52 protein-coding genes, 3 tRNA genes and 3 pseudogenes (1 of these 58 running past the window's edge) are annotated in these 55490 nt (G+C 66.1%); 22 read left to right on the top strand and 36 right to left on the bottom strand.

The genetic code is table 11. From position 1 onward, the window contains the following. From QZZ33_RS08065 to QZZ33_RS08085, 5 genes and pseudogenes are all read right to left on the bottom strand, one after another. Window positions 1-172, bottom strand: a pseudogene (locus QZZ33_RS08065) (DNA polymerase IV); the annotation flags it as partial. Between the two features lie 103 nt (window positions 173-275). Further along, on the bottom strand, window positions 276-1184 hold the full coding sequence (locus tag QZZ33_RS08070) for an EamA family transporter (protein ID WP_291379264.1): 909 nt from the start codon (window positions 1182-1184) through the stop codon (window positions 276-278). Between the two features lie 38 nt (window positions 1185-1222). Then, on the bottom strand, window positions 1223-2176 hold the full coding sequence (locus tag QZZ33_RS08075; RefSeq protein ID WP_291379265.1) for an alpha/beta hydrolase: 954 nt from the start codon (window positions 2174-2176) through the stop codon (window positions 1223-1225). A gap of 208 nt (window positions 2177-2384) precedes the next feature. After that, on the bottom strand, window positions 2385-2978 hold the full coding sequence (locus tag QZZ33_RS08080; protein WP_291379266.1) for a cadmium resistance transporter: 594 nt from the start codon (window positions 2976-2978) through the stop codon (window positions 2385-2387). Beyond that, window positions 2975-3334, bottom strand: coding sequence for a metalloregulator ArsR/SmtB family transcription factor (locus tag QZZ33_RS08085; RefSeq protein WP_061961091.1), 360 nt, complete (start codon window positions 3332-3334; stop codon window positions 2975-2977). The genes QZZ33_RS08080 and QZZ33_RS08085 overlap by 4 nt, the downstream gene beginning before the upstream one ends. 193 nt (window positions 3335-3527) lie before the next feature. On the opposite strand from QZZ33_RS08085, the gene QZZ33_RS08090 reads away from it, so the two are divergent. The 5 genes and pseudogenes from QZZ33_RS08090 to QZZ33_RS08105 all read left to right on the top strand — a co-directional run bounded on the left by QZZ33_RS08090 (window position 3528) and on the right by QZZ33_RS08105 (window position 7423). Further along, on the top strand, window positions 3528-4124 hold the full coding sequence (locus QZZ33_RS08090) for a recombinase family protein (protein ID WP_226097646.1): 597 nt from the start codon (window positions 3528-3530) through the stop codon (window positions 4122-4124). 7 nt (window positions 4125-4131) lie between these two features. Continuing rightward, on the top strand, window positions 4132-5259 hold the full coding sequence (locus QZZ33_RS08095; RefSeq protein WP_366475858.1) for a DDE-type integrase/transposase/recombinase: 1128 nt from the start codon (window positions 4132-4134) through the stop codon (window positions 5257-5259). Continuing rightward, a complete protein-coding gene (locus QZZ33_RS12530) occupies window positions 5229-5528 on the top strand; it encodes a Mu transposase C-terminal domain-containing protein (protein ID WP_366475885.1) in 300 nt (99 codons plus the stop codon). The genes QZZ33_RS08095 and QZZ33_RS12530 overlap by 31 nt, the downstream gene beginning before the upstream one ends. Beyond that, window positions 5525-6342: pseudogene (locus tag QZZ33_RS08100) on the top strand (AAA family ATPase). The gene QZZ33_RS12530 and the pseudogene QZZ33_RS08100 overlap by 4 nt, the downstream one beginning before the upstream one ends. 112 nt (window positions 6343-6454) lie before the next feature. Continuing rightward, window positions 6455-7423, top strand: coding sequence for a YafY family protein (locus QZZ33_RS08105; RefSeq protein WP_291379268.1), 969 nt, complete (start codon window positions 6455-6457; stop codon window positions 7421-7423). 82 nt (window positions 7424-7505) lie between these two features. Here QZZ33_RS08105 and dcm read toward each other — a convergent pair whose 3' ends face one another. From dcm to QZZ33_RS08125, 4 genes are all read right to left on the bottom strand, one after another. Continuing rightward, window positions 7506-8891: a DNA (cytosine-5-)-methyltransferase gene (gene dcm / locus QZZ33_RS08110; protein WP_291379270.1), complete on the bottom strand. Its 1386-nt coding sequence runs from the start codon at window positions 8889-8891 to the stop codon at window positions 7506-7508. A 53-nt stretch (window positions 8892-8944) separates the two neighbouring features. Beyond that, window positions 8945-10150, bottom strand: a complete 1206-nt coding sequence (locus tag QZZ33_RS08115) for a hypothetical protein (RefSeq protein ID WP_291379272.1) — start codon at window positions 10148-10150, stop codon at window positions 8945-8947. 41 nt (window positions 10151-10191) lie between these two features. Next, complete coding sequence (gene trpB, locus QZZ33_RS08120) at window positions 10192-11415, bottom strand: tryptophan synthase subunit beta (RefSeq protein ID WP_291379274.1); 1224 nt, start codon at window positions 11413-11415, stop codon at window positions 10192-10194. 127 nt (window positions 11416-11542) lie between these two features. Continuing rightward, window positions 11543-12310 (bottom strand): siderophore-interacting protein, encoded by a 768-nt coding sequence (locus QZZ33_RS08125; protein WP_291379276.1) that lies wholly within the window; start codon window positions 12308-12310, stop codon window positions 11543-11545. A gap of 93 nt (window positions 12311-12403) precedes the next feature. On the opposite strand from QZZ33_RS08125, the gene QZZ33_RS08130 reads away from it, so the two are divergent. Genes QZZ33_RS08130 through QZZ33_RS08140 form a run of 3 tightly spaced genes read left to right on the top strand, consistent with a single transcriptional unit; the run spans window position 12404 to window position 14954 of the window. After that, window positions 12404-13420, top strand: a complete 1017-nt coding sequence (locus tag QZZ33_RS08130) for a PfkB family carbohydrate kinase (protein ID WP_291379277.1) — start codon at window positions 12404-12406, stop codon at window positions 13418-13420. Between the two features lies 1 nt (window position 13421). Next, entirely contained in the window at window positions 13422-14204 is a 783-nt protein-coding gene (locus QZZ33_RS08135; protein ID WP_291379279.1) for a 5'/3'-nucleotidase SurE, read from the top strand. Between the two features lie 48 nt (window positions 14205-14252). Further along, window positions 14253-14954, top strand: a complete 702-nt coding sequence (locus QZZ33_RS08140) for a hypothetical protein (protein ID WP_291379281.1) — start codon at window positions 14253-14255, stop codon at window positions 14952-14954. Here the strand turns inward: QZZ33_RS08140 and QZZ33_RS08145 are convergent. Both QZZ33_RS08145 and QZZ33_RS08150 read right to left on the bottom strand, forming a co-directional pair. Then, window positions 14951-16075 carry an ice-binding family protein gene (locus tag QZZ33_RS08145; protein ID WP_291379283.1) on the bottom strand — a complete coding sequence of 375 codons (1125 nt, stop codon included), beginning with the start codon at window positions 16073-16075 and terminating at the stop codon, window positions 14951-14953. The two genes, QZZ33_RS08140 and QZZ33_RS08145, sit on opposite strands and share 4 nt — an antisense overlap. Window positions 16076-16241: 166 nt before the next feature. Next, the gene (locus tag QZZ33_RS08150) at window positions 16242-17291 is read right to left on the bottom strand and encodes a cellulase family glycosylhydrolase (RefSeq protein ID WP_291379285.1); all 1050 of its coding nucleotides are present in this window, start codon (window positions 17289-17291) and stop codon (window positions 16242-16244) included. Window positions 17292-17442: 151 nt separating this feature from the next. Here QZZ33_RS08150 and QZZ33_RS08155 point away from each other — a divergent pair, with 151 nt between their 5' ends. Then, a complete protein-coding gene (locus QZZ33_RS08155) occupies window positions 17443-18357 on the top strand; it encodes a phosphotransferase (RefSeq protein WP_291379287.1) in 915 nt (304 codons plus the stop codon). A 69-nt stretch (window positions 18358-18426) separates the two neighbouring features. On the opposite strand, the gene QZZ33_RS08160 is transcribed toward QZZ33_RS08155, so the two are convergent. After that, window positions 18427-19038: a DUF3558 family protein gene (locus QZZ33_RS08160; RefSeq protein WP_291379289.1), complete on the bottom strand. Its 612-nt coding sequence runs from the start codon at window positions 19036-19038 to the stop codon at window positions 18427-18429. A 150-nt stretch (window positions 19039-19188) separates the two neighbouring features. Continuing rightward, window positions 19189-19830 carry an NAD(P)H-binding protein gene (locus tag QZZ33_RS08165; protein ID WP_291379291.1) on the bottom strand — a complete coding sequence of 214 codons (642 nt, stop codon included), beginning with the start codon at window positions 19828-19830 and terminating at the stop codon, window positions 19189-19191. 127 nt (window positions 19831-19957) lie between these two features. Between QZZ33_RS08165 and QZZ33_RS08170 the strand changes: the two genes are divergently transcribed. Both QZZ33_RS08170 and QZZ33_RS08175 read left to right on the top strand, forming a co-directional pair. Continuing rightward, a complete protein-coding gene (locus QZZ33_RS08170) occupies window positions 19958-20806 on the top strand; it encodes an aldo/keto reductase (RefSeq protein ID WP_291379293.1) in 849 nt (282 codons plus the stop codon). Between the two features lie 131 nt (window positions 20807-20937). Beyond that, window positions 20938-22236: an MFS transporter gene (locus QZZ33_RS08175; protein WP_291379294.1), complete on the top strand. Its 1299-nt coding sequence runs from the start codon at window positions 20938-20940 to the stop codon at window positions 22234-22236. 37 nt (window positions 22237-22273) lie between these two features. Here QZZ33_RS08175 and QZZ33_RS08180 read toward each other — a convergent pair whose 3' ends face one another. Beyond that, entirely contained in the window at window positions 22274-22876 is a 603-nt protein-coding gene (locus QZZ33_RS08180; RefSeq protein ID WP_291379296.1) for a TetR/AcrR family transcriptional regulator, read from the bottom strand. Between the two features lie 113 nt (window positions 22877-22989). Here QZZ33_RS08180 and QZZ33_RS08185 point away from each other — a divergent pair, with 113 nt between their 5' ends. Then, window positions 22990-25371: a glycoside hydrolase family 3 C-terminal domain-containing protein gene (locus QZZ33_RS08185; protein WP_291379298.1), complete on the top strand. Its 2382-nt coding sequence runs from the start codon at window positions 22990-22992 to the stop codon at window positions 25369-25371. Between the two features lie 15 nt (window positions 25372-25386). Here QZZ33_RS08185 and QZZ33_RS08190 read toward each other — a convergent pair whose 3' ends face one another. Then, window positions 25387-25995: a TetR/AcrR family transcriptional regulator gene (locus QZZ33_RS08190; protein WP_291379299.1), complete on the bottom strand. Its 609-nt coding sequence runs from the start codon at window positions 25993-25995 to the stop codon at window positions 25387-25389. Between the two features lie 141 nt (window positions 25996-26136). Between QZZ33_RS08190 and QZZ33_RS08195 the strand changes: the two genes are divergently transcribed. From QZZ33_RS08195 to QZZ33_RS08205, 3 genes are all read left to right on the top strand, one after another. Next, entirely contained in the window at window positions 26137-28371 is a 2235-nt protein-coding gene (locus tag QZZ33_RS08195; RefSeq protein WP_291379301.1) for an MMPL family transporter, read from the top strand. 135 nt (window positions 28372-28506) lie between these two features. Continuing rightward, on the top strand, window positions 28507-29694 hold the full coding sequence (locus QZZ33_RS08200) for a low temperature requirement protein A (RefSeq protein ID WP_291379303.1): 1188 nt from the start codon (window positions 28507-28509) through the stop codon (window positions 29692-29694). A gap of 65 nt (window positions 29695-29759) precedes the next feature. Further along, window positions 29760-30518 carry a Pr6Pr family membrane protein gene (locus QZZ33_RS08205; protein ID WP_366475867.1) on the top strand — a complete coding sequence of 253 codons (759 nt, stop codon included), beginning with the start codon at window positions 29760-29762 and terminating at the stop codon, window positions 30516-30518. A gap of 23 nt (window positions 30519-30541) precedes the next feature. Here the strand turns inward: QZZ33_RS08205 and QZZ33_RS12535 are convergent. From QZZ33_RS12535 to QZZ33_RS08220, 3 genes and pseudogenes are all read right to left on the bottom strand, one after another. After that, a pseudogene (locus QZZ33_RS12535) lies at window positions 30542-30664 on the bottom strand (DUF1232 domain-containing protein); the annotation flags it as partial. Window positions 30665-30719: 55 nt separating this feature from the next. After that, a complete protein-coding gene (locus QZZ33_RS08215; RefSeq protein ID WP_291379307.1) occupies window positions 30720-32114 on the bottom strand; it encodes a hypothetical protein in 1395 nt (464 codons plus the stop codon). A 72-nt stretch (window positions 32115-32186) separates the two neighbouring features. After that, window positions 32187-32675 (bottom strand): carbonic anhydrase, encoded by a 489-nt coding sequence (locus QZZ33_RS08220; protein ID WP_291379308.1) that lies wholly within the window; start codon window positions 32673-32675, stop codon window positions 32187-32189. Window positions 32676-32749: 74 nt separating this feature from the next. On the opposite strand from QZZ33_RS08220, the gene QZZ33_RS08225 reads away from it, so the two are divergent. Then, entirely contained in the window at window positions 32750-33532 is a 783-nt protein-coding gene (locus QZZ33_RS08225) for an SDR family NAD(P)-dependent oxidoreductase (RefSeq protein ID WP_291379309.1), read from the top strand. Between the two features lie 105 nt (window positions 33533-33637). On the opposite strand, the gene mmsB is transcribed toward QZZ33_RS08225, so the two are convergent. From mmsB to QZZ33_RS08260, 7 genes are all read right to left on the bottom strand, one after another. Beyond that, complete coding sequence (mmsB, locus tag QZZ33_RS08230) at window positions 33638-34816, bottom strand: multiple monosaccharide ABC transporter permease (protein ID WP_291379311.1); 1179 nt, start codon at window positions 34814-34816, stop codon at window positions 33638-33640. Further along, window positions 34813-36366, bottom strand: coding sequence for a multiple monosaccharide ABC transporter ATP-binding protein (mmsA, locus tag QZZ33_RS08235; RefSeq protein WP_291379377.1), 1554 nt, complete (start codon window positions 36364-36366; stop codon window positions 34813-34815). The genes mmsB and mmsA overlap by 4 nt, the downstream gene beginning before the upstream one ends. Before the next feature lie 125 nt (window positions 36367-36491). Then, a complete protein-coding gene (gene chvE / locus QZZ33_RS08240) occupies window positions 36492-37652 on the bottom strand; it encodes a multiple monosaccharide ABC transporter substrate-binding protein (RefSeq protein WP_291379313.1) in 1161 nt (386 codons plus the stop codon). A gap of 154 nt (window positions 37653-37806) precedes the next feature. Then, on the bottom strand, window positions 37807-39324 hold the full coding sequence (gene araA / locus QZZ33_RS08245) for an L-arabinose isomerase (RefSeq protein ID WP_291379314.1): 1518 nt from the start codon (window positions 39322-39324) through the stop codon (window positions 37807-37809). After that, window positions 39321-40034 carry an L-ribulose-5-phosphate 4-epimerase gene (locus QZZ33_RS08250; RefSeq protein ID WP_291379316.1) on the bottom strand — a complete coding sequence of 238 codons (714 nt, stop codon included), beginning with the start codon at window positions 40032-40034 and terminating at the stop codon, window positions 39321-39323. Before QZZ33_RS08250 ends, araA begins: the two co-directional genes overlap by 4 nt. Further along, window positions 40031-41689 carry a ribulokinase gene (araB, locus tag QZZ33_RS08255; RefSeq protein WP_291379318.1) on the bottom strand — a complete coding sequence of 553 codons (1659 nt, stop codon included), beginning with the start codon at window positions 41687-41689 and terminating at the stop codon, window positions 40031-40033. Before araB ends, QZZ33_RS08250 begins: the two co-directional genes overlap by 4 nt. A 145-nt stretch (window positions 41690-41834) precedes the next feature. Beyond that, window positions 41835-42809, bottom strand: coding sequence for a LacI family DNA-binding transcriptional regulator (locus QZZ33_RS08260; protein WP_291379319.1), 975 nt, complete (start codon window positions 42807-42809; stop codon window positions 41835-41837). Between the two features lie 291 nt (window positions 42810-43100). Here QZZ33_RS08260 and QZZ33_RS08265 point away from each other — a divergent pair, with 291 nt between their 5' ends. Further along, window positions 43101-44525, top strand: a complete 1425-nt coding sequence (locus tag QZZ33_RS08265; protein ID WP_291379321.1) for a solute carrier family 23 protein — start codon at window positions 43101-43103, stop codon at window positions 44523-44525. A 55-nt stretch (window positions 44526-44580) separates the two neighbouring features. Here QZZ33_RS08265 and QZZ33_RS08270 read toward each other — a convergent pair whose 3' ends face one another. Beyond that, a complete protein-coding gene (locus QZZ33_RS08270; RefSeq protein ID WP_291379323.1) occupies window positions 44581-44934 on the bottom strand; it encodes a metallopeptidase family protein in 354 nt (117 codons plus the stop codon). 68 nt (window positions 44935-45002) lie between these two features. On the opposite strand from QZZ33_RS08270, the gene QZZ33_RS08275 reads away from it, so the two are divergent. The 3 genes from QZZ33_RS08275 to QZZ33_RS08285 all read left to right on the top strand — a co-directional run bounded on the left by QZZ33_RS08275 (window position 45003) and on the right by QZZ33_RS08285 (window position 45367). Further along, window positions 45003-45075 (top strand) — tRNA-Glu (locus QZZ33_RS08275). Window positions 45076-45138: 63 nt separating this feature from the next. Then, window positions 45139-45212, top strand: a tRNA-Asp gene (locus QZZ33_RS08280). Window positions 45213-45291: 79 nt separating this feature from the next. Beyond that, a tRNA-Phe gene (locus QZZ33_RS08285) sits at window positions 45292-45367 on the top strand. Window positions 45368-45456: 89 nt separating this feature from the next. On the opposite strand, the gene QZZ33_RS08290 is transcribed toward QZZ33_RS08285, so the two are convergent. Beyond that, window positions 45457-46584 carry a glycerate kinase gene (locus QZZ33_RS08290; RefSeq protein ID WP_291379325.1) on the bottom strand — a complete coding sequence of 376 codons (1128 nt, stop codon included), beginning with the start codon at window positions 46582-46584 and terminating at the stop codon, window positions 45457-45459. A 110-nt stretch (window positions 46585-46694) separates the two neighbouring features. Between QZZ33_RS08290 and QZZ33_RS08295 the strand changes: the two genes are divergently transcribed. Then, the gene (locus QZZ33_RS08295; protein ID WP_291379327.1) at window positions 46695-47075 is read left to right on the top strand and encodes a phage holin family protein; all 381 of its coding nucleotides are present in this window, start codon (window positions 46695-46697) and stop codon (window positions 47073-47075) included. Here QZZ33_RS08295 and QZZ33_RS08300 read toward each other — a convergent pair. The 3 genes from QZZ33_RS08300 to QZZ33_RS08310 all read right to left on the bottom strand — a co-directional run bounded on the left by QZZ33_RS08300 (window position 47072) and on the right by QZZ33_RS08310 (window position 49001). Then, entirely contained in the window at window positions 47072-48037 is a 966-nt protein-coding gene (locus tag QZZ33_RS08300; RefSeq protein WP_291379329.1) for a DMT family transporter, read from the bottom strand. The two genes, QZZ33_RS08295 and QZZ33_RS08300, sit on opposite strands and share 4 nt — an antisense overlap. Beyond that, complete coding sequence (locus QZZ33_RS08305) at window positions 48034-48642, bottom strand: methylated-DNA--[protein]-cysteine S-methyltransferase (RefSeq protein ID WP_291379330.1); 609 nt, start codon at window positions 48640-48642, stop codon at window positions 48034-48036. The genes QZZ33_RS08300 and QZZ33_RS08305 overlap by 4 nt, the downstream gene beginning before the upstream one ends. A gap of 152 nt (window positions 48643-48794) precedes the next feature. Further along, window positions 48795-49001: a BldC family transcriptional regulator gene (locus tag QZZ33_RS08310; protein ID WP_291379378.1), complete on the bottom strand. Its 207-nt coding sequence runs from the start codon at window positions 48999-49001 to the stop codon at window positions 48795-48797. 221 nt (window positions 49002-49222) lie between these two features. Between QZZ33_RS08310 and QZZ33_RS08315 the strand changes: the two genes are divergently transcribed. After that, complete coding sequence (locus QZZ33_RS08315; protein WP_291379332.1) at window positions 49223-49396, top strand: DUF3073 family protein; 174 nt, start codon at window positions 49223-49225, stop codon at window positions 49394-49396. A 117-nt stretch (window positions 49397-49513) separates the two neighbouring features. Here the strand turns inward: QZZ33_RS08315 and purM are convergent, their stop codons facing one another. The 6 genes from purM to QZZ33_RS08345 form a co-directional block, all read right to left on the bottom strand. Then, complete coding sequence (gene purM, locus QZZ33_RS08320) at window positions 49514-50620, bottom strand: phosphoribosylformylglycinamidine cyclo-ligase (RefSeq protein WP_291379335.1); 1107 nt, start codon at window positions 50618-50620, stop codon at window positions 49514-49516. Beyond that, a complete protein-coding gene (gene purF, locus QZZ33_RS08325; protein WP_291379336.1) occupies window positions 50617-52092 on the bottom strand; it encodes an amidophosphoribosyltransferase in 1476 nt (491 codons plus the stop codon). The genes purM and purF overlap by 4 nt, the downstream gene beginning before the upstream one ends. Continuing rightward, window positions 52079-52438 (bottom strand): hypothetical protein, encoded by a 360-nt coding sequence (locus QZZ33_RS08330; RefSeq protein ID WP_291379338.1) that lies wholly within the window; start codon window positions 52436-52438, stop codon window positions 52079-52081. Before QZZ33_RS08330 ends, purF begins: the two co-directional genes overlap by 14 nt. A 59-nt stretch (window positions 52439-52497) precedes the next feature. Beyond that, window positions 52498-53439, bottom strand: coding sequence for a carbohydrate ABC transporter permease (locus QZZ33_RS08335; RefSeq protein ID WP_291379339.1), 942 nt, complete (start codon window positions 53437-53439; stop codon window positions 52498-52500). Beyond that, a complete protein-coding gene (locus tag QZZ33_RS08340) occupies window positions 53439-54512 on the bottom strand; it encodes a sugar ABC transporter permease (protein WP_291379341.1) in 1074 nt (357 codons plus the stop codon). Before QZZ33_RS08340 ends, QZZ33_RS08335 begins: the two co-directional genes overlap by 1 nt. Before the next feature lie 89 nt (window positions 54513-54601). Beyond that, window positions 54602-55490, bottom strand: partial view of an ABC transporter substrate-binding protein gene (locus tag QZZ33_RS08345; protein ID WP_291379343.1) — the 3' portion only. It continues 470 nt past the right edge of the window; 889 of the gene's 1359 nt are visible here — the last part of the coding sequence; its start codon lies off the right edge, out of view; it ends in the stop codon at window positions 54602-54604.

The raw sequence follows: 55490 nt of genomic DNA on the forward strand, positions 1-55490 counted from the left end.
CGGTAGCCATCGCTGTGCGCACTCCACGTGCCTTCGCCTCGTAACTCGCGGCCGCCACAACGCCACCGCCGACGATCAGGGGCCGTCCCCGCAGCGACGGCGTGTCTCGCTGTTCTACAGAGGCGTAGAAAGCGTCGAGGTCAGCGTGCAGCACCGTCGCTTCGCCTCGCACGCCACACCTCCTGCCGTCACGCGCCCGTAGGAGCATCGTCCCACTGAGGCAGGACATGAAGAGGACATCTTGCAGGAACGTCGGCGAACTCTCGAGACGGCGCCTACTCGGGCGGAACCACCGTCTCCAAGTGGGCGGGCTCGCGCTGCGACGTCAGTGCGATCGCCGCCGAGACCGCGATCAGGCCGAGGACCTCGATGAGCGTGGGCACTTCCCCGAGCATCACCACCCCCACCAACAGCGCGGTGGCGGGGAACACGGAGAGCAACACAGAGAAGCGCGCCGTAGGCGCGTGACGCAGCACCAACTGATCGATGCCGTAGGGCAACACCGACGAGAACACCGCCACCACGAGGAGCAACGCCAGCAGGCCGGGGTCGGCCATGGGTGGCGCATCGCCTGTGACCATGCCTGGAAGCCCGAAGGGTGCGTACAACAAGGCCCCCACGGCCATCGACACCGACAGCGACTCCAGTCCGGATGGCTCCCCTGGGCGGGGTGTCGCGACCCTACGGCCCAGCATGATGTACCCAGCCCAGCCCCCGGCGGCCAACAGTATCCAGGCCAAGCCGAGGGCAGCGTCGGCGCCGCCGATGTCGAGCGTCACCCCCACGATCATCACGACGCCGACGGCGGCAAGCGCGATGGCCAACCGCTCCCTCCAGCCGCGGCCCGTCAGGGCCCCGACAGCAACAGGGCCGATGAACTCCACCGCGACGGCGGTGCCCAGCGGAAGATGCTCGAGCGCCAGGTAGAACGCGATGTTCATGCCCGCGAGCACGGCGCCAAAGGCCGCCGCGCGCCACCAGGTTCGACGGGTCCAGTGACGTCGCCATGGGCGCAGCAACAGGACCAACACCACTGCCGCGATCGCGATCCTTGACCATGCGATCGAGACCGCGGGCATGCGGTCGAACAGCCCCACGGCCACACCCGCGCCGATGTACTGGAACGTCCCAGACAGGACGAACACGAGCGGCGCGAGCGTCACGAATGCCGAGCGGCGAGTCACGGCGTCACGCTAGCACCGCGGTGCGCCGCGACTTTCTGCTAGCCCGCGGAGGCAGCCTCCTGTCGCTCCAGCCAGGCCACCATCAGGTCATTGAGCTCCTCGGGCCGTTCCTCCTGGATCCAGTGGCCGCAATCGAGGCTCACCACATCCACGTTCGGCACGAACTGGGCGAGGTTGGCCGACTTGGCCACCATGTCCTGTTCGCCGTAGACCATGAGCGCGGGCTGCTGGATGACCGGCTCGACCTCCGCCAACAGGTGCCAATTGCGGTCAAGATTCCGATACCAATTGATGCTGCCCGTGAACCCCGAGCGCTCGAATGCGGAAATGTAGACCCCGAGGTCCGCGTCGCTCATGACCGGGTCACCTGCCGGGGTCTTCGCTTGGGCCAGGTTGATCATCATCATCCCCGGCTCGGGCGGCACGGCAGGCAGGTTCTTGCGGTACAGATTGCGCAAGAACTGCGACGTATTGGCGTCGAGCACCGCATCGGCCACGCCCGGCTGCCGGTTGAAGTGCACAAAGTAGAAGTCACCACCGAGGAACTGCTCCATCCCCTCGATCCACGGTATCTCACCTCGCTCCTGGTACGGCAGGCTGAGGTTGATCACCTGGGTGACGCGCTCGGGGTGGAGCAGTGTGAGCCCCCACACCACCATGGCGCCCCAGTCGTGACCCACGAACGTCGCGTCCTTGTATCCGTAGTGATCGAGCAGCGCGACGAGGTCGCCTGTCAGATGAATGAGGTCGTAGTCCGACACCTCGGTGGGGCGCGATGAGTTTCCGTAGCCCCGCTGATTGGGGACGATGACGTGGTAGCCCGCCGCGACGAGGGCTGGCACCTGGCGACGCCACGAGTAGGCGTGCTCGGGCCAGCCGTGGCAGAGCACGATGGGCTTGCCTGCGTGTTCTTGGCCGGCTTCGAAGACTTCGAGTTCCACACCGTTCACTGAGACAAGGGTGGGCTCCGGAAAAGCGCTGGGGTTGGTCATGTCGTGTCCTTTCAATGGGGCGCCGACGCTGGGTTCGGCTTGTTGGGTCCCACCACCGTGTGGCTTCGTTCGCTTGATGGCGGGGTTTTTGCAGCGCTCCGTGGCGGTCTTGTTGCCGCGATCACGCAGGACTGGCTGCAGGTAGGTGTCGCGGTCTGAACCGAGAGGGGTGCGCCCGGTCGGGGCTGTTTGGATCGCTGCCGCTACGTCAGAGTCCGAAGGCTCCGCCGCTGACGAGGATCACGATGCCGAGGCCGATGAGAACGATGGGGAAGAGGATGTGCTCCCAGCGTTCGAGCACTTCGGCGATCGGGGGGCGGGTGGCGACGAACTTTGCCAGGGCCACCAGGACCGCGACGAGCGCGAGGAAGACGATGCAGTAGGCGACTACTGCGAGAGGTTCCACGCTGAGGAAGACAGGGGTGTAGACGCCGATGTTGTCGCCGCCGTTGGCAAGGGTGACGCCTGCGACTGTCCACACGCCGACCTTCTTGCCGGCAACCTTGGCCTCGTCGTCATCGTCTCCGCGCCAGGCCTGCCATGCGGCCCAGAGGCCGAGGCCCAGAGGGATGAGACCGAAGTACGGGATGGCTGCCGAGGGCAGGAATGCTCCGGCACCGATGGTCACCAGGACCGTGGCACCGAGGATGCCGGCGAATCCGAGGTACTGGCCGGCCAGAATGCGGGCGGTAGTGCCGCGCTGGCCTGCCCCTCGCGCGAAGAAGAGGGAGAGCACGATGATGTCGTCGATGTTGGTCGCTGCGAACAGGCCCATCGCCTGCAAGACCGAGGTGAGGATCATGCGCCCTCCCCAGTTGCGTCGCATCCGGGAAGCGAGCAGGCGGGATCGATGCACGGGGCGTCTTCGTCCACTGCCAGGGTGGCATCGACCAGTGCCGTCAGCGCCTGCGCCAGGTGCGAATCGGCGATCTCATATCGTGTCCGACGACCCTCGGGCTCGGAGACGACGATCCCGCAATCGCGCAGGCATGCCAGGTGGTTGGACACGTTCGGGCGTGTCAGGTCCAGATCTCGGGCCAGTTCCGCCGGGTAAGCGGGATGGTCGAGCAGGGTCAAGATGATCCGGGATCGAGTGGGGTCGGCCAGTGCACGACCCAGGCGGTTCATCACGTCGAGACGCGAAGCAATAGTCAGCATGGACTGAACTATACAGCGCGCACTGAACACTCGGTCACAGGCGTCAGCCCAGATCGCATGCCCGTAAGGGGAACCCTCACCGGACACCACCGCTACTTATCGAGAGGAACGACGGCACGCCTGGCGGGCTGTCCTGTAAGACCCGTCCGGTGAACTGTCCGGTGAAGGGAGGCTATATGACACACTGGGGAGCATGTCCCCCTTGAAGGTCGGCTATGCCCGAGTCTCCACCGACGAGCAGGACCTGACCGCGCAGCGTGACGGACTCGCGGCGTTCGGCGTCGATCCCAAGCGCATCTACGTCGATCACGGGCTCACGGGCCGCAACGTCGACCGTGAGGGCCTGCGGCAGGCGCTGGCAGCGTGTCGGGACGGCGATACGTTCGTGGTCACCAAACTCGATCGGCTGGCGCGTTCGGTCCGTGATGCCCACCAGATCGCCGACGACCTCGCGGCGCGGGAAGTGAAGCTGAGCATCGCCGGATCGGTGTATGACCCGACCGACCCGATGGGGAAGCTGTTGTTCAACGTGCTGGCGATGGTCGCCGAGTTCGAAGCCGACCTCATCCGTGCCCGCACCCGCGAGGGGATGAAGGTCGCCAAGGCCAAGGGCCGGCTGCGCGGGAAGTCACCGAAACTCACCCCCCGGCAAGAAGCTCACCTCGTCCAGCTACATGCTGCCGACGAGCACACCGTGGGCGAGCTGGCCGAGCTGTTCAGCGTGGGCCGCTCCACGGTCTACCGCGCCCTTCAGCGCGCCGAGCGCGGGCGCGAGAACGCCTTGCAGTAGGTGCGTCGTGGACGCTCGAGCGCGGTGGCGAATCCTCAGGCTCCACGTCGAGGACCAGGTGCCCCTCGCGCGCTTAGCTCGCGAGACCGATGTAGGGCTGCGGACCCTGGAGCGCTGGCACGCCCGCTACCGCGCCGACGGCTACGCCGGACTGGAGACAGCCTCACGGGCGGACGCCGGCTCCCGCCGCCTTCCGCCCGACCTCGTCGACCTGATCGAGGGCCTGGCACTGAGCAAGCCGCGGCCGGCCATCGCCACGATCCATCGCAAAGTCACGGGCATCTGCGCCGCCCGGAGGTGGCCGGTCCCCTCCTACTCGGTGGTGTGGGACATCGTGCGGACCCTGGATCCCGGCATGGTCACCCTCGCCCTGGAGGGCGCAGCGTCCTACCGCGACAAGCACGAGCTGGTGCTACGCCGGCAAGCAGAGCTGCCCAACGCGATGTGGCAATCCGATCACACCATGCTCGACATCCTGGTGGTGGGCACCGACGGCAAGCCCGCACGGCCGTGGCTGACAACGATCCTCGACGACTGCTCCCGGGCGGTCTGCGGCTACACAGTCTTCCTGGGCGCACCGTCGGCGATGAACACCGCCCTGGCGCTGCGCCAAGCGATCTGGCACAAGACCGACCCGGCCTGGCCGATGTGCGGCCTGCCCGACGTGCTCTACGTCGACCACGGCAGCGACTTCACCAGTGACCAGCTCGCCCACACCGCCGTCGACCTCCACATCCGACTGATCCACTCCACCGTCGCCCGACCCCAGGGACGGGGCAAGATCGAGCGGTTCTTCGGCACCATCAACACCGAGCTACTCGCCACCCTGCCCGGACACATCACCGAAGGGCACCCCTGGCCGACACCGAAACTGTCCCTGGCCGCCCTCGATAGCGCCCTGGAGGCGTTCGTGGCCACCTACAACGACCGCACGCACAGCGAGCTCGGAACCTCCCCGCGCAGCGCGTGGATCGCCGATGGCTGGCTGCCCCGAATGCCCGAGAGCCTGGAAGACCTCGACAGACTGCTGGTGACCGTCGCCAAGACCCGCGTCTGCGCCGCGATGGCATCCGCTTCCAGGGCCTGCGCTACGTCTCGCCAACTCTGGCCGGCTACGTCGGACGCTCGGTCGTGATCCGCTACGACCCCCGCGACATCACCGAGATCCGCGTCTTCGATCACGACGAATTCGTCTGCAAGGCCGTCAACCAAGAGCACCACGACCAGAAGGTCAGCCTCAAGGAGATCCAGGCCGCGCGCAACGCCCGCCGCCGGGCGCTGCGAGCCGGCATCAACGAACGCATCGCCCTCGTGGCCGCACCTACCGAGACGCCACGGATCACCGAAGCACCGGCTCCGGCGCCGAGGTCGGCGTTGAAGATCTACAAGGAGGACCTCAGGTGAGCCAGCGCTTCATCGTCACCAAGGAGCACCGCCGCTTCACCGAGTTCGCCGACGCCGTGCGCCGCGGGCACACCATCGGTTTGTGCTTCGGATCAGCCGGCGTAGGAAAGACACTCTCCGCGCGCCGCTACGCACACTACGAGAAGGCTCATGACCTGCTGACCTACTGGGGGCCGCGCTCCGACAACGACGCCAAGATCTACGCCGCCTTGAACCGGAGCCGCACCGTGCTCTACACCCCCAGCGTGCTGACCACCCCGCGGACCCTGAAGGACGAGCTGACCCAAGCCATCACCCGCACCAACATGTGCATCGAGCAGCACCTCGTACCTCCCGGCACGGCCACTCCCGAGGCCTGGGGATGGCGACACGGCAGGAACTACGTGGAGCTGATCATCGTCGACGAGGCCGAACGACTGCGTCCCGCCGCTCTGGAACTGCTGCGCGATCGCTACGACCGCGACGACATCGCCCTGATCCTGATCGGCATGCCCGGCCTGGAGAAGCAGTTCAGCCACTACCCCCAGTTCTACAGCCGAGTCGGCTTCGCCCACCAGTACCGGCCCCTGGGACAAGACGAACTGCTGTTCGTCCTCGAGCGACACTGGCGATCCCTCGGCAAGACCCTCGACCCCGACGACTTCACCGACGCCCAAGCCATCGCAGCCATCGCACGGATCACCCGCGGCAACTTCCGCTGCTCGAACGCCTCTTCCCCCAGATCCAGCGGGTCCTGAAGATCAACGAACTCGACACCATCACCAACGACGTCATCGAAGCCGCACAGAGCACCCTGGTCATCGGTGTCACCTGACCCCGCCACGAAGCGACCGAAGAACCCCGCCATTCAGCAGACGAAGTCACACCCACCACCGTAGGAGGCATTGCGGACCGATTCGGTCCTCTAAACGTGCAAGACTTTGGACATGCGGAAAGACCCCACCGGCCGAGCGCTGCAGTTGCTCTCGCTACTGCAGACGCATCGGTTCTGGCGCGGTGCCGAACTGGCCGACCGCCTTGAGACCACGGAGCGCACCGTGCGCCGGGACGTTGACCGGCTCCGCGAACTGGGCTACCCGGTGGATGCCACGTCGGGCAAGTTCGGTGGCTATCGGCTTGCATCGGGGGCGCACCTTCCACCGCTCGTCCTCGACGATGATGAGGCCGTCGCGGTGGCCGTGGGGCTGCGCTACGCCGCTGGGGCCGCGATCGACGGCATCGAGGAAACCTCGTTGCGCGCACTCACCAAGATCGAGGCACTCTTGCCCCACCGTTTGCGGCGACGGGTCTCGGCGCTGCACTCAAGCGTCACGTCGGCACCCGTCCTGACCGACGACCACGTGGTCGATCCCGAGGCGCTCAGCGTGCTCGCCGCCGCCTGTCGCGACCGTGAGGATGTCCGCTTCGGGTACCAGTCGAGCGAGGGCGAAGCGAGCCGCCGTCGCGTCGCGCCACACCAGTTGGTGACCGCCGGCCGACGTTGGTACCTGGTGGCGTGGGACCACGATCGCGCCAACTGGCGGATGTTCCGCCTCGACCGGCTCCAGGACCCGCGCGCGGTGGGAAGCCACTTCACACCCCGCGATATCCCTGGAGGCAACGCGGCGGCCTTCGTCGCGAGCGCACTCGGCTCGACGCCACCGCACGTTGAGGCGACACTGGCCATCGACGCCACGGCCGCCGAACTCAAGGGCGTGCTGCGGTGGATCGATCACACTCCCGTCCAGACGGAGGGTGACCGCTGCGTCGTCCAGATTCGCAGTGAAGACCTCGGCCGACTCACGATGACCGTTGCGCGCCTTGCGCTCACCGCGCCGGTCGAGGTGATCGAGCCCGCCGAACTTGCAGGCGCCGTCAGAAGTCTCGCCGTCAATCTCGGCCACCCACCTCGATGACTTGGTCCACACCGAGTGGACGATGCCGACTCTGCAGGCTCTGGCCCTTCCTGGGGGGATCAGCTCAGCGAGCTCGAGATCCCTATACGTGCTCGACCGTTGGGGCATCGACGCCTTGCACGGCAGCGAGGATCCGCCGACCAGCCTCGGTAGCCATCAACAGCGGCTTGTCGCGCTCGACGTGAGCTCGAAGCACTTGGAACACCACACCGGTATTGACGCCGTTGCCCAACTGCTTGAAGGTCGCCGCATCGCGTTGGTCACCGAAGTCGAAAGTCTCAGGAAGACCCTGGAGACGTGCAGCCTCACGCGTCGACAGCCTTCGACCAAGCGGCCCGATGATCGGCGTCTGTGTGATCGCGACGAGCGCCGGAAGGTGTGTCGGACGCTTCACTCGCAGTCCGGAGGGCCGCAAGGAGATGACGCAGTCCCAGAGTGAAGTCGTTCCTTGGGCCTGCCACTCAAGTTTGCGACGCGACTCGGGGAACGTCCGTACAGTGCGCAGCCAATCCCGCATTTGGACGTCGCCCAGGAACTCTCGCAGAGACTCGTAGAGGTCCAAGTTCTTGCGCAGAAAGTCAGCCTTCCAAGCCGGCGCACCGTTCATCTGCTCGGCGTGGGTGCGCTTAGAGACCCAGGCGTCCGTCCAGATGGGGAAGCCCGGGAGGTTCCTCAGCGGCTCACCCGTAGTGGCCGCTTGCTGCGCACGCCACGCGCGCATGACCTGCACCATGACTTCCCAGTGGTCTATCCACGTGCGCTCGGCCGCGGTGATCTCGGTCCCTGGGATATCGTGCGCGCGGTCCATTGGCAGGTCTTCGATGAGATCCCACTCGCGGTGCATCAACACCTCGGGGGGGAGCGCGACGGGCATGGGCTCGGGATCCATGACCATGCCCTCGGGCACCAGAGTCGCGGTGATGAACACACGCTCGCGCACCTGCGGTGTCCCACCGTGCTCGGGCGCGATCTTGTGGGGCGAGAAGATCGCTGGCGTGGACGAGACCTGATAGCCAGCGTCACGGAGGTGGTCGATGATGACTGCCCACTCGTGGCGGTGACGCGGACCAACGAGGTTGCGAACGTTCTCAAGCACGACAATCGTTGGCTTGCGAACGCGCAGGATCTTCTCGATGTGGAAGAACAGTGTGCCGCGAACCTCGTCCATACCGCGCTGCGCGCCCGACTTCGAGAAGGGCTGGCACGGGAATCCGCCGGCCAGGATGTCGTGGTCGGGGACTATCACGCGAGAGTCGTTGGCATCCTTGGTGATGTCACCCAGCGGGTCGTTGCCCCAGTTGCGCCTGTAGACCGCAGCGGCGGCGGCGTCGATCTCGACCGCATACGCGTGTTCGCCACCGAGCGACTCAAACACCGACGCAAACCCGCCGAGACCCGCGAACAGGTCGGCGTAGCGGAAGGCGGTACCCGAAAATTCGGGTCCTGGGGCAGCGAGGGCTTCGAACACGTGTTCAGCTTAGCTTGAGGGTCAGACAAGAACAAGCTTTGTCGACCTCGTGTTCATGGTTTGGCCTCGTGAGAATAGATCAGGAAGTTGTCGATATTCGTCTTTGAGATCATGACCTTGACGGCACGATCTGCGCCGCTGGGCTGATGCCCCTGATTGAAGGCACCGAGGACGATGTGGAAGTTAGCCTCGTTGATCTCGAGGATCTTCATCCGCGCGAAGCGAACTGCAGACTTGAACCTGCCGGCGTACGAGAGCGGGTCGTATGACTTCCGGGGCACGTACCCCATCGAGCGTCGCCACTCATTCCACTCGATCACGGGACCATCGTCTTCATCCCGGCTATGCCACGTCTCGTGTTCGTAGATCACGTACCAGAAACGCCCATACTGTTCCACGCAACGCTTGAGGTCTGCCGCGTCGTTCCCCGGCGCCACGGATGACGCAACGTTGGATGCCTTGAGGTCACCAAAGAATGACACTCCGCGTCGCTCCTTGAAGACAAGGTCGTAGTCAAAGTCGCCACGACGCTTGGCCTTCTGGAACCCGACAAGCTCATCAACGCCGGTGCGCCTCAGAAACTCGTCCACGCGGTACTCGAGGAAGAACCCTGCCCACTCACCCTGGAACGCATCGGGCCACTCGAAAGCGTGCATCTCGACAACTGCATCCATCGCGGCAAGACGCGCACCCGTGAGGAACTCGGCATTGAAGCCCTCGAATACGTCGAGGTAAATGTTCTCCTCGCGAACGACGCCCAGCAGGTAGTCCGCAAAGAGGTCGGAACGGACACTCGTCAGGCAATTGCCGTTGCGGTCAGTCCGCGCAAAGACACCTTGAGTCTGGGCCTGGAACAAGTCGTTTGTCGCCACATGCGCTGCGGAGTTGTTCGCCTTGCGCTGGACGTAGGTACTGGGATCAAAGTCGATGAAGACTGTCACATCGCGGTAGTGATAGATGCCAATGAATCGTGGCGTCAGACCATCGGCCAGCGCACTCTGGTACACGTCCACCCATGGACGCGGAATCTGGATCCTCTTCTTGAACCCTGGCCACGGGTGCCCCAGGTGAGTGACCTGCGCAGCCAAGATCAAGTGCTCACGGAAGCGAACGACGCGCCTGCCAGCGTAGGTATCGACAGTTCCTCCGGGAAGCGCCTCAACGAGGAGATCGAACTTCTCGTTGGGGCTAAGAGTCGTGTCGACGTCGTCAAGAAGTTCGCCGCGAGGCCCGATCTGATCTACAACGACGTTCCCCATGATGCTTTCCTACCAGAAGCAGGCACCTCGGCACCCGATCCCTACTGCCCAATGCCCCAGTTCTCGATGACGTAATCCATGTCCTTGTCGCCACGACCGCTGAGGTTCACCAGCACCGTGCCGGTGCCCATCTCGCGGGCCGTGACCAGCGCGTGCGCCACTGCGTGCGCGCTCTCGAGCGCCGGGATGATGCCCTCCTTGCGGCTCAGCGCGAAGAACGCATCGCGGCAGTCGTCGTCGCTCGCCGTGACGTAGCGGACGCGGCCGGTGTCCTTGAGGTAGCTGTGTTCCGGGCCGACGCCTGGGTAGTCCAGTCCGCTCGCGCACGAGTACACGGGCGAAGGGTTGCCGTCCTCGTCTTGGAGCAGGTAGCAGTTGAAGCCGTGGATGACGCCGGGGGTGCCGTACGTCATGGTCGCTGCGTTGTCGCCCACGTCAGTCCCGCGCCCCAGCGGCTCGACGCCGATGAGCTCGACCGGGTCGTCCAGGAACGCCGAGAACATGCCGATCGCGTTGGACCCACCGCCCACGCATGCCTCGACCACGTCGGGCAGGTTGCCGGTCATCTCGTGGAACTGCTCGCGGGCCTCGATGCCCACCACCTTCTGAAAGTCGCGCACCATCATGGGGAACGGGTGCGGGCCCACCACGGAGCCGATGCAGTAGATCGAGTTTTCGTAGTCCGCCAGGTAGGCCTCGAAAGCCGAGTCGACGGCCTCCTTGAGCGTGCGGAGTCCGTGCGTGACCGGCACGACCGTTGCGCCCAGCAGCTGCATGCGGCTGACGTTCGGGGCCTGCTTCTCGATGTCGACCTGGCCCATGTGGATCTCGCACTCGAGGCCAAAGTGAGCGGCGGCCGTCGCGAGCGCGACGCCATGCTGACCGGCACCCGTCTCGGCGATGAGCTTCTTCTTGCCCATGTACTTGGCCAGCAGACCTTCGCCCATGCAGTGGTTGAGCTTGTGCGCGCCGGTGTGGTTGAGGTCCTCGCGCTTGAGGTAGATCTGCGCGCCGCCGTTCTCCAGGGAGAGCGTGCGCGCGTGGTACACCGGCGTCGGCCGCCCCTGGAAGTGCGTACGGATGTAGCGCAGCTCGTTGATGAACGCGGCGTCGTTCTCGATCTCGTGGTAGGCCCTGGTGATCTCCGCGAAGGGGCCCTCGAGTTGCGGCGGGAGGAATTGCCCGCCGAAGGCTCCGAAGAAGCCGCTCTCATTGGGGACGGTCTCGCGGCGGAAGTTCTCGCGCGTGGCACTGATCTCGCTCATCACACACCTCATCGTGGTCGGTCAACTCGCGCGGCGAGCCTACACCCGGGACTCGCGAACGGGACGGGACCGACACCCCTGGCGAATCAGTCACAGCGCTTCGGGTGATTGCCCCCAGCGACCGCCGCTACGTGGCGTCCTCGGCCTCCATCGCCGCGTTGAACTCGCGCTTGCTCGACTGCCAGCGGTCCTCGTTGAGGCCGGTGCGCCAGTAGCCCGAAATCGACACTCGCGAGCGATCAAGCCCCGCCTCTCGGAACAGGAAGCGTCGTAGCGGCTTCACCATGTCCGCATTGCCGTGCACGAACGCCTCCACCACACCATCGGGCACGCCCGCCGCGATCACGGCTCGCACCAGCGCCTCCCCATACGGCAGCCCGTGTTCGTCCCGATGCACCCACGTCACCGTGGTGCGCGATGGCACCCGCAGCGGCTGATGATGAGCGGCCGACGCCACCTCCAAGAACACCCATGCGCGGGCATCGGCCGGGAGGGCCTCCAGCGCGGCGGCGATGGCGGGGATGGCCGCCTCGTCGCCCACCAGCAAGTGAGCATCGGCGTCGGCGGCGGGAGCCCACGCCCCACCAGGCCCCATGAACGAGATCTCGTCGCCAGGCACCGCAGACGCCGCCCACGGCCCCGCAAGGCCCTCGTCGCCGTGGATCACAAAGTCGATTGCCATCTCATTCGCGACGCGGTCAAGCCACCGGATGGTGTACGTCCGCGTCACATCACCAAACTTGAGCTTGACGTAGTGGTCAGTGAACGTGAGGTCGGGCAAGGCGCGCACGCCGTCGCCCGTCAGGATCACGCGCACCATGTCGGGGGCGACGGCCTCGGTGCGGGACACCGTCGCGGTGTGGACGGGGCGCGGCGGGCGGTTGGGGGTAGCCATCACTCACTAGCGTACGAGCGCCGGGCCCGACGAGCCACACGCTTGTGGGATCACACCGCGCGGGCCCATCGGGCTCGACCTACCATGGCAAAGATGAACGCCTCCCCTCCCGATCACGCCGTCAGCGAGAGCAACTCCGCCGTCGAGCCTGGCCCACGCGTCTCGGTGCTGGCACCGGCGCCGGTGGTGGTGGTCGAGATCACGAATGACCCGAGCGGGGATGGTGACGAGGTCCGGTCGACGGTCCACATGCATCCGGGCGGCCAGGGCGCGTGGGTGGCAGGCATGGCAGCCGCCCTTGGCGCCGAGGTCTCCATCTGTTCGCCGCTCGGAGGCGAACTAGGCGAGCCCCTACGCCATTTGCTCGCTGCAGACGGCATCACCGTCATGGACGTGGGAGTCGGCGCTGGCACTGGCGCCGCCGTGGTGGACCTGCGCAGGGGCGAGCGGGTCGAGGTGGTCACCATGCCTCCACCACCACTCGACAGGCATGACCTTGACGACCTGTATGGCATGGCGCTGGTCGATGCCCTCGAGTCCAAGGTGGCGGTGGTCACAGGGGTCGATCCGCCCGCCTTGGTCCCTCCCGATTTCTTTGCCCGCTTTGTCGCCGACGTGCGAGCGGCGGGCATTCCGGTGGTGGCGGACTTGGCGGACGACGCCGCGCTCGCCGCGATCGACGAGTCACCCACCGTGCTCAAGATGAGCCACGAGGAGGTGCTTGCGGCCGGCCTGGTGGACGAGGACAACCTGAATGCATTGCGTGCGGCTGCCGAGAAGTTGGTCGCAGGAGGCATCCGGGCCGTGGTGATCTCGCGGGCGGACAAGCCTGCGCTGCTCGTGACGGCGGGCGGCGCGCGCCTGGTCTCCAGCCCGGCCATCCGGCCCGTGGTGCACCGCGGCGCTGGCGACTCAATGACCGCAGGGATTGCCGTGGGCCTCGGCCGAGGCTTGGACATCGAGGATTCGTTGCGGCTCGGCGCGGCCGCGGGAACGCTCAACGTCGCCCGTCGCGGTCTCGGCTCGGGCCGACGCGAGCAGATCGAACGACTCGCGGAGAAGATCGAGATTGCCGAAGTGAGAGAGACCGACGCAGACAGGAGGACCTGACATGCGCGTACTCGTCACCAACGACGACGGAATTGGCTCGGCAGGATTGACGGTGTTGGCCGAGGCGGCGCTCGCCGCGGGCCACGAGGTCACCGTCGTGGCACCGCACCACGAATACTCGGGCTCCAGCGCGGCCCTCATGTCGCATGAAGAAGACGGGCATCTGGTCTTCGTGGACGCCCGGCCGCCCGGCCTGGACACGCGCGTCACGGCGTTCGGGGTCAAGGCCGCGCCGGGCCTCATCGGCTTTGTGGCGAGTTCCGGCGCGTTCGGATTCACGCCCGACCTGCTGCTGTCGGGAGTCAACCTGGGAGCAAACACCGGTCGCGCTGTCCTCCACTCCGGCACGGTCGGCGCCGCGCTTTCCGCCGCGGCGCATGGGGTCCGGTGTATGGCCGTGTCGATTGCCGCAGGAGAGCCGCAGCACTGGGAGACAGCGCGCGCCGTGGTGGACCGGAGCCTCGAGTGGCTCACCGAGCATGACATCGGCGACCGCGTGCTCAACGTCAACATCCCGGATATCCCGGTCGACGAGTTGCGAGGCGTGCGGCCCGCGACGCTGGCCAGTTTCGGTGCCGTGCAGGCGCGCGTGAAGGAAGAAGGCGTGGGGTTCGTCAACCTCACCTACACCAAGGTCGAGCCCGGCGAGGAGCCAGAGACTGATCACCACCTGTTGAGTCGCGGCTGGGCCACGTGGACTCTGGTGCGGGCGCCGGTAGCCGACCAGTCGGGAGTAGACCTCCCACGGATTGACCTGGCTGACGTGGCCGACCCCCGCGCGTGAGCCCGCTCCGTTTGCAGCACCCCCGCGGGGCGTGTTTAGCCTGGAAGCATGACTACACGAAGCCGATTTCCCATTGCGGTCGTCACGATCGCGACGCTCACTGCGTGTAGCAACGGTGGCGCTACGCCGTCTCCCACGCAGACCACCACCACCTCGCCCGAGCCGACCGAGACAGTGACGGCATCGCCCTCACCCGAGCCGGAACCGCGCCCCTCCCTCGCGGAGCTCACGGTGTCGCCGAACGGCTTGCTCCCGATGCGCATCGGCGAGGCTCCTGACGAGGGAACCTCGGCGCAGATGCTGGAGTTTGACGAGGAGTACTGCGCGGATTTGGCGATGGGCGATGAGCCGGAGAGTTCCGGCCGCTGGGTATCCACGTACGACCGCGTCGAGGGGCATTTTGGCGGCGAGACCGAAGCGTTCACGGTGTCGGTGAGCAACGAGATCGTGACGCGCATCGACGTGTTCGGGCTCGGCCTCGAGACCACGGACGGCGTGGGGATCGGGACGCCAATCGACGAGTTGCGGGCGACCTATCCGAACCTCGCCGAGGGCTCCTCTGGCGGCGATTTCTCGACCGTGTGGTGGCTCATCGGCGAGGAGGGCAACCTCGTCTTTGAGACGCAGGAGGAAGGCGGCAACGGCACAGGAGGCCAAGAAGTGGTCATCCTGATGCGGATCATCGAGGCCAGCTACGACCCGGACTTCTCTGCCGCCGGTACCGACGACATCGCGGGTGGCTGCCTCTAGGCCCGAACGCGGCGCCCGGCTCCCCACAGCAGGACGAACCCGAGCGACACCAGACCGAGGGCCATCGCCGAGACGTAGGCAGCGTCGGCGCCGGTGTCGGCGAGCTCGTCGCCTGCTGCAAACACCGCGCCTGCAGTTACCTCTATCGAGTAGGTCTCCGTGGCGGCTGGACTGGCGCCGTTGCTTGCCGTGATGTCGAACTCGGACGTGCCCTCCGCCGTCGGCGCTCCAGAGACGACTCCCGTCGTGGCGTCGAGCGTGAGCCCGGCTGGGAGCGATCCGCTGGACACGGCGTAGGTGGGCGTGGGCATGCCCGACGCGGTGATCGTGTACGAGTAGTCGACCCCCACCACCGCGTCGCTGGGCGTGCCTGACGTGATCTCGGGGCTGCTGGTGACCGTGCCAGCAGCGGCACAGCCAGTCGGCGCAGTGATGGTGTTGGTGTCGAGCGTCACTGCGCCGGTGCGCGCCAGCAGTCGACCAGTGATGACCGCGGAGGTGTTCGCGGTGATGGACGCGTCGGCCATCACGGTGCCCACAAAGTTGGCTCCGCTGCCGATGGTCGCTGAACTGCCGACCTGCCAGAACACGTTGCACGCGCTGGCGCCGCCCGTCATGGTGATGAGCGCGCCCGACCCCACGGTGAGCGTCGAGGACGCCTGGAACACCCACACGGACTCTGCGGTTCCCGCGAGCGTGAGTTCGCCGTTGAGCGACAGGGCACCGCCTGAGTACACGCCGGGTGTCAGCGACATCCCCGCGAGGTCCCCCAGACCCGTTTGCGTGGGCGTGAGACCAGCGGCCACGCCGTAAGCGGTGGTGAGATCCACCTTGGCCTGGGCCGCGACGGCGTCCGTCTGATGGAGCGTGCCACTAAAGATGCCAGGCGGGAAGCCGGTGACGGAGGTCCCCGGGCTCAGGCCCACGTCGCCGTTGACGATGGAGGAGCCGGTGTTCGTGACCGTGGTGTGTGCCAACACGCCGAAGGGTTCGGCGGTGCCCATCCCGATGGGGCCGTCGATGGAGGTCGCGGCGCTTGCCGCGGCGACTGGCACCAGCGCGAAGAGTGCGGCGCAGGCCGCCATCACGGACAGGCGGATGGACAGCGATGTGTGGGCCACGGGTGCGCCCCTCTCAGAAAGGAGGAGCACCAACCGTCAACGGTGGTCAAGAGCGAATGCGCCTGTTCTTGAGGTTAACTCCGGAATCCGAAAAACCACACAAAACGTGACTAATCGTACACACCAGGGCAACGGAGGGCGCGCCTCCCTCAGTGCCGCCTGCGCGTCAGGCGTCGCCGATGACGATCGCCAGGTACTCGGGGTCCACGACCTCGCCGTACGCGTCCACGAGCCCAAAGTCCATCGCCTTGTATGTCCAGATGGCGCTCCCGAAGCCGTGCTCACGGAGCAGCGAGTAGAAGTCGGCAAGCCAGCGTCGGCGGCTGCCGGGCTCCACCCAGCTGGCCACCCCGAACTCGCCGCAATACAACTCCCGCCCCGTCCGCGCCGCGAACTCGACGGCGGGCGCCACCACGTCGGCCAGGTAGTCGCGATCCATGCGCCTGTCAACGGGTTGATCGCCAAACTGGTTGTGCTGGGGGTGTTCCGCGAGCCAGTCGGCGAGCCCCTCGAGGTAACCGGGGTACGCGGGGGACTGACCCCACTCACGAGGCCCTGCAGCCCAGGGCGCGTTCTGGTGCGTGAAGTACAGCGGCTCGTACGTATGGAACGTGTAGACGATGCCGGGATCGTCGATCTCGACCAGCCCGGCCAGGCCGCTCACCGCGTTGTTGTCCGTACCGCCGATCATGATGACGGCGTCAGGCGACACCTCGCGGATCGCCTGGACAGTTCGCGCCGCCAGCGGGTTCCACAAGCGATTGTCCGGCAACGTCACCTCATTGAGCAGTTCGAGGATGAGCGGTGCAGGGGCGTCCCGGTAGCGGAGGGCGATCATCTGCCACAGCGCCACAAAGCGGTCCTGAACGGCGGCGTCCTCGAACAGCGTGTTGCCCGAAGCGTCGCCCTCCTCCAGGTCGTTACGGAACGTGAAGCCCGGCGCCTCGTGAACGTCGAGCACCACGCCCAGGCCCGCTTCTGCACACCACTCGAGGCACGCGTCGACGTACGCGAAGCCCTCCTCGTTCGGAACACCTGGGGTCGCGTCCGACTCAAACACGGGGTAGTCGACGGGCAGCCGCACGTGGTCGAGCCCCCACGATGCGATGCGTCCGATGTCCGCGCGCGTGATGAAGGTGCTGAAGTGCTCGTGGTCATAGGCGACGTACTGCGACAGCCAGCCCCCCAGATTGACGCCCTTGTCGAAGTTCTCCATTGCCAACCTTTCGGCGGTGGGGTTCACCGCGATCCTACGCGCGAGCTCGCGTACCAGGGGGGACTCGCGGCGCGCGTGCCAACCACTGCCCGCTGCCTCGCACGAATGCTAGCGTCGCCCCCGTGGAAGCGACCACGAGCGGCGACGCCCTATGAGCAACGACATCACGCCTCCCCCTGCGCACCCCTCCATCAACCTCGACACGGTGGCGGCCTTGGTGGCAGAGCAACTGCCCCAGCAGGCGCACTTGCCGATAGGCGAGCGCTTTGAAGGGTGGGACTGCGCGATGTTCCGCCTGGGCGACGGACTCGCCGTGCGCTTGCCGCGCACGGAGGGCGCCGTGCGGTTTCTCCAGGCAGAGATGCACTGGGTGCCGCAGCTCTCCGGCGGCTGGGACTTCCCCGCCCCCGAGTTTGTCGCGCACGGCCTGCCCGCACACGGGTACCCCTGGCCATGGGCGGTGGTGACGTGGGTTCCCGGTGACACGGCCGACGCTCTGCCCCTGAACGCCGACGCCGGGGCCAGCGTGGGTCGCGCCCTCGCCCAAGTGCACACCCCAGCGCCTGACGATGCTCCCTTCAACATCGAGCAGTCCATTCCCATGAGCGACCGCGACCTCAAGGTCCGCGAGCGCGTGGCCCGCCTCGCGGCAGCGCCCGGCCCTGCCGGCGAGAGCATCGACGCCGACGCGGCCGAGGCAATCTGGGCCGACGCCCTGGCCGCGGGCGAGCACGCCGAGTGGGTCTGGTCCCACGCGGACCTGCATGGAGCGAACGTGCTGAGCCATGGCGGCGACTTTGGGGGCATCGTCGATTGGGGCTCAATGGCCATGTGCGACCCGGCCGTTGACCTTGGCTTCACCTACACCCTGATGCCGCGCGAGGGAGTCGACGCCGCCTTCGGCGAGTACGGTCGACTCACCGGCAGGGTTGACGCCGACTTCCTGGCACGGGCGCGCGGCATCGCGCTCAGCAAGTGCGTCGGCGTCGCCTTGTCGCCGCGACCCATCACCGCCGCGATGGGGTGGCGAGGTCTCGTGGCGCTCGGCTTGGCCACCGCCGCGTAGCTCAAGCCTCCCGGACGACTCGAGCTGCTCGACGACTTGGGGCCAGCGGCCACCAATGGGTCTGCGGGACTACCAGTTGCTGACAACCTCTTCGGCCAACTTGACCGGTACCCCCGGGTCATTGCCGTCAGCGTCAAACGACATGTACAGGACCTGCACGTAGTCGCTGCCAAGGTCCATCGCGATCACCGTGCCGCCCATGTAGGTGAAGGCATGATCGACCCCGGCGACAGAGACATCGGCGACGTCATCGAACATGCTCTCGGTGACCTCGCGGTTGATCTGAAAACTCGAGTCGATGTTGTCGAAGACCATGACTGACACCATCGCCAGGCCGCCCGTTGAGGTCAGATCCCATGTACAAGTCCCCATGCCGTCGTCTGTGACGACGGCCTCAGAAAAGTCGAGTCCCGAAATGGACGTGATCGTGTCGGTGTCGAGCAATTGGCACGCGTCGGTTGTCGATGCGTCGGCCGAGTCATCCCCCTCGCTGGAGCCATCACCCTCGGCAGCGTCACTGGCGGGAGCTTCGGCTGCTGGCGTCGCGGTCGCGTCAGCGGCTGACAACGTCTCCGGATCACTGGAGTTGCCCGCTGAGTCGTCGCCACCACAGGCCGCAAGCGCGAGCGCAAACGCCAACGCGGTGAGAATCGTGACTGGAGACTTGACGGATGTGCGCATGATCTTCCCCCTCTTTCCGGATTTCCGGTCGACCGAGGCTATCGCCGAGTCGCGTTGGATTACCAGGGACCTTAAGCCCGACTTGAGCCCAAGGACCCAGGAAGCCCGCGGAGGGAACTGGTGCGGGGCGCGTCGCTCGGAGCGGCGCGGTTAGCCGACCACGGAGACGTGCTCCCGGTGGTGCTCACCGTTATCGATCAGGTCGAGAATCGCCGTCGCAAAGTCGGGCGCGGAGATGAACGATTTGCCGTCCTCATCGAACATCGCGACCTCGCCACCCAGCCGATATCGGCCGGTCGCCTCGCCCGGCGCGAAGGCGCCGAACGTGGCCGCGGGGCTCACGAAGGTCCAATCGAGGGCGGCATCGGCAGCAAGCAACGACTCGTACACCGCGTGGCCAGCCTGGGCCTCTGCGCGATACTCCTCGGGGATGTCGCCCTCAATGAAGCGGGGCGCGCCAGGTGCGGGGCGAAGGGAAGAGAACCCTCCCACCACAATCAACCGTGCCCCTGCCTCTATCGCCGACTCGGCCAGCACTGAAGCCAACTCGACGTGCTTGTCCGCCATGTCCCCCCGCGGCGACGTGGCACTGATCACGGCGTCGGCGCCCTCGAAGGCCCGTGCGCGCACGTCACCCGACAGGGCGGATCCCTGCAGGTACATGACGCCATCGACGGGCACCATTGGCACCGACCGTGCCACGGCGGTGACCCGGTGCACGCGCGCGGCGGCCTCGGCAACAATCGCGGCGCCCGCATATCCGGTGCCGCCGATCACGGTGATGCTTGCCATGTGAACCTCCAGGTTGGCGGGCCGCAGGTGTGCAACCCCACGTGGACGCCAACGTCACGCCGAGCCGCACGATTCCGGGGCCGCCACCCGGCACGTGTCATCGCCCGGATCGTCGTAGCCTGAAGGCATGAGCATCCCCACGCACCTCCTCAACGACGGCACCACCATCCCCTCCATCGGCTTCGGCACCTACCCCCTGCTGGGCAAGGAGGGCTACGAGGCCGTCAGGTCCGCGCTCGACAACGGCTACCGACTCATCGACACCGCCGTCAACTACGAGAACGAGGGCCTCGTAGGACGCGCCATCCGCGACTTCTTGCGCGAGTCGGGAACTCCGCGCGAGGACATCACGGTGCAGACCAAACTCCCCGGCCGACACCACGACACAGAGCGCGCAGTCTCTTCCGGCTACGAGTCACTCCAACGCCTTGGCCTCGACCAGATCGACGTGCTGCTCATCCACTGGCCTAACCCCATCACCGGCAAGTATGTGGACGCGTGGCGAGGTCTCGTCACGCTCCGCGAGCAGGGCATCGCGCGCAGCATCGGCGTGAGCAACTTCACCGACGAGCACCTCGAGAACATCATCGCGGACACGGACGTCACGCCCGTGGTCAACCAAATCGAGCTGCACCCCCTCTTCACACAGGAGTCGATGCGTGCCGCGCACACGGAGCGTGGCATCGCGACCGAGTCGTGGAGCCCGCTGGGCAAGAGGTCCGCCCCGTTTGAGGAGGGCGCAGTCGCCGACGCTGCCGAGGCTCACGACGTCACGCCCGCCCAAGTGGTGTTGCGGTGGCAGGTCCAACTGGGCAACATCCCGTTGCCCAAGTCGGCGAACACGGCACGTCAGGTGGCCAACCTCGACGTCTTCGGCTTCGAACTCAGCGACGACGAGGTGGCGGCCATCAGCGCGCTCCACCGGGACGACGGTCGGCTCTTCGGGGGCGACCCGAACACACACGAGGAAATGTAGGTCCACCCTGACCCGGGCCCGGCTGGGTCGCTAGTCCGGCCGCCCCGCCGAGCGGTGCCCTACCCTGTGGGCACGGCTCCGACGCCTCCCGCGTAGCGGCGCGAGCCGCCGCCGACCACCAAGGAGCCGCCATGGCCGCACGCGTCTCGCGCCGCGCGTGGTGGGTGTTTGCCGCAGCCGGTGCGGCGTACTTCATGGCGATCATGCACCGCACCGCCCTGGGCGTGGCCGGCGTGGACGCTCTGGACCGTTTCGCGATCGGCGCCACGGCCTTGTCCGCGCTGTCCATCGCGCAGATCGCGACGTATGCGATTCTGCAGGTGCCCTCCGGGCGGCTGCTCGACAAGTTCGGACCGCGCGCCGTCATGGTGGCCGGCTCGCTGCTCATGGCAGTGGGTCAGGTGCTGATGGCCACCACCGAGAGTTTCACGTGGGCGATCGTTGCCCGAGTGCTTATCGGGGCGGGAGACGCCCCCATCTTCATTTCCGCCTCGCGGTTGGTGGCGCACTGGTTCCCGCCGCGCCGGGCCCCTCAGATGGTGCAACTGACCGCCCAGATCGGCCAGGCAGGCCAGCTCGCGACCGCCATCCCGGTGGCGTGGCTCCTGCACTCCCAAGGCTGGTCGCCGACCTTCCTGGTGCTGGCGGGCATGGGCGTGGTCGCGGCTGTCGTCGTGTGTGCGGTGCGCATCCCGGGCGCGGCCGACGCCGACGCGCCTCCCGTACTCGCCCTCGCCGGTTCGCGGACCACGGTGTCTCGGGCCGGGGTTCGGCTGGGGTTCTGGACTCACTTCACCGCACTGTTTTCCGCCAACACGGTCGCGCTGTTGTGGGGAGTCCCCTTCTTCATCACCGCGCAGGGACGGTCGGTGGCGGAAGCGAGCGTCCTGCTGACGGTGCTGACGCTGTCCAAGTTTGTGGTGAGCCCCTTGGTGGGCACGGCGACGGCCCGCCACCCCTTGAGGCGGTCGTGGATGGTGCTCATGTTCGCTTGCGTCACGGCGGTGGCGTGGACCCTGCTGCTCCTGCCCAGCACGCCTAGGCCCATGTGGCAGCTCGTGCTCTTTGTGATGGCGATCGCCGCTGGCGGGCCGGTCTCGTTGGTCGGCCTCGACTTCGCACGCACGTTCGCCGATCACAACCGACTGGGTGCCGCCAACGGACTGGTCAATACCGGAGGCTTCGTGTCCACCATCGTCGCGCTCGGCTTGGTCGGAGCGGTGCTGCAACTGGCCGCACCCGGCGGCGACTACGACCTCGACGCGTATCGCCTCGCCTTCGCTGCGCTCGCGCTTCCGTGGGCGGTGGGCGTGATCGGCATCATCCGCAGTCGCGCGAGGGCGCGCGCCGACTGGGCCGCAGACGGTGTGCGGGTGCCGCCTCTACGGGAGGTACTCGAGCGTCGGCGATTGCGGCGCCAGGGGGACTAGCGCGGCGCGGTTGCCCAACCAGCGAGGCCCCAGCTCGCTACGCGCGCGCCCGCTCGGCGGCCAACGCCTCGCAGCTAGCCACGTGCTCGGTGATGACCCAGTTCACGATGTCCTGCAGCGACATCTTGAGGTCGATGTAGTCAGGGTGGCGAAGCCAAGCGCTCTGTACCCCTTCGAGCGCGGCGATCAGCGTCCTGGCGAGCCTGTCGGCATCGTCGTACTGGTCGCCCAAGTGACTCACCAGGAAGGCGACGACGGCCTCGTCCCTTTCCTTGCAGGCGTCGTGCGCTGGGTGGCTGGGATCCATGGCCTCAATCGACATGACGGTGCGAAGCCTGGCCGCGTGAGGGTCCTCCATCATGGATTGGTAGACGCCCGCCGCGATGTCTTCCGCAGTGAGGGTGTCGTCCGGCCCCGTGGGGATGAACCTGTCGCCATCGAGGGCATCCCTTCGCCGCAACACCGCGATCAAGAGCGTCGGCATGTCCCTGTAGTAGTACGTGACCGCCGGCGCCGTGAGTCCACAACGCTCCGCGACGGCCTTCATCGTCAGCCCGCGGTATCCCTTTTCCGCCAGTAACTCCATGGCGGTGTCCACAATGCGCTCGCGACGCACCTCAGGTGGGAGTCGTTGTGCCAAGAACACCTCCCGGGCTTGTCTGGTTCCTACAATAGTCGCTCTCCTCTATCTTTCCGCAGTAAAGTAACGGCCAGGGGGCAACCAATCTCGCCGTTGTCGTTGGGAGGGCGCGAGTGTCGTTTCACGGATACTTGGCGCTCGCCTCGACCGTCGTCTCCTCTCTCGACGGCGACACCAAGATCGCTTTGCTCACCGGCAAAGACTTCTGGACGACGATGCCCCTGCCGGACCACGACGTACCCTCGTTCGTCATGGCCGATGGGCCGCATGGACTCCGCCACCAAGGCCGCGGCTCGGACCATGTCGGCCTCGGCGAGTCGCTTCCCGCGACGTGCTTCCCCACCGCGTCGGCGCTGGGCGCCACGTGGGATCGGGAGCTCGTGGAGCGGGTGGGAGCCGCGATCGGGGCAGAGGCCGCGTGCCAAGGGGTGGACGTGGTGCTCGGGCCAGGACTCAACATCAAGCGCCACCCCGCCTGCGGCCGCAACTTCGAGTACTTCTCGGAGGACCCTCTCGTCTCAGGGGTACTCGCGGCGGCCATGGTCCGTGGCATCCAGTCCGAAGGCGTGGGGGCGTGCCTCAAGCATTACGTGGCGAACAACCAGGAATCCGACCGGTTCCGGCTCGACACGATCGTGGACGAGCGCACACTGCGGGAGATCTACCTCAGCAGCTTCGAGACCGCGCTGAGGCTGTCCGACCCGTGGATGGTCATGTCTTCGTACAACAAGCTCAACGGCACTCACGTGGGCGAGTCCGAGGAGATGATCCACGACATCTTGCGCAGCGAGTTCGGGTTCTTAGGAGTCGTGGTCTCCGACTGGCTGGCAGTGTCCGACAGGGTCGAGGGCGTTCGTGCGGGCCTCGACCTCGAGATGCCGTCAAGCGGGAGCACCTGGCATCGCGAGATCTCCAAGGCCCTCACGAGCGGCGTGTTGCCGCACCGCACGCTCGACCTCGCGTGCACCCGCGTGGTGGCGCTCGCGCTCCGAGCCGCCGATGCGCGGGCCGGGCGGGCGACCGCGGTGGACCTAGACGCGCACCACAGCCTGGCTCGCGAGGCCGCGTGCGCTGGCGCCGTGCTACTCACGAACGACGGGGTCCTGCCGCTCGACGCAACGGCGCCAGGCAAGGTGGCCGTCATCGGCGCCTTCGCCAAGCACCCGCGCTTTCAGGGTGCTGGCTCTTCGCAGGTCAACCCCACCCGCGTGACCACCCTGCTCGAAGCGCTTCACCGCAAGGGGCTCGATGTCGACTACGCGGCCGGATACGACCCGCACACTGGCGACACCACGGAGCAACTCCTGGCGGAGGCGACGCGCGCGGCCGCCGAAGCCGACGTCGTCGTCCTTCACGTGGGCCTGCCCCCGACCGCGGAGAGCGAAGGCGTTGACAGGGCCCACTTGCGGCTCCCTGACGGGCACTCGAAGCTCATCGCCCAGGTGATCGCGGCGAATCCCCGTACCGTCGTGGCGCTCACAGCAGGCGCTCCCGTCGAGACCCCCTGGGCGGACGATGCGGCCGCAGTGCTACTGACATACCTCGGCGGCCAGGCCTCCGGCGAAGCGCTCGCGGACATGCTGTTCGGCGACGCGGAACCCGCTGGACGCCTTGCGGAATCCTTCCCTGAGGTTGTCTTCGACCTTCCCGCCGATGCCCATTTTGCGGACCACGCCACTCAAGTCGAGTATCGCGAGGGTCTGTACGTTGGCTACCGATTCCATGACACGTTCGCCCTGCCAGCCCGCTTCCCTTTTGGGCACGGGCTCGGTTATGCCTCGTTCGACTTTGGCGCGCCGCACGTGTCCCCTGCGGGCCGCGGCCACTCCGTCTCGGTCGAGGTCACCAACACGTCGGGGCGTGCAGGCAGCACCGTGGTGCAGGTGTATGTGCGCGACGTGAAGTCCACGCTGTACCGCCCGGACCAAGAACTCAAGGGCTTTGCCAGGGTTCACCTCGAGGCGCGTCAGACGCGCACCGTCACGATCGACCTCGATGAGCGGGCCCTTGCGGCGTACGACGCCCGCGCAGGTGCGTGGGTGGTCGAGGAGGGAGAGTTCGAGATCCGGGTGGGCGCCTCGTCTGCAGACATCCGCGAGTGCGCCACCCTCACCGTGCAGAGCACGGCGACGGTCTCCCCAGGTGCGGCGTTTTCCGGGTCCATCGCGAGCCGTGCCGAGTTCGAAGACATGCTCGGACACCTCATCCCGACTCCGGCAGCGACGCTGCCCTATACCCGCGAGACGCTCATCAGCGACTTGCACCAGACCGCGCTCGGCAGGCTGCTGCGCAGGATCCTCCTGAGGCTCATCTCGGCCAAGATGGGCACGAGCGCGGACGGCGCCAACGCCGTCACCGAGACTGCGTTTGCCGAGAGCACTCCGCTCCGGGCCGTGGCGATGGCGTCTGGCGGGCGCGTCTCGCTGCGGGTGGTGGATGCCGTGGTGCGTCTGCTCAATTTCGGGTCGCGCCGAACCCGAGCGCTGGGCCGCTAGCCGTTTGCCTCAGCGCTAGCGCGGCTGTGCTTCGAGCACGTCGGAGACAAAGCCTGCAATCGCATCCACGTCTGCATCGGCGAATCGCGTGCACTGCGGGTAGGCGACGTGCCAGTTGTTGATGGCCTCGTAGCCCGCACCGACCGCCGCAATGGCGCGCATCAGGTGCTCCGGGCGAATCGCGTCACGGTCGCTCGTGCCGGTGAGGCCCATGGCAAGCCGTATTGCCAACTCGTGGGTGATGCCGCTCGTCGCCTTCGAATCGTGCACCAGCGGAGCGAGGGTGGGATCCTTCATGACGGCCACCACGTCGTTGTCGCAAGACGACATGGCCGAGATCACGTCACGAACGAAGCGCTGACGCTCCCCCGGTGTGGTGAGGTCGCGCTGTTCCGCCATCACCTCTTCGATGGCGGTGAATGCCTGCGCGACAATGTGCCGAAGCAGTACTTCCTTTGACTCGAAGTGGTAGTACAACGCTGCCTTGGTGACGCCCAGTTCTTCGGCGATGTCGCGAACCGATGTCCCTGCAAAACCGCGCGTGGCGAAGAGGTGTGCGGCCACATCGATGATGCGCTGGCGCGTGTCAGTGCGCGGTGTCTTGCGGTCAGCTTCGACGCTCATCGTCCCATTCTCTCACTGCCCGTCAGGGACCGGGCCAGGCTCACCCCCGAGGCTTCTCACTTGACGACCGTTTAGTCAGTGTGCCACGATCGCCTTGCAACCATCTTACCGGTCGTTCAGTCATTCCGAAAGGGTCTGACCATGAAATCCCTCGCCCACCTCGCCACCGCCAGGCCCCTGATCGTGCTCCTCGGTTGGATCGCGGCCGTTGTCGGCCTCACCGCCGCATCGGCCGCCGCTGGCCCCGACTTCCGGGACACCTTCTCCCTGCCAGGCACCGACTCCCAGGCCACCTACGACTTGCTCGACGAGCGCTTCCCGCAACAGTCAGGGGACGCCGACACCGTCGTCTTCAGCGCCGATTCCGGCGCGCTCACCAGTTGGCAGTCCACGATCGAGGACGCGCTACGCGAGTTCGCCGCGGTGCCTTCGGTGGCGCTCGTGACCAGCCCCTTCTCGCCGGAGGGCGCATCACAGCTCAGCGCAGACCGCTCCGTCGGCTACGCGACCATCGCCTACGACGAGGCGGCCTACAACCTGCCGCTCGAGGACATCGAGGCGGTGGGCGAGATCGCGAACAGCCTCAATGGCGTCGACGGGCTCACGGTCGGCCACGGCGGCGACCCGGCGTCACGGCTCCAGGAGCCAGAGGTCGGGGTCGGCGAACTCATCGGACTGCTGATTGCCGCCGTCATTCTGGTGATCGCCTTCGGCTCTGGGCGCGCCGCCACCGTTCCGCTCATTTCCGCGATCGCGGCGGTTGGCGCGACCGTCGGCACACTCGGGCTGCTCAGCAACCTCGGCCCGCTCACGCCTAGCGCGTCCATCCTGGCCGTCCTGCTGGGCCTCGGCATCGGCATCGACTACGCGCTCTTCATCGTCAATCGCCACCGGATCGCCTTGAAGTCTGGTCGCGGAACTCGGGACAGCGTCGTCGGCGCGATGACTACGTCGGGCCGCGCCGTGGTGTTCGCAGGGATCACGGTCTTCATCGCGCTTGCGGGGATGCTCGTTCCAAGGATCGAGTTCCTGACGGGCCTCGCCATCACTGCCGCGATCACGGTGGGCTTCTCTGTCGCTGCGTCGGCCACTCTCGTACCCGCGCTCCTCACCCTGTACGGCACCCGCATCCTTGGCCGGGCCGACCGCGCCGCCCTGGCAGAGCACGGACGTGTGCCGGAGCCCGCTGCCACGCAAGGTCGGTTCGCGACGCTCGTTGAGCGTCGGCCGCTTGCCGCCTCTCTCGCCGCTGTGGCCGTCCTGGCGACGCTGGCGATCCCCGCCCTCGACATCCGGCTGGGCAACTCCGACGCGGGCAACGCCCCCTCCGGTACACCGTCGCGTGTCGCCTACGACCTCATGACAGACGGCTTTGGCGCGGGCACCAACGGCGCCGTGGTGGTGGCGGTCGACCTGGGTGAGTCGGGCACCTTCACGGCCGACGCCCTTGCCGACCCCGCGCAGCTGCCGTTCGAGCTGGCGGAGCTTGCGCGGAGCCTCACGGACGACGCAGGGGTGGCCACCGTCATCGGTCCCGTCCCGAACGGCGCGGGAGACGCCGCGCTGTTCCAGGTGGTACCCGACTCTCGCCCCCAGTCTCAAGACACCAACGACCTTGTGGAGCGCATCCGCTCGGACTACGCACCTGCCGCCTCCGGCTACGACGTTCACGTGGGCGGGGCGACGGCCTCCAACATCGATTTCACCGACAAGATCGCCGACTCGATCCCGCTGTTCTTCGCGCTCGTTGTCGGCCTGTCCATGCTGGTGCTGCTGGTCGCGTTCCGGTCCCTGGTGCTCCCCCTGGTGGGCGCAGGGCTCAACCTGTTGAGCGCTGGCGCCGCGTTCGGCCTCTCCGTCGCCGTGTTCCAGTGGGGCTGGGGCCACCAACTGTTTGGTGTGGGCGACGGCGGGCCAGTCGAGCCGTTCATCCCGCTGATTCTGTTCGCGCTGCTGTTCGGCCTGTCGATGGACTACCAGGTGTTCCTGGTGAGCCGCGTGGCGGAGCTGTGGCACTCCAGCCGAGACAACGCCTACGCGGTGCGCCGGGGACTCGCCGAGGTGTCGCGCGTCATCGTGGCGGCCGCCTCGATCATGGTGGTGGTGTTCGGCTCCTTTGTGACGTCCGATGCCCGCTTCATGAAATTGCTCGGACTCGGACTCGCCGTCGCGATCTTCCTGGACGCGTTCGTGATCAGGGTGGTGCTCATGCCCGCGATCATGCGCGTGCTTGGCGCACGCTCGTGGTGGATCCCGCAATGGCTCGACCGCGTGCTGCCGCACATCGACATCGACGGCAACGACGTTGACCCAACCCATCGCGCCGAGAGCGCCGACGAGGTGCCGAGAGAGCCCGAACTCGCTCCGGTGCGTTAGCGCGGGACGCGCCTACGCGGGAGCGCGGCGCACCCTACGGGGAGACGAGAGGCGCGGCTTGCGGGAATCCCCGGGGCCGCGCCTCTCGTTTACCCCTTGGCGGACTCCTCAGCCGCCGCGCCGGAAGGAGCCGCTGTGCGCGCATTGCGCAAGATGGTCAGCACCCACGCCACCCCTGCGGACCACAAGGTCACCACGGCCGAGCTGTTCTTTGACCTGGTCTACGTCTTTGCGTTCACCCAGGTCACCGCCTGGATCGCGCACGAGGCATCCCCACTCGGCGCGGCACAAGGGCTGACGCTGCTGACGGTGTTGTGGTGGACCTGGGTGCCCTTTGTCCGCCTGGGCAATAGCGTGCGGGCCGATCGCGGCCTCCCGCTCTTGGGTTTCGTCGTGACCATGGGCGCAGTATTTGTCGCCGGGTTTGCAATCAACGGACTGTGGGACGCCGACGGCGGCTCCCTACGACCGCTGACCTTCGCGGCGATGTACCTGGTCATTCGCGCGGTCCACGCGAGTATCTCCGCCTATGTGTCACGAGACGATGAGCGGGCATTGCGACGGATCGCGTGGCTCGCGGCCGCGTGGCTGCCCTCCTCGGCAATGTTGTTTGTGGGCGCGTTCATGCCGCCGGAGACGCGACTGTGGTGGTGGATCGGCACCATCGCCGCCGACCTCGCCGCGTCCTACGTGCTCGACGCAGTGGGGCGTAGCCCCGCATTGCGCTCAGGAGGCCACGTGGCCGAGCGCTACAACCTGATGCTGATCGTTGCGCTCGGCGAGTCTGTGGTCGCCGTCGGTGCGGCCGCCAACCAGGTCGAGTTGGGCGGAACGCTCCTCGCCTTCGCGTTGGCGGGTATCGCCCTTGCCGTCGGCCTGTGGGGCCCGTACTTCAGGGCAGTGGGGCCAGCGCTCGAGCAGGCCCTCGCCTCCGCGAAGGAGCGCCTCAAGCCTGCCGTCGTCCGCGACCTGTTCACCTACCTTCACCTGCCGCTGGTCGCGGGAATCATCGTGGCGTCTGCTGGCGTAGAGGACGCCATCAAGGCGCTGGAGTCCGACGAGCCCAGCGGCGTGGCAGGAACCCTCATCGCCGTCGGCACCGCTGCCTACCTCGCCACCCTCGCCTTGGTGATGCGCCTGGCCGGCGGGCGGTGGTGGGTACTCGCGGCGGCCGCCCTGTTCGTCGGCACCGCCGTGTGGTGGGCGTCGTCCCTTGCCGTGCTTGCGTTGCTCGCTGTGGTCGCCGTCGTGCTTGGCGCCGCGACCGTGTTCACACCTGGCCGCTCGGACGACGGCGTGTCCGTTGTGGAGGTTGAAGAGTAGGGCCCTTGGCAGACGGAGTAGAGGGTGCGGAAATCCTGCCCGGTTCCCCTAGAGTTGATCTCGCCATGAGCAGCCAACCTGCCTCCCTCTCCCGCGCCGCGGCCGCGCTGCGTGTCGCGATGTCCCTCCTCATCGTCGGCGCGTTGATCGCCACGCTCACGGACCGCTCCGGCCTGGTGCCGTCCAACTACGTGGACCTGCTCAGCTACTACACCCTGCAGACCAATGTGGCTGCGCTCGTGGTGTGGACGGCCGTGACGCTGGCCGCGCGCGGGCTCACGCATCCACCACGGTGGCTGGAGATCGGGCGCGCGTTTGTTGCCGCCAACCTGGTGCTGATCGCGGGCGTCTACTGGATCCAGGTGGCTCCGCTGGGGCTTGAGCACGGCCCGCAACTTGTGGCCGTTATGATCGTCTCGCACATCATCACTCCTGTGTACGTGGTCCTCGAGCACCTGCTCGTGGGCACCCGCTCGCCGGTTCCCGCAAGACTGCTGCCCTGGTTAGTGGCCTACCCCGCGCTGTGGTCTTGCGTCGCGGTGGCGCGCGTATGGTCGGGGGGCTGGGTGCCGTACGAGTACCTGGAACCGGCTCGCGGCTTCAGCGCCGTCGCCTTGACCGTAGCGGTGCAGGGTGTGGCGCTCACCGGGCTCACGTGGGCCGCCATGCGGGCACGCCGGTGGCGACGAATTGCGGACCCTGCCTACTCGGAGGACACCTCGCCCACGTCGATCGACTCCTTGCGCAACGACGCCTCCCAGCGGCCCTTCTCCCTAGCGGCCAGCACGGACATCACACCCCAGAGCCCCAGGTCGTCGATGTAGCCGATGAACGGCAGAAACAGTTCGGGAACCACGTCTATGGGTGAGATCACGTAGACAAGGGTTCCGATCGCGGCAAACCACGAGAGCGGCGACAGCTTCCAGTTGCCCTTCAGGATCGCCTTGAAGAACTTCATCCACATGCGCATCGGGAGATCCTCTCATTCAATTCAGAATAGGAGAAGCGTATGTCCGCAGTGCGGGCTACGCCGAGTCCGCAACATCCTCCGCAGGAAGTTCCGCCTCGGCCATGGCGACTGGATCAAGCCAGAGGCCATCAACGACGTCCTGCAGCCTCTGCTCTCCCGTTCCGGCTTCCACGTAGTACTCGCCTTGGTGTCTCCACCCAAGCACGTCGAAGATGTCGACCACAATGAGGTCGAAGCGTCCGTCCGGCTCTGCGGGTCGCAGTTCGACCGTGGCGTATCGCGCGCCTCGCATTGAGAGACGGCCTCCTTTGGCACCGTCGGCCCAGAAGTACTCGTCTGGGAGTTCCGCATCGAGGATGGCCTGTTCGACGCCGCTCACGTAGGGGTCGTCCTCAGCAGGATCGACGCGGGTCACCAGGTAGGAAGCGTCATCTGGGGTTTCGCCCGAGCCCCGGTAGTACGCCGGCACTGCATGGGGCAAGTCCGCATCATCGATGCGGATGCCGCGTTCCGCCGCCTCCTCCATATCGGATTCGGTGGACCATCCTTCGAACACGGGGAACCGCACGCCGTGGCCATCCCTGATCACCGCGCCCTCCCATGGAGAGGTCCGCTCCACGACCGGCAAGCCCTTCCACCCGCCCTCGACGTATATGCCCACGCGCGCATGGCCGTTGAAATTGAGGCCCGAGATGCCCGGACGACCGTCCATGCGGTAGCCGATGCTGATGGTGTAGCGCGTGGAGACTCTCTCCCATGCTTGCTCGCCTGTGGACCTCGCAACCGGGCGAGCGTAGGTGGCACGGAAGGTGTAACTCGGACCAGGGAACGCCCCCGTCTCGTAGTCGACCCGAGTAAGGGACAACTCGCGGATGCGTGCGCGAGGCTCGTCCTCGCTATAGGGGGCGGGCTGATATCCCGCCGTCTGACGCCATTCGAGTCGATCATCGTCGACCAACACAAAGTCGCCCCGGTCGGCTCCCGCCGCGAAGTAGTCACGGAACGGTTCCACCTGGAGAAGATGGCCGTCCGCAAGATCCCAGAATGCCTCCTGTGCCGCAGGGGAATCGTCAAAGACCAGCGGCGAGTCGATGACCACCGAGACGAGGAAGTCGAGGGCGGCGCGTGCATGGACCTTGAGCGCATCCTCTCGGAGCGACTCACGGGCCGACGTGGAAACGATCGCATCTTCTAGATCGATGACCAACCAGGGGTCGCTCGCCGACATGTGTGCGTAGGTCCCGTATTGATCGCTCCCCGTGCCAGAGACGCCGACGCCGTAGTAGGCGCCGAGGTCCAGCGGCTCCGTGGGTTGAAGCAGCGGTGTGTGCTCCCGTGGAGGGGCATTGCGGGCCTGAGAAGGAGCGGGCTCGTCGACGTCCGCGCCCGAACATGCCGCAGCACACGCCACCACCGTGATCAAGGCCGTCACTCGCATCAAAGATGTCATGACCAGCACTCAAGCAGGAAAGGACCGGCCCTCGTCGAGTGCGAGCCGATTTCTGTGGATAACCTCGAGGAGCTACACGACCTCGCGCAAGTGGCCGGAGTGCACGTCGAACACAAAGCCTCGTACCTGGCTCGTGTCCACCAGGAAGGGGCACCGCTGCAGGCGGGCCATCGACTGACGCAGGTCCGCGTCAAGGTCCTTGAAAGACTCGGGGCTCCAGGTGGGCTTGAGCCCCGTCTCGTCGAGCAACTCGTTGCGCAGCTCGTCGTCCGTGAAGGTGAGCGCGCCGCAGTCGGTGTGGTGAATGAGGATGATCTCGCGCGTGCCCAGCTTGCGCTGCGAGATGGTGAGCGACCGGATCACATCGTCTGTGACCACGCCGCCAGCGTTCCTGATCACGTGGGCGTCGCCGATGTCCAGGCCCAGCATCGCGAACGTGTCGAGCCTGGAGTCCATGCACGCCACCACGGCAAGCTGTCGCTGCGGAGCGAGAGGACGGTCGGGGATGTACTCGGCGGCGTACGCCGTGTTGTGCTCAAGGAGCTCGTCGGTGATACCCATGGGCCATACGGTAACCCGTGGGTGTCGGAATATGGTGGTGCCGGGCACACGTTGCCACACTCAAGGAGGCCACCATGGCACGCATCTTCATCACCGGCTCCACCCGCGGCATCGGAGCGGAGACCGCCAGGCAACTGATCGACCTTGGTCACGAGGTGGTGGTCCACGCCCGCAACACCGACCGCGAGCAGGAAGCTCTGTCTCGATTCCCTGACGCCCACGGCATCGTGGTCGGCGAGCTGGATAGCCTTGCCTCCACCACCGCCCTGGCGACCCAGGCGAGCGCGCTCGGCCCGTACGACGTGATCATCCACAACGCGGGCGTCGGCGGGGGCGTCCCCGCGAGGGCCCTAACGGACGACAGATTCGAACGCATCTTCCACACCAACGTGATCGCTCCCTACATGCTGACGGCGCTCATGGAGCTGCCGCACCGCATCGTCTACCTCACCTCGGGACTCGAAGCCAACGGCACGTGGATCCCTACGGACCTGCAGTGGAACGACCGCACGTGGGACGGCATGCAGGCATACGCGGACTCCAAACTGCACGACCTGATGCTGGCCCTAGAGGTCGCGACGCGCTACCCCGACGTGATTTCGAACGCCGTCGACCCTGGCTGGATCAAGACGGACATGGGTGGTCCCCAAGCCCCGGACCCCGTGGGACTGGGCGCGGAGACCCAGGTGTGGCTCGCGACGTCGGGCGCCGCGGAGGCCACCGCGTCCGGCCGCTACGTCAAGCGCCGTGAAGAACTTGCGCCCAACCCCATCGCGCTCGACTCGCCATCCCGCACCGCGCTGATCGACGAACTCGAGCGGCTGTCCGGTGTGACCCTTCCCTCGCGCGAGCAGTAGCCCAGACGTGACGATGCCCCACCGAACCGCACGCTAGAAACGGTCCTGCGGGGCATCGCCCCCTGGCTCACCACGGGAGAGGTGTGCCAGGTCGGAGGGGTCCTGCTATTTGGTACCTGCGCGACGCTTGTTGTACACGTCGAATGCCACGGCGAGCAGCAGCACCAGGCCCTTGACCATCTGCTGCTCGGGAAGTCCGAGGCCCATCAGCGACATGCCGTTGGACAGCACGGCCATGATGAGACCACCAACCATGGCTCCCGTCACTCGCCCCACACCACCGGTCACGGCGGCGCCACCAATGAACGATGCCGCAATCGCGTCGAGCTCGAAGAGGTTACCTGCGCCGGGTTGCGCCGAGTTGGTGCGGGCCGAGTACAGCACGCCCGCGACACCGGCCAGGAAGCCCATGTTGAGCAGGATGCCGAAGTTGACCCACTTGACCTTGACGCCTGACAGCGTCGCCGCGGTGAGGTTGCCGCCGATCGCGTAGACGTGGCGGCCAAATACGGTGCGCGTCGTGATGATGGTGTACGCCATGATCAGCACGCCCAGGATGATGAGCACGTAGGGCAGGCCACGGTCTTGCGCGAGTTGCCAGGCGAACGCCATCACCACGACGCCTACGACCACGATCTTGAGAATGAACAGGATGATCGACTCGACGCTCTGGTTGTACGCGATACGCGCCTGACGACTGCGCCAGGTGCCCACGGCGTAACCCACGACTGCGAAGGCAAAGATCAGCACCGTGAAGAGGTCGTACCCGTCGCCGCCAAGCCATCCGTTCGCGAAGCCGTTGCCGATTTCTTGATACTGCTTGGGGAACGGCGAAAGTGAGATGGATCCGAGCACGTACCAGGTGGCACCGCGGAACAGCAGCATGCCTGCCAGCGTCGTGATGAACGCGGGGATTCCGACGAAGGCCACCCAGAACCCTTGCCACGCTCCTGCCGCGATGCCCACGCCGATGGCGGCGAGCACTCCCACCCACCACGGCATGCCTTCCTTGATCACCAGGATGCCGGAGACGGCGCCAGCGAATGCGGCGACGGAGCCTACCGACAGGTCGATGTGCCCGCCGATGATGACGATCACCATGCCGATGGCGAGCACCAGGATGTACGAGTACTGGAGCACGATGTTCGTCAGGTTGCCAGGGCTCAGCAGCGTGCCGTCTGTCAACTGCGTGAACAGCAGCACGATCGCGACGAAGGCGATGAAGATGCCGCTCTGGCGCAGGTTGCGCAGGATGAGGTCTCTGTAGTGGTGCGTGCCGGTCATGACTGCGCCTGTTCCATTTCCTCGGCGCCTCCATTGGCGGCCGAACGTTCTTGGGTCATCAATTTCATCAAGCCCTCTTGAGTTGCGTCGGCGACATCGACGACGCCGGTGATCCTGCCGAAGGCGAGCGCGTAGATCCGGTCGCACGTGCCCAGCAGTTCTGGCAGTTCCGAAGAGATCACGAGGACGGCCTTGCCCTCCGCCGCGAGCCGATTGACGATCGTGAAAATCTCGTACTTGGCGCCCACGTCGATGCCCCGAGTGGGCTCGTCGAGGATGACCACGTCAGCGTCGGTGTAGATCCACTTGGACAACACGACCTTCTGCTGGTTTCCTCCGGACAGGTTGTTGACCGTCTGCATGACCGTAGGGGTCTTGATGTTCATCGACTGGCGATATTCCTCGGCGACCTTGAGCTCTTCATTCCCGTTGACCCAGCCGTTGCGGGTCAGCTTGAAGAGTGCGGCAGCCGAGATGTTGCGGCGCACGTTGTCGATGAGGTTGAGGCCATACTTCTTGCGGTCCTCCGTGACGTAGGCGATGCCCGCGCTGATCGCGTCGGACACGGTGCGCAGGTGCAACTCCTTGCCGTCTTTGAGGATGGTGCCGGAGTGAGCCCGCCCATAGGAACGGCCAAAGAGGCTCATCGCAAGTTCGGTGCGACCGGCGCCCATGAGGCCAGCCAGTCCGACCACTTCTCCTGCGCGTATGAAGAACGAGGCATCCTCGATGATGACGCGGTCCTGCTGAGTCGGGTGGTACACGGTCCAGTCCTTGACGCGGAACACCTCTTCTCCGATGTGAGGCTCGTGCGCCGGGTAGCGGTGTTCAAGGTCCCGACCCACCATGCCGCGAATCATGCGGTCTTGGTCAACGTCGGCCTCAGACATATCCAACTGTTCGATGGTCTTGCCGTCGCGAATAACCGTGGTGGTGTCGGCGACGGACTCGATCTCGTTGAGCTTGTGCGAAATCATGATCGACGTGATGCCGCGCTTCTTGAGGGAGCGCAGCAGGTCGAGAAGGTGAGCGGAGTCGACGTCGTTGAGCGCTGCGGTGGGCTCGTCAAGGATGAGGAGCTTCACCTCCTTCGAGAGCGCCTTGGCGATCTCGATGAGCTGCTGCTTGCCGACGCCGAGCTGACTGACGGGAGTCAAGGGGTTCTCGTGCAAGCCCACCTGGTTCATGAGGTCGGTGGCCTCATGATTCGCACGGTTCCAGTTGATGAGCCCTGTGCGTCCGCGGCGTTCGTTGCCGAGGAAGATGTTCTCGGCCACCGTGAGGTGGGGAACAAGGGCAAGCTCTTGGTGAATGATGACGATGCCGGCGCGCTCTGACTCGTTGATCGAGTGGAAGCGCGCCACTTCGCCTTCGAAGACGATGTCTCCGTCGTACGTGCCGTAGGGGTAGACGCCCGACAGCACCTTCATGAGCGTGGACTTCCCTGCACCGTTCTCCCCGCAGATGGCGTGAATCTCGCCTTCCTCGACGGTCAGGGTCACGTCTTCCAGCGCCTTGACGCCGGGAAACTCCTTGGTGATGCCTTGCATCTGAAGGATGGTGGACACGCGCCTACCTCCGTTGGTGGCTTCGTGGGGGGGGTGGGGGCCGACTCCCACGTGGTGCCGGGCGGGTTGCGCCCGGCACCACGATGGGTTCGGCAGGGAGTGACTACTTACTCGGCGACGCCGGAAGCGACCTCTTCGGCCGACCAGTATCCGGAGTCAACCAGCAGCGACTGGATGTTGTCTGCGTAGACAATGTCCGACTCGAGCAGGTACGAGGGAACGATCTTGACGCCGTTCTCGTAGGTCTCGGTGTCGTTCGCCGTGGGCTCTCCACCGGTGAGGAACTCCTCGGTGGCGGTGACTGCCTGAGCAGCCAGCTTGCGCGTGTCCTTGAAGATGGTCGCGAACTGCACGTCATCTGCAATGAGCTTCACGGAGGCGATCTCAGCGTCCTGGCCGGTGACAACGGGGAAGCCGTCGGCAACGGTGGCAGGGTAGCCAGCGTTCTGCAGCGCGGTGATGATGCCGCGCGACAGGCCGTCGTAGGGCGACAGCACGCCGTCGACCTGGAGGTCGCCGGAGTAGTTGGCCGTCAACAGGTCCTCCATGCGACGCTGGGCAGTTTCCTGCTGCCAGCGAAGAATGGCCGCCTGCTCGATGTCGAGCTGACCGGACGGGACCACGAGGGTTCCGTCGTCGAGGTAGGGCTGAAGGACATCCATCGCGCCGTTGAAGAAGAAGAACGCGTTGTTGTCATCGAGCGAACCCGCGAACAACTCGACGTTGAACGGGCCGGTGGCGTCGCCCTCGGAACCGTCCTGGTTGAGGATGCCCAGGCCGACGAGCAGCGAAGTAGCCTGCTGGACGCCCACCTGGAAGTTGTCGAACGTCACGTAGAAGTCAACGTTGGCGCTCTCGCGGATCAGGCGGTCATACGCGATGACCTTGATTCCCTTGTCAGCGGCGTTCTGCAACTGAGCGGACAGCGCGGTGCCATCGATGGCGGCGATGATCAGCACGTCTGCGCCGTTCGTGATCATCTGGTCGATCTGCTGGGTCTGGGTCGGGATGTCGTCGTTGGCGAACTGCAGGTCAACCTCGTAGCCGAGTTCCTGAAGTCCGCTCTCAACGGCAGCGCCGTCCGCGATCCAGCGCTCGGACGTCTGCGTGGGCATTGCCACGCCAATCCGGACGTCTTCTGCAACGGGGGCCGACGTGTCGTCGGTGGCGTCACTTGTTGTGGTACCGGCACCTTCACCGGAGCAAGCTGCAAGTCCTAGAGCTAGGACTGTTGCAGCCGCGGCACCCATAAGCCGCTTGGCGTTCATATCTCCTCCTCGAGATAGCCCGCCCCTGTCAGGAGCGGTCGTACAGTCAGTATGTTCACGTTAACATTTCGATGTCAAACCACAATTGGTCACGATCCGGTTACAACACGAACCGGTTCGAACTTCGACGCGGTTTCGACACCAAAACGTGATCTCAGCGGCGTCCGGGCGAGCCGAAGTACGCCGCGTTGAAGCGCATCGACCGCTCGATGCCCGAAACCGTGGCTGCGTCGTCGATCACCACGAGCTCGACCCCCATGATGCGGGCGAAGTCCTCGATGACCTGTAGCGAGAGCTGATTCGACATGGCGGTGTGGTGAGCGGCTCCCGCCATCATCCACGCCGTCGCGGCGGTCTTGAAGTCGGGCTTGCTGCGCCACACGGCGCGGCCCACCGGGAGGTTCGGCATGGGCTGAGGAAGGTCGACGTTCTCGACGTCCGCGACCACCAGCCGGAAGCGATCCCTCATGTCGGACAGCGCCACCACTACCGCTGGCCCCGCGTCGGCCGTGAACACCAAGCGGACGGGGTCCTCCTTGCCGCCAATTCCAAGGGGATGCACCTCAAGGCGCGCCTTCGCAGAACTCAGAGCAGGGCTCACCTCGAGCATGTGGGCGCCGAGCGTCAGTTCCTTGCCCTCGACCAAGTGATAGGTGTAGTCCTCCATGAGGCTCGCACCACCCGGACGGCCAGCGCCCATCACGTTCGCGATGCGCACCAGCATGGCCGTCTTCCAGTCGCCCTCTGCCCCAAAGCCGTAGCCGTCCGCCATCAGGCGCTGAACGGCCAGGCCCGGCAGTTGCTTGAGCTCGCCCAGGTCCTCGAAGGTGTCGGTGAAGGCAGTGAATCCGCCCTCTTCAAGGAAGGCACGCAGGCCGACCTCGATGGCGGCGCCGTCACGAAGCGACTGGTGGCGCGGCGCCCCAGGGAGCAACTCGTCCGCCACGTCGTATAGGTCGATGTACTCGGCAATCAACGCGTCTACCTGGGCATCGGTCGCGGCGTTCACGCGCTCCACCAGTTCGTTGACGCCCCACGTGTTGATCTGGGCCCCAAATACGGCCTCTGCCTCTGTCTTGTCGCCCTCAGTGACAGCCACAAACCGCATGTTGTCGCCAAAGCGGGCCACCTTCATCGACCGCGCGGCCTGAGCACCGGCCGCTGCACGCGTCCAGTCGCCGACCCTCTCTTGCACCGACGCGTGCGAGGCATGGCCCACCACGGTCGTGCGCGGCACGCCAAGGCGCGACTCGATGTAGGCGTACTCCCTATCACCGTGCGCGGCCTGGTTGAGGTTCATGAAGTCCATGTCAATGGTGTCCCATGGCAACTCCACGTTCGCCTGCGTGTGCAGGTGCAGAAGCGGCTTGGTGAGCGCCTGCAGGCCAGAGATCCACATCTTGGCTGGGCTGAAGGTATGCATCCAGGTGATGACGCCGATGACGTTCGGCGCGGCGTTGGCCTCGAGCATCGTCGCGTGAATCTGCTCCCGGGAGATCTGCACCGGCTTCCACGCCACCTTGACGGGAACGGCATCAGAGTTCTGCAGGTGTGCGGCGACACCCTGAGACTGCTCGGCCACCTGCGCCAAGACCTCGTCGCCGTACAGCGTCTGGCTGCCGGTCAGGAACCACACCTCGTATTCGGCGAGATTGGGAACGATGCTGGTCATGAGAGGCCTCCCTGCGGCTTCTGTCCGTAGACGTTTTGGTAGCGATCAAAGAGCGCGTCGATCTTGTCTTGAGGGATCGGCACCAGGTCGCCCCCCTGTTTTGCAATGTGGATGGTGCGCGCCACGTCCTCACACATGACGGCCGCCTTCACGGCGTCCTTGGCGTCCTTGCCAATGGTGAAAGGCCCGTGGTTGGCCATGAGGACGGCCCGCGAGCGGTGTCCTGACAGGGTCTCCACGATGCCCCGGCCGATCGAGTCGTCGCCGATGATGGCGAAGGGTCCGACGGGGATCTCCCCGCCGAATTCATCCGCCATGCCGGTGATCACGCACGGGATCGGCTCGTGGCGAGCGGCCCACGCCGTGGCGTAGGTGGAGTGCGTATGCACCACCCCGCCCACGTGGGCCATGTGACGGTAGACGTAGGCGTGAGCGGCGGTGTCCGACGAGGGCGAGCGGTCGGAGCCAGCGGTGCCGGGAATGACGTTCCCCTCAAGGTCGCACACCACCATGTTGTCGGGCGCCAGATCCTCGTAGCCGACCCCAGAGGGCTTGATCACGAACAGGTCGTGCCCAGGAACGCGTCCAGAGACGTTTCCGCCAGTCCAGATCACCAGGTCGTAGCGCGGCAGCTCGGCGTGCAGATCGCTCACCTGCTGGCGAAGTCCGGCGACGGCCTCTTCAATGGCGCCGACGTCGTAGTCCGTCACGAGTGCGCCTCCTTTCGCATGGCCTTGAGCCGCTTCATGACGTCGTTCGCGCCGCGGCCAAAGTAGTCGTGAATGAGCTGGTATTCGGCGAAGAGGCGGTCATAAGCGTCGGCCGCTTCTTGGTTCGGCTGGTACTTGCCCCGCTCCACGCGACCCATGGCTTCCCCAGCGTCGGCGACTGACGCGTAGGCGCCTGCCGCTGCCGCCGCGTGAATGGCGCTGCCCAAGGCCGGGCCTTGGTCGGAGACGATCGTGGACAGCGGCAAGCGGAGCACGTCCGCATACAGCTGCATGAGGTGAGGGTTCTTGAGCAGCCCTCCGGCCACCACAAACTCGGTGACGGAAACGCCAGCCGCGTTGAAGGTCTCCACGATCACGCGCGTGCCAAAGGCCGTGGCCTCGAGGAGCGCCCGATAGCCCTGCTCGGCCTTGGTCGCGAGCGTCTGGCCCACGATCACGCCAGACAGATTGGTGTCCACCAGCACGGAGCGGTTGCCGTTGTGCCAGTCAAGCGCGACCAGACCGTGAGCGCCCACAGGCTCCTCGAAGGCGAGGTCGGTCAGGTGCTGGTGCACGGACTTGCCAGCGGCTTCTGCCTCGTCGAAGTAGCGGCCAGGCACCTGGTTCTTGACATACCAGGCAAAGATGTCACCGACGCCCGACTGTCCGGCTTCGTAGCCGTACTTTCCAGCGGCAATGCCGCCGTCGACGACGCCGCACATTCCCGGGACGTCGACAAGGCTGTCGCCGTTCATGACGTGGCACGTCGACGTGCCCATGATGGCGAGCATTTGCCCAGGCTCCATCGCCTTGGCGGCGGGGGCCGTCACGTGGGCGTCGACGTTACCTACTGCGACGGCGATCCCTTCAGGCAGACCGGTCCACTTCGCCGCTTCAGCGGTCAGGCCGCCGGCGCGCTCGCCCAACTGGCCGATGCGGTGTGCCAGCTTGGAGGCCGCGAAGCCCTTGAACGCTGGGTTGAGGGCGGCCTCGAAGTCCTCGGAGGGGTAATCGCCGTCTTGAAGGATGCCCTTGTAACCGGCCGTGCAGGCATTGCGAACGTACTCGCCGCACAACTGCCATACGATCCAGTCTGCGGCCTCGAGCCAGTGGTCCATCCGCTCGTACATCTCGGGGTCTTCTTCGAGGATCTGGAGCGCCTTGGCGTACTCCCACTCGGAAGAGATGAAGCCTCCATAGCGAGGCAACCAGTCCTCACCACGTTCGCGCGCGAGGGCATTGATGCGGTCGGCCTGAGCCTGGCCTGCATGGTGCTTCCAGAGCTTCACGTAGGCGTGCGGGCGCGACTCGAGACCCGGAACCTCGCACATGGGCGTGCCATCGGCAAGCGCCGGCATCGGCGTCGACGCAGTGAAGTCGGTCGCGATACCGATGACGTCGGCCGGGTCAATGCCCGCTGCCTTGATCGCCGCAGGAACGGCCTTCTGCAGTACCTCGCGATAGTCATGAGGCACTTGCAGCGCCCACTCGGGAGGGAGCTTTTCTCCCGTGGCCGTGAGCTCGGCGTCCATCACGGCGTGAGGGTACTCGTGCACCGCGGTGCCGACCTCCTCGCCATCGCTCACGCGAACCACCAGAGCGCGCCCAGAGAGGGTGCCATAGTCCACGCCCACTACGTACTTGTCGTCTTCCACTGAGGCCTCCTTGCCCTGAAAACGGTGGTGCTCGTGGCGGGCAATCGGAACCGCCCACCCCCAAATGGTAGCGCTAACATTTCCCGACGCAACCGGGACATTGGGTCTGACTCACGATGTTGTGTACGGGTGGGGACCGTGGCGACTACATGCTCGGAGGCGCGACCGACTCACGCACGATCAGCTCGGCGGGCAGTGGGGACGTGTCCGGCAAGTCCTCGCCAGACAGCGCCGCGACCAGCACGGCCACTGCGAGCGACCCCACCGCGCGAAAGTCCTGGCGCACCGTGGTCAGCGGCGGCATCGTGTGCGCCGCCTCGGGAATGTCGTCAAAACCGATGACGGAGATGTGTCGCGGCACGTCGATGCCGTGAAGGCCGAGCGCGTGGATGAGACCCAGCGCCATTTGGTCGTTGGCGCACAACACGGCCGTAGCGGAGTGGTCGACGTGCTCGCCAGCTTCGAAGCCCGACTGCGCCGACCAGTCGCCCTCGATCATCGGCAACCGCGGCAGGCCCCTGCGCATCATCTCCGAGACGAAGGCACTCTCCCGCAACCGCCCCTCGGTGGAATCGCCCGGGCCCGTGATGTGCTGGATGCGCGTATGACCCATGGACACGAGGTGGTCGATGGCAAGCCGAACCCCCTCACCCTGATCGACGGATACGGACCACGGCGCCCGCTCGTCGCCGGTAAGCAAGTATGCGACGGGAACATTGTTGGCCCGCGCGTCTGCCACGTTGAGTACGTTCCGCGTGGGGGCCATCAGCACGAGCGCCTCGATGGACCGTCCGAACAAGAAATCGAGCGCCTCATCGACCGAGGCGGCATCGTTGGCCGTTGCGGTGCTCAGCGCCTGAAAGCCTGCGTCCCTGAGGGCGCGCTCCACTGCGTAGAAGCTCGACGTCGGTCCAAAATTGGGGGTGTCAGGAACCAGCACCCCGACGGCCTGCGACCTCCCGGTAGCCAGCGAGCGCGCAGCGACGTTGCGCCGATAGCCCAGGTCCGAGATCGCCGCCAGAACCCTCTCCCTGGTACCAGGCCGGATGCCCTCAAAGCCGTTGAGGACGCGCGACACGGTCTGGTGCGACACGCCAGCACGAGCCGCGACGTCGTGCATGCTCGGACCCCGCACCACGTTCGCCATTGCGCCCTCACCGTCCTTGTGCCGACATGCAGAGGCTACCTGCCATTTCACCCCTGCACCGCAGCGACGCGCGCTCCATGGTCCGGAAATGTTGGCGTTAACATCATTCCACACCTCAGACAACCGGCGCGGGGCCCCTCCCGACAGATTCTCAGGCGCGCGGGACCTGTTGCTCAGGAACCCGGGACCTTCTACCCCTAGAGTGCGAGCAAGCCGGACGCGATGGCAGGACCGGCGATGGAGAAAACGAGGCAAAGGAGCCCCATGTCTACCGTTCTGTCACGACTCAAGACCTTCATGACCTGGACCGTCCACGGCGACGGCAAGAACCTGACCGGCAATCAGGCTGTAGCGCCAGACGAGCGCCTGACCTACCCGCGCACTATCGGCATCGGCGCTCAGCACGTGCTCGCCATGATGGGGTCGACGCTGCTCGTTCCCGCGATCACGGGCATGCCAGCATCGACCACTCTCTTCTTCAGCGCAATCGGCACGGCGATCTTCCTCATGATCACCGGCAACAAGGTGCCGTCCTACTTGGGCTCAAGCTTCGCCTTCATTGCCCCGCTTGCGGCGGCCGGCGTGACCTCTGCCAACGGGCCTCTCGACGGAGCGACGATCGCGATCGGGCTTGGCGGAATCCTCCTTGCGGGCCTCTTGCTCGCCGCCGTCGGTGCGCTGGTCCACCTCCTCGGCGGCGGCTGGATCCAGAAACTGATGCCTCCCGCCGTCACCGGAACGATCGTGGCGCTCATTGGGCTCAACCTGGCGGGTGCCGCAAAGGACATGTGGAACGGCAGCCCCTGGACCGCGATCGTGACCCTTGCCGCTGTGCTGTTGCTCATGGTGCTGTCCAAGGGATTCCTCGGGCGCATCGCGATCCTCGCGGGCGCCATCATCGGCGGACTGTTCGCTGCCCTTCGCGGCGAGTGGGACGGTGCGGGCGCAGTCATTGGCGACGCGGCCTGGTTTGGACTCCCCGAATACCACACGCCCACCTTCGAGGGATCGGTGCTCATCGCGTTCATCCCCGTGGTGCTCGTGCTCATCGCCGAGAACATCGGCCACGTGAAGTCCGTCGCCGCCATGACCAACAGGGACCTAGACCCCGTGACCGGTCGGGCGCTCTTCGCCGACGGCGTGGCCACCACCCTTGCCGGCCTCGGCGGCGGTTCTGGTACCACGACGTACGCAGAGAACATCGGCGTCATGGCGGCCACCCGCGTGTACTCAACCCTCGCGTACTGGGTGGCGGCTGCAGTGGCGTTGCTGCTGAGCCTGGTGCCCAAGTTCGGCGCGATCGTTGCCGTCGTCCCCCTAGGAGTGCTGGGCGGGCTCGCGACCCTGCTGTTCGGCCTGATTGCCGTGCTGGGCGCGCGCATCTGGGTGCAGAACGGCGTCAACTTCTCTCACCCCGTCAACCTGGTCACCGCCGCAGTGGCGCTCATCATCGGCACGGCCGACTACGAGGCAGTGTGGGGCACCATGGTGTTCAACGGCATCGCACTCGGCACCCTCGCGGCACTCGTGATCTACCACGGGCTGTCCTGGGTGGCGCAGAAGCGAGGTACTCAGGAAACTCCGCCCACGAGCCCTGCCATGGTCGAGGCCGATGTAGTGGTGGCCAACACGGCGCACATGGCCTCCAGCCCTCCCGCTGCCAAGAAGCCGCGGGGCACCAAGAAGTAATCGCACGACCGAACGCCGCGTCCCGCACCCAGGGGCGCGGCTTTCGTGTGCTCCGCTAGCCCCACCCCAGGGCGTGGAGGCGATCGTCGTCGATCCCAAAGTGGTGGGCGATCTCGTGCACCACCGTGACGGCCACCTCGTCGCGCACCTCATCCGCGCTGCCGCAGAGCTTCAGCGTGGGGTTGCGATAGATGAAGATGCGGTCCGGCAACTCGCCAAAGCCCCAGTCCGCCCCCCGGTCGGTGAGCGAGACGCCGTCGTACAGGCCCAGCAACTCGGGCTCACCATCCGGCGAGTCGTCCTCGATGAGGATCACCACGTTGTCCATGAGGTCCAACAACTCGCCAGGCACCAACTCGAGCGCGTCGTCGACTGCCTGTTCAAACTCCTCAGGGGACATCGTGACCATGGGGCCATTGTGTCTCAACCGCGAGTGGACCCACCCTCCGACTACCCCTATCATTGACACTTGGCTCAGCCCCTATCGTCTAGTGGCCTAGGACGCCGCCCTTTCACGGCGGTAGCACGGGTTCGAATCCCGTTGGGGGTACTGGGTGTCGACCGTCATGGTCTACACTTTCTCTGGTCTTGTCCCGCCTCGGCGAGACGTCAAGGCCCTGTAGCGCAGTTGGTTAGCGCGCCGCCCTGTCACGGCGGAGGTCGCGGGTTCAAGTCCCGTCAGGGTCGCGGGTATGAGTGCCCCTCTTATCTAAGAGGGGCATTTGTCTCAAGGGGGCGCGGTCTCTCGCCGATGCCGCTCCCCTGAGGCTCTGTAGCTCAGTTGGTAGAGCGCACGACTGAAAATCGTGAGGTCACGGGATCGACGCCCGTCGGAGCCACCACAGAGGGCCCCGCCGAAGCTGCGGGGCTTTGTGCTTTCACGGACAACGGACGACGCTGGGGCTGGCACGGACGGCTAGGTGGGGGCGGCTCACTCCTTCGCGCCTGCCGGGCCACGCAGGTCAGCGGCGGAGGCCTCGCCCAGTTCCGTCGCGGCAGTGGCGCCCGCAACCCCCAGCCAGCGCTCCGGTCGGCCCAGCGCGTCGGCCTCAGAGCCGGCCAGCTCCACGAGCGAGGCCGCCCACACGGGCGCCGGGTCCGACAGTCGGCCGGCGATGACGGCGGCGCGCGTGCCCGCCTGACTGGCGAGCCTCAGCACCTCGCCCACCGTCTTGCCGCCAAGCGACTGCGCGTCGTACTGTCCTTCCCCCGTGATCACCACGTCGGCATCGGCCACGGCGGCGGCCAAGCCGGTGAGACGCTGGATGTAGGCGGCGCCGGGCTCGACGCGAGCACCCCACACCGTGGCAAACCCGAACGCCGTGCCGCCTGCCGCTCCCGCGCCAGGGGCGTCGGCGTCGCCCCCCAGCAACTGCGCGTAGCGGGCAAGGGCGTCCTCGAGCACGCGAACGTCGGCCGCGCTCGCGCCCTTCTGCGGCCCGAATACCGCCGCGGCCCCGGCGGGACCCAGCAGCGGCGCGGTGACGTCCGTCAGCACCGTCACGCCGCCTGAAGGGGGCGGCCGGAGGCCCGATCGGTCGCACTCGTGCAACCCGGCGAGCGCGGCGCCGCCAGGGGGCAGCGGACTGCCTGCGGCGTCGTTCGCACGCAGGCCGAGAGCCGTGAGTGCGCCCGCTCCGCCGTCGGTCGAGGCGGAGCCGCCGATCGCGATCACCAGCCGGGATGCGCCATCATCCAAAGCGGCGCCGATGGTCTGGCCCAGCCCGCGCGTGGAGGCACCCAGCGGATCCGGCAATGCCATGAGCGGCAGGCCGCACATCTGCGCGAGTTCCACCACGGCAGTGCCGTCTGGCAGCATGAGCCACTCTCCGCGGGCGGGGCGGCCATCCGGCCCGTCCACCGGGAACGTCCCGTGTCTGCGCGCTCCCGCCACGCACGCCTCGATCATGTCGAGCGTGCCCTCCCCGCCATCCGCTTGCGGCAAGAGGATCAGCTCGTCACCAGGGCGAATCTCCAGCCACCCCGCGGCGATGGCCCGAGCTGCTACGTCGGCCGGCACCGAGCCCTTGAACGAGTCGGGCGCTATCACGACTCTCATGGTCGGAGTCTAAGCCGGGGAGGGTCACCCCTCGAGTGAGTCGCCGGTCATGCGTTTGCACATAGCCCCCGATACACGCTGTACTGGGGTCATCACTCCTAGGAGGAACTATGAAGACCGGTGGCTTTGGTAAGTACGTGGTGAACGCACTCGTGGCGGCCGTTGCAGGTCAAGCGATGGGAATCGTGCGCACCGAGCTCGAAGATGCGAAGACCGAGATGCAGGAGAAGGCCAAGGGCATCGGCATCGGCGCTGCTCTGGTGGCGGCCTCCGCGTCCTTCCTGTTCTTCGCCCTGGCCGTGTTCCTCGCGGCTGCCGTGATCGGCCTGGCTCAGGTGTGGCCCGCTTGGCTTGCCGCCCTGGCGGTGGGCGGTGGCCTGCTGCTCATTGGCGGCATCCTGATCGCCGTCGGCGCCTCCAAGATCAACAAGAACAAAGATCTCAAGCCGGAACGCGCCATCACCAGCCTGCGCCGCTACTTCGGCAGCTAAGCCACATCCACCGACGGCGCTCCCGGCGGAGTGGCCGCCGGTGGGGGCGGCGGCTTGGGCCTGGATCGGCCAGCAAGCCACACCCCGACAAACACGACGAGCGCGCCGACCGGCTCGTACCACTGGAGTCCCTCGCCCAAGACGGTCACGCCCAGCACCGTCGCGACAACGGGCACCAAGAACGTCACCGAGGTAGCGGTAGTGGCTCCGGCGAGTTTCACGACCCTCCAGAACATGATGTAGGCGAACGACGTGCCGAGCACGCCGAGCGCCAGTACTCCCCACAGCGCTGACCCCGTGACGGAGAAGGCGCCCTGCTCCGGTGGCCCGGACAAGACCGCCACGGGCGCCAGCATGACGGCCGAGATCCCCACCTGCGTCATGGACAGCCCAGCGGGTCCGGCGCTCACCCGCGTCAGCAACATGCGCGACAGCGTCCCGCCAATGCCATAGAACGCGGTGGCCGTCAGCATCAGCACGGTGCCGCTCAAGGAGAACTCACTCACGTCCCATGCGCCCACCAGCACGGCTAGCCCGGCGGCGCCCACCAGCAGGCCAACCAACTGCGAACGGGTGGTGCGCTCCGCCGGTATGAGCAGGGCCACGAACAGGGCGGTCCACAGCGGCGTGGACGCGTTCAGCAGGCTCGCGAGAATCGAGGTGATGTGCTGCTCAGCCATGGGGATCAAGACCATCGGCACGCCGGACATGCACACCCCCACCACGGCGATAGCCCCCACCTGCTTCCACGTGAAACTTGGCCACCTCCGCGCCACCGCCACCATTGCGACCAGCACGATCGCGCCGACCAGCAGCCGACCGAAGCCCACCTGGGCGGGGGTGAATGCCTCAAGGCCCATCTTGATGAACAAGAACGATGACCCCCACCCCAGAGCGGCCACCATGAGCGACGGCATCCACGCCCGCATGGGCGCGTGCTGCGCCGGGTGCGAGCCGCTCATCGGTCCCCTCCCGGTGCGGGTCCTCCAGGGTGCACCACGCCCACCGCTGGCGCGAGAACGTCCGGGTGCGCCTCGCGTCCGGCTCTCAGGACGGCAGCGTCCGCCCAGCCAGCCTCGAACGCGAGCAGAGCGGCCTTGATCCCAGGGCCCCCAGGGCCGTAGCGGCCCAGACGCCCACCCGAAGCGATCACTCGGTGGCAGGGAACAAACAGTGCGATGGCGTTGCGTCCGCACGCCGTCCCTGCGGCCCGCATGGCCCGCGGCCTCCCGGCGGCCGCGGCCACCTCTTGATAGGACAACGGCTCACCGGCAACGATGCGTCGCGTCGCCTCCCACACGTCCTGGAAGAAGGGCCCACCCTCTTGCTGGACCGGGACCGACGCCGCGGCGCTGCCGTCTCCGTCCAACCACGCCTCGACGGCGTCCCTGACGTGAGGTGGTGCGCCTTGCGACCAGCCGTCGGCCACCAGGCCCCCCGGCAGTTGCGCTGCCACGTGGACTGCGGGCCGGAATCCCGCAGCACGGACCACGCCATCCGCGGTGGCGAAGACGCTGAGGTCGCCTACCGGGGTGGCGAAGCGCTCATGCGTGAGGGCAGCATTCATGCGCCAAGATTACGGCCCGGAGCGGACGTCGAGACGAGGCCGCTTGGGCTCAGGGTGGCACCTTCTGCGCTTGCCGCGCGTCGGTGGCGCACACCGGGCAGAAAGAACGGCCCCCGTCCTTGCGGGACGAGGGCCGTTATGACTTGCGAATGTTAAGCGGAGTGAGCCTGTTCCTGCGCGTCTGCGAGCAGGGCCATCACCTCAAGCTCACGGAAACGCCGGTGACCACCCAGCGTGCGAATCGAGGAGAGTTTGCCAACCTTGGCCCAACGGGTCACGGTCTTTGGGTCTACGCGAAAAATCGCGGCGACCTCACTGGGCGTGAGCAACTTCTCCGGTTCATGGAGAGTATCTGCCATCATGTCTTTCCCTCAGTTGTGCCGGGAGCCCTGCGGGCATCGTCGCACCATGAGACTCTCGACTCATACGATTATGACGCGGTTCTTGGGAGTTTTCCTGTTTTTGTCGGTATGTCCAGAGATTCGCGACTGGTCGAACGAAGGTTGTAGAGTAACGACAGGACTCGAGGCCGAGGACCGCAGTTGTGCGTGTCCTCTGTAGTCAGAAGGGACGGGCGATCATGGGGCGCGGCCGTCAGAAGGCAAAAGACGCGAAGATTGCGCGTCAGCTCAAGTACACCGACCACAGCAGCGATCTGCGCGAGTTGGAACGAGAGCTCATCGGTCGATCCAGCGTGCCCGCGCAGCCGTCAGAGGACGAGCGTCGCGACCGTTGGGCAGAAGAAGACGACTAGAGACTGTGCCGCGCCGGGGGTGAACGTCGTCTCCTGCCGCGATTCTTGGTGACCGCCCGGGGTGTGGCGGCCGTCGGCGTTGCGCCCGGGGGTCGCCGGTTCAGACGGGAGCCACCGTCAGGCGCGGTACGCGCCACTCAGGTAGACGGCGCCCCCCTGGACGCCCTTGGCGCCACGCACCACATCAGCGGACGACGCACGCGCATCGTCCGCGATGACCGCGCCCAGTTCCCACGACGGAACGCCAGCGGCTGTCGAGGCGCTGATCACGGAGTCGGCGTCGGAGGCCGACACTACGGCGACCATGCCGACGCCCATGTTGAGCGTCGACTCCAGGTCATGCCACGGGACCTGGCCCGCGCCCGCAAGCGCATCAAAGATGACGGGCAGCTGCCACGCGTCGCGAGCAACCGTCGCGGCGAGTCCCGCGGGGATGACGCGCGCCAGGTTCGCGGCGAGTCCCCCGCCCGTCACGTGCGAGAAGGCATGGAGGCCGGGTACAGAACCCGCAAGCTCCACACAAAGCTTTGCGTAGATGCGGGTGGGCTCCAACAGTTCCTCGCCCACGGTGCGGCCGAGGTCGGCCACATGACGGTCGAGCGTCCAGCCCGCATGCGCCATGACCGAACGCACCAGCGAGTAGCCGTTGGAGTGCAGCCCCGACGATGCCATGGCCACCACCACGTCACCCTCGCGGACGCGATCGGGCCCCAGCAACGCGTCGGCTTCGACCACTCCGATGGCCGCGCCAGCCACGTCATAGTCGTCTGGCTCCATGACGCCAGGGTGCTCGGCTGTCTCGCCCCCCACGAGCGCGGTATCCGCCATGAGGCAGCCCTCGGCAATGCCGCGCACGATGTCGGCTATGCGCTCCGGCACCACGCGACCACACGCAATGTAGTCCGTCATGACAAGCGGCTTCGCGCCGCACACCACGATGTCGTCGACAACCATGGCGACCAAGTCTTGGCCGATCGTGTCGTGGATGCCCATCGCGCGAGCGATGACGATCTTGGTGCCCACACCATCGGTTGAAGACGCAAGCAGTGGGCGGCGGTAGTCCTTGAGAGCAGAGGCGTCGAAGAGGCCAGCGAACGCGCCGACTCCCCCCAAGACCTCGGGCCCGTGGGTCTTGCCCACAGCCTCCTTCATCAGTTCCACCGCGCGGTCGCCCGCCGCAGTGTCCACGCCGGACGACGCGTAGGTGATGCCTTCGCTGCTCATCCTGCGACCTCCGCTCGCTGGGTCAGCAGCAGGTGGCGCGCATTGACTGGGGTATCCATCGGGTACTGGCCCGTGAAGCACGCGGTGCACAGGCGCTCCTCGGCCTGCTGCGTCGCGGCGACCATGCCCTCAAGGGAGATGTGCCCGAGCGTGTCGGCGCCGATGTACTGACGTAGTTCTTCGATCGTCTTGCCCACCGATGCGAGTTCTTCGCGCGTAGGAAAGTCGATCCCGTAGAAGCACGGCCACTGCACGGGCGGCGCTGAGATGCGCACGTGTACCTCCGCGGCGCCCGCCTCGCGAAGCATCGCGATAATCGCGTGCTGGGTGTTGCCGCGCACGATGGTGTCATCCACGACGATGAGCCGCTTGCCAGCGATCACCTCGCGGAGCGGGTTCAATTTGAGCCTGATGCCCAGCTGTCGCAGCGTCTGCGACGGCTGGATGAAGGTGCGCCCCACGTATCCGTTCTTGGTGAGACCCTGAGCGAACGGGATTCCCGATTCCTGCGCATAGCCCACCGCCGCCGGCGTCCCTGACTCCGGCACGGGGATCACCAGATCCGCCTCGACCGGGTGCTCGCGGGCAAGAGTGCGGCCCATCTCGAGTCGAGCGGCCTGGATCGACCGGCCTGCAATCGAGGTGTCCGGTCGCGCGAGGTAGACGTATTCGAAGACGCAGCCGTGCGGCTCTGCCTTGGCAAAGCGCTCGGAGTGAACGCCCTCGTCGTTGATGGTGAGGAGTTCCCCCGGCTCGACCTCGCGCAGGAAGGCTGCGCCCACAATGTCGAGCGCAGGGATCTCGGAGGCAACGACCCAGCCTCCACCCGGGAGCTCGCCCAGCACGAGTGGCCGCACCCCATGAGGGTCGCGCGCCGCATACAGCGCGTGCTCGTCCATGAAGACGAAGGAGAACGCGCCGCGCACGTGCGGCAGGAGTTCGAGTGCCGTCTCGGCAAGGGTGTCGTACTCATCGGATCCCAGCAGCGCCGTGACGATGGCCGTGTCGGTGCACTTGCCACCCTTGAGGTCCAGCCGCTTGGCCATCCCCTCCCTGGCGACCAGCAGGTCGATGAGTTCCTGGGGGTTAGTGAGATTGCCGTTGTGGCCGAGCGCGACCGTCCCGTGAGCCGTGGGCCCCAACGTTGGCTGCGCGTTGGCCCACGTCGATGCGCCCGTCGTGGAGTAGCGCGCGTGACCCACCGCGATGTGGCCCTGGAGAGCCTCGAGGGCGCCCTCGTCGAACACTTGGGAGACCAGGCCCATGTCCTTGAACACGAGGATCTTGTGGCCGTCAGACGCGGCGATGCCCGCCGATTCCTGACCTCGGTGTTGCAGTGCGTAGAGCCCGAAGTAGGTGAGCTTCGCGACCTCTTCGCCCGGTGCGTACACTCCGAACACCCCGCACGCGTCTTGCGGGCCCTTCTCCCCCGGCATCAGGTCGTGGTTGAGGCGTCCGTCACCGCGGGCCATCGGCCGTCCCTTCGTTGTCGTCGGCTTCGAAGCCAGCTGCGGCCTCGGCCTCGATCACGTCTCTTTGGCGGTCGGCAGAGCGGCCAGACACATACTCGATGACGGCGGCCTGCGCACCCGTGACGAGGCCCCCAGCGAGCGCGCCGCCCAAGCCAAGCAGCAGCATGGCGACACCCCGGCCGACGGCGGTGCCAGCTGGCAGGGTGGCGCCCAGTATGAGTCCCACGAACAGGCCGATGCCGACGCCCGTCAGGATGAAGCGCTCCGTGCGGGGCGCTCGCCGATAGGTCGCCGGAATGGCGCTGTCGCGCAAATGGTCTGGGGTGGGCTCAGTACCGTCGCTCACGGGATGAGTCTAGGCGGTGGCGCGCCCGCGCCGGTGCGTGACCGGCGCGGGCACCGCCATTAGCCCTTGGTCGAGCCGGCCAGCAGGCCGCGCACGAAGTACCGCTGGAGCGAGAAGAACACGATCAGCGGAATGATCATCGAGATGAACGCGGCGGGCGGGACCAAGTACGCGTACTGGCCGTAGTCACCCGCGAGGTTCGAGATCGGGTACGTCAGCGGGTAGGTCTTGTTGCCACCGAACACCGCCGAGACCAGCAGGTCGTTCCACACCCACAGGAACTGGAAGATCGCCAGTGACGCCACCGCAGGTAGCGACAACGGGATGATGATCTTGAAGAAGGTCTGGGTGTGGCTGGCTCCATCCACGCGCGCCGCCTCCAAGATGTCGCTGGGTATCTGCGACACAAAGTTGTGTAACAGGAACACCGCGAGCGGCATCGCGAAGATCGTGTGAGCTATCCACACGCCGGGGAACTGCCCGGCGACACCCAGGTTTTCTGGGCCGAGGAGCTTGAGCAGCGGGATCAGCGCCAACTGCAACGGCACCACCTGCAACGCGAAGATCATGACGAACAGGAAGTTGGAGCCCTTGAACGGAATCCACGCGAACGCGTATGCCGCCATCAAACCCAGTACCAGCGGGAACACGACCGATGGCACTGTCACCACAATGGAGTTCATCACGTTGCCCAGCAGCGGGGGAGCCGTGGAGTTGTCACCAAACGCCTCGAACAGCACGTGGTTGAAGTTGGAGAACGTGAGATCGCCGTCGGCCATCACCGTCCACCACGCGTCGGTGCGGTACCTGTCACCCGGAATGAGTGCGGTCATGAACAGGGCGACCGTCGGAATGGTCCACAGCATCGCAATAATGATTGCTGCGGCTGTCGCCCATGGCGACGTGAGGTTCTCCTTCGCCTGGCCAGCCCGGTTCTTCTTGCGAGTCGGTGCTGCGTCTGGCGTGGCCTCGGGGCCAGCGGGAGGCATCGTGACACTCATCAGCGCGTCTCCTTCACCTTGTTGAGCGATCGCACGTTGTAGATGACGATCGGGATGACGAAGACGAACAGGATCACGGCGAGTGCCGCACCCAGTGACTCGCGACCTTCCACGAAACTCAGTACGTACATCTTGTTGGCGACGATGTCGGTCTGATTGCGGCCCTGCGTCACCGTGCGAACGATGTCGTAGACCTTGAGCGAGGCAATCGTGATGGTAGTGAGCACCACCACCAGAGTGGCGCGGATCGACGGCACCGTGATGGACCAGAAGCGTTGCCACGCGTTTGCCCCGTCAAGCGAGGCCGCCTCGTTCATCTCGACGGGAACGCCCTTGATGGCCGCCGAGATGATCACCATGGCGAATCCCGTTTGGATCCATACCAAGATGAGAATCAGGAACAGCGTGTTCCAGGGGGCCTCGTTCAAGAAGTTGAAGGCAGGGAACCCCATTTTGGTGATCAGCGCGTTGAGCATGCCTGTCTGAGAGCCGACCTGGTTGTAGTCATACATGATGGAGCCCCAGATCACGGAAGCTCCTACAAAGGAGATAGCCATCGGCATGAACACCAGGGACTTCAGGACCTTCTCGCCCTTGGCACGGTCGATAAATACGGCGTATGCCAGGCCGATCGAAGTCGAAAGCCCAGGCACGAGCACCATCCACACCATCGTGTTGATCACGGAGCGCAGGGTCGTGGAGTCCGTAAACGCAAATCTGTAGTTCTCGAGTCCAACGAACTGAGTCACGGACGTGTAGATACCGGTGGCGGGGTCGGGCTCTTGCACCACTTGGTTGAACGACAGCCAAACCGTCGACAGCGCCGGCCAAATCAGACCGATTCCAAGCAGGAGCAGGACGGGTGCAATCAGCACCATGAGTTGTACCTTGTCGCGGATCACACCGCGCACTAGGTCTGCGCCGAACATGACGGCCGCAACTACGACAAGAAACGCCACGATCGCAATCGCGGCGAGTGAAACATTGCTGCCCTGTGTTGACCAGAACTCACCGTCGAGCCCTGCCATGGGCAGCCCTCGGGACAAGGACAAGGGCACCTCAGTCGACGTCATCGTCGATTCCTTTCACCTCGTGTGGCAGACGCCGGCTGGGCCCCGCGACGATGCGCGAGGCCCAGCCAACTTGAGGGCTTACCTAGACCTTACGGCCAAGCGTTCTCGATGTCCGACAGAACGGTGTCAAGGGGGGTTCCCGTGACGTAGTCGTTCATGCTGGTCCAGAATGCCGAGGCACCCACCTCAGCAGGCATGAGGTCCGAAGCGTCAAAGCGGAACACGGTGTCTTCGCCCTGCAGGATCTCAATGGATGCCTGACCAACTGGGCTGGAGGCGTTGGCGGGGTCGAGGCCCTTGTTGGCCGAGATCACGCCACCGAGCGAGACACGCTCGTTTGCCCAGGTGTCCGAGGCCAGGAACGTCTGCAGTGCAACGGTCTCCGGCTTGTCGTTGAAGGCGGCCACGAACTCGCCACCACCGGTGACGGCATCGCCGTCAGACTCGTTGATCTTGGGCGTCAGGAATGCCCAGACGTCACCTTCGGGGTCCACGTTGGTGCCCTCCGGCCACTGTGCCTCGTAGAACGAAGCCTGGTGGTGGAGCGAGCAGCTGTTCTCGAGGATCTGCAGGCCCGCCTCTTGGAAGGACGTGTCAACGATCGACGCCGAGTCACCCAGGCCACCGTTGACGTAGTCGGGGTTCAGTGCGATCGCACCGAAAGCCTCGAACGCTTCCGTGATCTCGGGCGAGGTGAAGTCGAGGTCGCCGGCAACCCACTGGTCGTAGGCCTCCGGGCCCTGCTGACGCAGGACGATGTCCTCAATCCAGTCGGTGCCGGCCCAGCCAGTTGCAGTGCCGGACTCGAAGCCGATGCACCATGGCGCGTAGTTTGCGCCTTCGCCACCGTTGGCAGCCATGTCGGCCGTCAGATCCATCATGCCGTCCCACGTGGTGGGAACTTCGTAGCCCTTGTCGGCGAACTCGGAAGGTGAGTACCAGACCCAGCCCTTGACGGATGCCATGAGTGGAGCCGCG

Source organism: Demequina sp., assembly GCF_016278775.1.
GTDB lineage: Bacteria > Actinomycetota > Actinomycetes > Actinomycetales > Demequinaceae > Demequina.

What these genes read in the sequence shown, in the direction of transcription:
- QZZ33_RS08125 (WP_291379276.1), bottom strand. Translation starts at nt 12,310, where the DNA reads ATGGCTACCCCCAACCGCCCGCCGCGCCCCGTCCACACCGCGACGGTG.
- QZZ33_RS08220 (WP_291379308.1), bottom strand. Translation starts at nt 32,675, where the DNA reads ATGGGTATCACCGACGAGCTCCTTGAGCACAACACGGCGTACGCCGCC.
- QZZ33_RS08135 (WP_291379279.1), top strand. Translation starts at nt 13,422, where the DNA reads ATGCGCGTACTCGTCACCAACGACGACGGAATTGGCTCGGCAGGATTG.
- QZZ33_RS08300 (WP_291379329.1), bottom strand. Translation starts at nt 48,037, where the DNA reads ATGAGCGGCTCGCACCCGGCGCAGCACGCGCCCATGCGGGCGTGGATG.
- QZZ33_RS08080 (WP_291379266.1), bottom strand. Translation starts at nt 2,978, where the DNA reads ATGATCCTCACCTCGGTCTTGCAGGCGATGGGCCTGTTCGCAGCGACC.
- QZZ33_RS08215 (WP_291379307.1), bottom strand. Translation starts at nt 32,114, where the DNA reads ATGACATCTTTGATGCGAGTGACGGCCTTGATCACGGTGGTGGCGTGT.
- QZZ33_RS08170 (WP_291379293.1), top strand. Translation starts at nt 19,958, where the DNA reads ATGAGCATCCCCACGCACCTCCTCAACGACGGCACCACCATCCCCTCC.
- QZZ33_RS08165 (WP_291379291.1), bottom strand. Translation starts at nt 19,830, where the DNA reads ATGGCAAGCATCACCGTGATCGGCGGCACCGGATATGCGGGCGCCGCG.
- QZZ33_RS08085 (WP_061961091.1), bottom strand. Translation starts at nt 3,334, where the DNA reads ATGCTGACTATTGCTTCGCGTCTCGACGTGATGAACCGCCTGGGTCGT.
- QZZ33_RS08335 (WP_291379339.1), bottom strand. Translation starts at nt 53,439, where the DNA reads ATGAGTGTCACGATGCCTCCCGCTGGCCCCGAGGCCACGCCAGACGCA.
- QZZ33_RS08140 (WP_291379281.1), top strand. Translation starts at nt 14,253, where the DNA reads ATGACTACACGAAGCCGATTTCCCATTGCGGTCGTCACGATCGCGACG.
- mmsB (WP_291379311.1), bottom strand. Translation starts at nt 34,816, where the DNA reads ATGACCGGCACGCACCACTACAGAGACCTCATCCTGCGCAACCTGCGC.
- QZZ33_RS08290 (WP_291379325.1), bottom strand. Translation starts at nt 46,584, where the DNA reads ATGAGAGTCGTGATAGCGCCCGACTCGTTCAAGGGCTCGGTGCCGGCC.
- QZZ33_RS08260 (WP_291379319.1), bottom strand. Translation starts at nt 42,809, where the DNA reads ATGCACGACGTCGCGGCTCGTGCTGGCGTGTCGCACCAGACCGTGTCG.
- QZZ33_RS08150 (WP_291379285.1), bottom strand. Translation starts at nt 17,291, where the DNA reads ATGGAGAACTTCGACAAGGGCGTCAATCTGGGGGGCTGGCTGTCGCAG.
- purM (WP_291379335.1), bottom strand. Translation starts at nt 50,620, where the DNA reads ATGAGCAGCGAAGGCATCACCTACGCGTCGTCCGGCGTGGACACTGCG.
- QZZ33_RS08090 (WP_226097646.1), top strand. Translation starts at nt 3,528, where the DNA reads ATGTCCCCCTTGAAGGTCGGCTATGCCCGAGTCTCCACCGACGAGCAG.
- araA (WP_291379314.1), bottom strand. Translation starts at nt 39,324, where the DNA reads ATGACCAGCATCGTTCCCAATCTCGCCGAATACGAGGTGTGGTTCCTG.
- QZZ33_RS08190 (WP_291379299.1), bottom strand. Translation starts at nt 25,995, where the DNA reads ATGAGCGTCGAAGCTGACCGCAAGACACCGCGCACTGACACGCGCCAG.
- purF (WP_291379336.1), bottom strand. Translation starts at nt 52,092, where the DNA reads ATGGCCCGCGGTGACGGACGCCTCAACCACGACCTGATGCCGGGGGAG.
- QZZ33_RS08310 (WP_291379378.1), bottom strand. Translation starts at nt 49,001, where the DNA reads ATGGCAGATACTCTCCATGAACCGGAGAAGTTGCTCACGCCCAGTGAG.
- trpB (WP_291379274.1), bottom strand. Translation starts at nt 11,415, where the DNA reads ATGAGCGAGATCAGTGCCACGCGCGAGAACTTCCGCCGCGAGACCGTC.
- QZZ33_RS08270 (WP_291379323.1), bottom strand. Translation starts at nt 44,934, where the DNA reads ATGGTCACGATGTCCCCTGAGGAGTTTGAACAGGCAGTCGACGACGCG.
- QZZ33_RS08115 (WP_291379272.1), bottom strand. Translation starts at nt 10,150, where the DNA reads ATGGGGAACGTCGTTGTAGATCAGATCGGGCCTCGCGGCGAACTTCTT.
- QZZ33_RS08315 (WP_291379332.1), top strand. Translation starts at nt 49,223, where the DNA reads ATGGGGCGCGGCCGTCAGAAGGCAAAAGACGCGAAGATTGCGCGTCAG.
- QZZ33_RS08160 (WP_291379289.1), bottom strand. Translation starts at nt 19,038, where the DNA reads ATGCGCACATCCGTCAAGTCTCCAGTCACGATTCTCACCGCGTTGGCG.
- QZZ33_RS08075 (WP_291379265.1), bottom strand. Translation starts at nt 2,176, where the DNA reads ATGACCAACCCCAGCGCTTTTCCGGAGCCCACCCTTGTCTCAGTGAAC.
- QZZ33_RS08305 (WP_291379330.1), bottom strand. Translation starts at nt 48,642, where the DNA reads ATGAATGCTGCCCTCACGCATGAGCGCTTCGCCACCCCGGTAGGCGAC.
- QZZ33_RS08175 (WP_291379294.1), top strand. Translation starts at nt 20,938, where the DNA reads ATGGCCGCACGCGTCTCGCGCCGCGCGTGGTGGGTGTTTGCCGCAGCC.
- QZZ33_RS08295 (WP_291379327.1), top strand. Translation starts at nt 46,695, where the DNA reads ATGAAGACCGGTGGCTTTGGTAAGTACGTGGTGAACGCACTCGTGGCG.
- QZZ33_RS08195 (WP_291379301.1), top strand. Translation starts at nt 26,137, where the DNA reads ATGAAATCCCTCGCCCACCTCGCCACCGCCAGGCCCCTGATCGTGCTC.
- chvE (WP_291379313.1), bottom strand. Translation starts at nt 37,652, where the DNA reads ATGAACGCCAAGCGGCTTATGGGTGCCGCGGCTGCAACAGTCCTAGCT.
- QZZ33_RS08105 (WP_291379268.1), top strand. Translation starts at nt 6,455, where the DNA reads ATGCGGAAAGACCCCACCGGCCGAGCGCTGCAGTTGCTCTCGCTACTG.
- mmsA (WP_291379377.1), bottom strand. Translation starts at nt 36,366, where the DNA reads ATGCAAGGCATCACCAAGGAGTTTCCCGGCGTCAAGGCGCTGGAAGAC.
- QZZ33_RS08340 (WP_291379341.1), bottom strand. Translation starts at nt 54,512, where the DNA reads ATGACGTCGACTGAGGTGCCCTTGTCCTTGTCCCGAGGGCTGCCCATG.
- QZZ33_RS08265 (WP_291379321.1), top strand. Translation starts at nt 43,101, where the DNA reads ATGTCTACCGTTCTGTCACGACTCAAGACCTTCATGACCTGGACCGTC.
- QZZ33_RS08155 (WP_291379287.1), top strand. Translation starts at nt 17,443, where the DNA reads ATGAGCAACGACATCACGCCTCCCCCTGCGCACCCCTCCATCAACCTC.
- QZZ33_RS08205 (WP_366475867.1), top strand. Translation starts at nt 29,760, where the DNA reads ATGAGCAGCCAACCTGCCTCCCTCTCCCGCGCCGCGGCCGCGCTGCGT.
- QZZ33_RS08130 (WP_291379277.1), top strand. Translation starts at nt 12,404, where the DNA reads ATGAACGCCTCCCCTCCCGATCACGCCGTCAGCGAGAGCAACTCCGCC.
- QZZ33_RS08225 (WP_291379309.1), top strand. Translation starts at nt 32,750, where the DNA reads ATGGCACGCATCTTCATCACCGGCTCCACCCGCGGCATCGGAGCGGAG.